Source organism: Streptomyces vietnamensis (assembly GCF_000830005.1).
In the GTDB taxonomy this organism is placed as follows: domain Bacteria; phylum Actinomycetota; class Actinomycetes; order Streptomycetales; family Streptomycetaceae; genus Streptomyces; species Streptomyces vietnamensis.
Genome location: NZ_CP010407.1, coordinates 7,054,270 through 7,111,940, shown reverse-complemented (window position 1 = coordinate 7,111,940; position 57,671 = coordinate 7,054,270). Strand labels below are relative to the sequence as shown.

The window sequence follows — 57,671 nt, the reverse complement described above, 5'->3', positions numbered from 1 at the left end:
CCTGGCACGGCACCCACGTGGCCGGCACCATCGCCGCGGTCACCAACAACACCAAGGGCATCGCGGGCATCGCGTACAACGCGAAGATCGAGCCCGTGCGCGTGCTCGGCAAGTGCGGCGGCTCGTCCTCCGACATCGCCGACGCGATCACCTGGGCCTCCGGCGGCACCGTGCCGGGCGTCCCGGCCAACCCGAACCCGGCCAAGGTCATCAACATGAGCCTGGGCGGCGCGAGCGCCACCTGCCCGAGCGTCTACCAGACCGCGATCAACGGCGCCGTCTCGCGCGGCACCACCGTCGTCGTCGCCGCGGGCAACAGCAACGCCAACGCCTCCGGCTTCACGCCCGCGAACTGCACCGGCGTCATCACCGTGGCGTCGACCAACCGCGCCGGCAGCCGTTCGTACTACTCCAACTACGGCACCATCGTGGACGTGGCCGCGCCCGGCGGCGAGACCCGCAACGCCACCGACACGCCCGGCACCGTCACCACCCCCGAGAACGCGATCTACTCGACGCTGAACTCGGGTCTGACGACCCAGTCGACCGAGACGTACAAGCCCTACCAGGGCACCTCGATGGCCGCGCCGCACATCGCCGGCCTCGCCGCCCTGCTGAAGTCGGCCAAGAGCACCCTCACCCCGGCCGAGATCGAGTCCGCGATCAAGAACAACGCCCGTCCGCTGCCCGGCACCTGCACCGGCGGCTGCGGCACCGGCATCGCCGACGCCGCGAAGTCCGTGAACGCGGTCCTCAACACCACCCCGCCGAGCGGCACCGTCTTCACCAACGCGACGGACGTCCAGATCCCGGACAACACCACCGTGACGTCCTCGATCAACGTCACCGGTGTCACGGGCAACGCCCCCGCCACCCTCAAGGTCGGCGTGGACATCAAGCACACCTGGCGCGGAGACCTGGTCGTCGACCTGGTCGCCCCCGACGGCACGGTGCGCAACCTGAAGACCTCGTCCTCCTCGGACAGCGCCGACAACGTCATCGCCACCTACACGGTCGACGCGTCGAGCGAGGTCGCCAACGGCACCTGGAAGCTCCGGGTCCAGGATGTGGCCACGGGTGACACCGGCTACATCGACTCCTGGAGCCTCACCTTCTAAAGCACCACCGCACCACCCCTGAACCACCCCCCACATCAGCATCTTTGCTGGTCAGCGACGCGCCCGTGGTCTACACCACTGGCGCGTCCTGGCGTTGTGGGAGCGTGCGCGGTCCAGGCCCCCTGTCCGTATGTCGGACAAGGGCCCTGGACTGTGCCGGTGGGCTCCGTATCCTCTGCGCACGGGGTCCATGGGCCGGACCCGAGGGGCCGGAGGTGGTGGACAGTGACGACAGCTCCGCAGAGCCCTGCTCCGGTGGGCCGGGAGGAACTCCTCACCCGGCTCGAACGCGCCCTCCACACGCGGGGCCGCGCCCTGCTCACCGGACCCGCCGGCGTCGGCAAGACCGAGGTCGCCCTCGCCGAGGCGGCCCGCGCCGAGGCGCGCGGCGAGACCGTGCTGTGGCTCGCGACCCTGCCGTCCGACCGCGAGATACCCGGGGCGGCCGCCGCCGCGCTCGTGGCCTCGGTGGCCGCGACCGTGACCTGGCCGGGCCTCGGCACCAGCCGCCCCGAACCGCCCGGCTCATCCGCCCCCGCCGTCCCCGCGTCCGAACCGTACGCGGCCGACGCGGCCGTGGACGTGCTCAGCCCCGCCGCGCTCGCCTCCGGGATCCTCACCTCCGGCGTGCTCAACTCCGGGATCTTCTCCTCCGGCGTCTTCGACCAGCTGCCGGGTCCCCAGCGCACCGCCGTCGCCATGCTCTGCCGCGAGGCGCCGATCGAGGCGGGCGGCTGGGACCCGATCGCGCTGCGCCTCGGCATCGCCCGGATCCTGCGCGCCCTGACCTGCCGCGGCCCCGTCCTGGTCGTCGTCGACGGGGTGCAGAACGTCGACGCGGACAGCGCGGACCTGCTCCGCTTCGCCCTCCACCTGGCCCCGCCCGCGCTGCGGGTGGTGGCGGTGGAGACCCCCGAGCCGTACGCCGAGGCCCACTATCCGTACCGCGAGGGCCACCGCTCCGAGGACCCGCACGCCGCGCACCTCTGGGTTCCGTCCGAGGCGGACGTGCTGCGCGTCCCGCCGCTGCACGCCGACGAGATCGCCGAACTCCTCATCCACCACCGGCTGCCCTCCCGCATGGCCGGCCGCATCCACCGCGCCAGCGGCGGCAACCCGCGGCTCGCACTCGCCGTCGGCCGCTCGCTCGCCGACGCGCGGACCCCCGTGCACCACGCGGAGGCGCTGACGCTCTCGGGCCGCGCCCGCGACCTCGCCCGCCAGCTCCTGGGCGCCGCGCCCCCCGCCGTACGCGAGACGCTGCTGCTCGCCGCGCTCGCGCTGCGCCCCTCGGCCACCCTGGTGCGCCGCGCCGGGCGGCCCACCGCGGAGGCCGACCTCGCCGCGGCCGAGCGGGCCGACCTGGTGTCGCTCTCCGAGGACGGCTCGGTGACCTTCACCGCCGGACTGCTGCCCTCCACCCTGGTGCACGACGCCTGTTGGGCCGAGCGGAGCGCCGGGCACGCGGCGCTCGCGGAGGTCGTGGACGACCCCGTCGAGGCGGTACGGCACCGGGCGCTCGCCACCGAGCGGCCGGACGAGGAGCTGGCCGGCGAGGTCGCGGCCGCCGCCGACCTGGCCCGGCGGCGCGGGAACAGCGCGCTCGCCGCCGAACTGGCCCTGCTCGCCGCCGAGTCGACGCCGGGACGGCACGGGACGCGGCGGATCGCGCGGCTCGTCGACGCCGCCGAGGAGGCCGCCCGCGCCGCCCGCGCCGACCTCGCGATGCGGGCCGCGACCGATCTGCTCGCCCGGGACGCGGTGCCGTCCGACCGGGTCAGGGCGCGGCTCGCCGTGCTCGACACCGCGGGCCAGGGGCTCACCGGGCTCGACGAGATGTACGTCCACGCCATGGAGGACTCCGAGGGGGACACCGCCCTGCGGGCCGCCGTGCAGCTGCGCCTCGCCGTCAAGTACGTGCTCGCGGACGGCGATCCGGAGCGCTCGCGGACGGCGGCGGTCGAATCGGCCGCGCTGGCCTCCTCGATGGGCGATCCCCGGCTCGCCGCGCAGGCCCTGACCGTGCAGGCGCGGATGGAGCGGGCCCTCGGCTTCCCGGACGCGGAGACCGTGCTCGCGCAGGCCCGCGCCCTGGAACGGGCCGAGCGTCCGCTCGGCATCCGCAACGCCGCCCAGATCCTGACGATCCGTCACGCCCTCTTCGACGACCGGCTGAACGACGCCAGGGACGAGCTGAACGCGCTGCTTCCGCTGGTCCAGCGGCGCGGCTCGGTGGAGGACACGATCGAGCTGTTCTCCACGCTCGCCGCGATCGAGTCCCGCAGGGGCGCCTGCGCGGCCGCCCTCGCGCACGCGGGGCAGTCCCTCGCGCTCACCCTGGAGGCGGGCCTCTCCCCCGGTCCCGCCTGGTACACGCTCGCGCTCGCCGAGACCGCCGGCGGCAGCTTCGCGCGGGCCGCGAGCTATGCCCGCCGCAGCGTCCAGGCCTCGGAGGAGGAGGGCGACCGCGTCTTCCTCTCCCGCAGCCGGTACGCGCTCGGCCGCGTCCAGCTGATCAACGGCGACGTCGCCGCCGCCCTGGAGACCCTGCGCCGGGTCCAGGCCGACGAGCGCGCCCAGTCGACGGTGGACCCCTCGATGCTGCGCTGGCACGAGGAGCTGGCCGAGGCGCTGCTCGCCCAGGACGCGGGCGACGAGGCCCTGGCGCTGCTCGCGGAGGTGCGGCCGGTGGCGGAACGGCTCGGCCGGTCCACGGTCCTCCTCGGCTGCGACCGGGCGCACGCCCTGTGCCTGGCGGCGGAGGGCCGGACGGACGAGGCGGCCGATCTCCTCACCCGTACGGCCGAGAGCTTCGGCCGGGCCGGGCTGCCCCTGGAGCGGGGGCGGGCGCTGATAGCCCTGGCCCGGGTCGAGCGGCGCCGCCGGCGCCGGTCGGCGGCGCAGACCGCCCTGCACGAGGCGGCCTCGGTCTTCGAACGGGCCGGTGCGGCCCCCTGGCTGGCCCTCGCGAGCGAGACCCCGGCAGGCGAGGCCACCAGCCCCGGCACGGGCGGCGAGGAGTCGGTCCCCGCGCTCTCCTCGCTCACGGAGGCGGAGCTGCGGCTGGCCCGGCTCGTGGGCCAGGGCGCGAGCAACCAGGAGGCGGCGGCGAAGCTGTACCTGAGCGTCAAGACGGTGGAGGCGCGCCTGACCCGCATCTACCAGAAGCTCGACGTCCGCTCCCGCGCCCAACTGGCCACGGCCCTGCGCCCGTAGTCGACGGTACGCCGCCCCCGGCACCCGGCGGCCCCGCAGCCCGCACGACCGGCCTCCCCGGCCGAGGACCGACCACCCCGCACCCACCCGGGGCCCACCCCACGACAGGCCCGCGCCGAAGCACCCGGGCACGAGGCCCGGAAGACCGGACCGGCCCCGCGGCGGGCGCCGAAGCACCCCGCGCCCGCCGGAAGGCCGGGCCCGGCGGACCTGCGTCCGCCCGTGGGCACCACCGAGGCGGGGCGCGGCAGACCGGCTCCCGCCTGACGGGCGGCCCGGTCGACCGGTACCGGTACCGCCCGTCAGGGCGCCGCCGCCCCGGTCAGGCCGTCGCGGCGCCGAACCACTCGCCCAGGACGCCGTTCAGGCCCTCCTGGTCCTCGCCCGCCCAGACGACGTGGCCGTCCGGCCGCAACAGGACGGCGGGCGCGTCGAGTTCCGCGTCGGCGTCGACGACGTGGTCGACGCGGTCCGCCCAGCCCTCCACCGAGAGCCGGCCCGTCCGGTCGAGCAGCAGTCCGCGGCCGCCGTGCGTCAGCTCGTAGAGGCGTCCCTGCCGCAGAGGCAGGTCCCGCAGGCGCCGGCCGAGGAGTTCATGGCCCTCGCCGAGGTCGTAGCGGACGTCGACCGCGGTGATCATCCCGGTGATGTACCGGTTCACCTCCTCGAAGTCCATCAGCTTGGAGAACAGCTCCCGCAGCGCGGTCGCCCCGGGGTCGCTGCCGAGGAGCGTCATCTGCGCGCGGGTGTTCTCGACCACGCGGGCGCCGACCGGGTGGCGTTCGGCCTCGTACGTGTCGAGCAGCCCCTCCGGCGCCCAGCCGCCGACCGCCGCGGCCAGCTTCCAGCCGAGGTTGAACGCGTCCTGGATGCCGAGGTTGAGGCCCTGGCCGCCGGTCGGCGGGTGGATGTGCGCCGCGTCACCGGCCAGGAACACCCGGCCGACCCGGTAGCGCTCGGCCTGCCGGGTGGCGTCGCCGAAGCGGGACAGCCAGCGCGGCGAGTGGACGCCGAAGTCGGTGCCGGCGAAGGCCTTCAGCTGGGTCCTGAAGTCGTCGAGGGTCGGCGGGGTCGTACGGTCCTCGGCCACGCCCTCGGCGGGCACGATGACGCGGCACGCGCCGTCCCCGAGGGGCTTGAGGCCGAACCGCAGTTGGGTCTTCTGGACCTCCGCGGTGACGGCGGCGATCGTCTCCGGGTCCGCGGTCACCTCCATGTCGCCGAGGAGCGTCTCGACGGTGGCGGGCTCGCCGGGGAAGCCGACGCCGAGCAGCTTGCGCACCGTGCTGCGGCCGCCGTCGCACGCGGCGAGGTAGCGCGAGCGCAGCTCGGTGCCGTCCGCGAGCTCGACGGTCACCCCGTCCGCGTCCTGGCTCAGGCCGACCACCTCGCTGCCGCGCCGGATCTCCGTGCCGAGTTCGAGCGCGCGCTCGTTCAGCAGCCGCTCGGTGACCGGCTGCGGGGTGGCGAGACCGTACGGGTGGGCCGTGTCGAGCCGCTCCGGCCACGGCTTCATGACACCGCCGAAGAGGCCGCCGACCGAGAACTGCTCGCTGACCGCCTGGAAGCGCTCCAGGAGGCCCCGCTGGTCCATCATCTCGACGCTGCGCGCGTGCAGGCCCTGTCCGCGGGACTCCTTGGTCGGCTCGGCCAGCTTCTCCAGGACGACCACCCGCACGTCGTGCAGCCGCAGTTCGCCCGCGAGCATCAGACCGGTCGGTCCGCCGCCGACCACGATCACATCAATCATCAGTACGCCCCGTGTTTCCGCAGTTCAAAGCCGTGAGTCAGGCTTCGAGCGGAGATTCTGCAGGACGACGGGGGCCTTGCCGCAAGGCCCCCGGTGCGCTATATCTTGAGAGTGGCAAGGAGAGGTTTCCCTCCTTGCCTTTCTGTTTTCCCGGGACCGCCCGCCTCAGATGGTGAAGGGGCGCTGGTTCAGGAAGTCCGGGGACGGGGTGCCGGTCAAGTAGAGGTTCGGGCTCTGGGTCGGGGGCAGCAGGCGCTGGATGTCCCGGTGGAAGGTGCGGTAGCCGCCCCGGAAGGCGCCGTCGTTCCACACCCGGCGCAGGGCCTCGGTGAAGGCGCCGTTGACGGGGCCGTCGGCGGCGACCTGGTTGTCCTGGCAGGCCGACACGAGGAGCGCGTCGGGGGCCGTCCCGTCGGCGGGGGCCTCCTTCGCCAGGGTCTGCTGGAGGTCCTCGAACCAGCTCCGGTCGCGGTCGTAGAGCTGCCGCTGCCACGGCTCCGGCATGTAGCGGCCCGTGCTCTCCTCCGGTGCGCCGCCGGGGAGTTCGATGCTGCTGCCGCTGTGGCAGCAGTCGAAGAGGGCGACGATCCGTACGTCGTCGGCGAAGGCGCGGAAGGCGTGCTGGACCTCGTCGTCGAGGAACTGGCGGTCGTAGAACACGAGGGTCTCGTCGAGCGCGTCGGGCTCGTCGTCGGGGCCCGTGACGTCGGGGACCTGGCCGCCGTGGCCCGAGTAGCTGAAGAGCAGGATGTCGCCGGGGACGAGGCGGGCGGCGGCCTCGCGGAGCACGGAGGTGACGTTGGCGGCCGTGCCGTCCGCGGTGAGCAGGATGGTGGTCTCGAATCCGGCGGTCCTGGCCAGCCGCGCCATGTCGTGGGCGTCGTTCTCGCAGGCGTTCAGGGTGCCGTCCCAGCCCTCGTATCGGGCGGGGTCGACCCGGTTCAGTCCGATGTGCAGGGAGAGTCCGGTGGCCATGGGGTGCCTCCTCGTGCGGAGCGGAGGGGTGCCGGGGGCGGGTATGTCCGGTCAGGGGTGCGGGGGCGGGGTATGCCCGGTCGGGGACGCCGGGGGTATGCCCGGTCAGGGACGCCGGGGGGTATGTCCGGGGCGGGGACGCCGGGGCGTCTGTTCGAGTGACCGGCGGTCCGGCGCCGAGCACGACCCTCTCGGCGCGGTACTTACATCGTATGAACCCATCCGATGCACCGCTCCCTCCCGGCAGGCCGTCCGCCGCCGAGCGCCGTGCCGCCCTCGCCGGCCGCACCGGCTACGACGAGGCCTTCCTCGGCCCCGTCGTCCCGCTGGCGCTCCCGGTCCGGGACACCGTCGAGACGGTGATCCTGCCGTACACCCACTTCACCGTGGTCTTCCGGCCCGACCGGCGGCTCGCGGCCTCGACCGCGGTCTGCATCGAGGGCGGGCAGCTCCTGGAGGACGTGCCCCGGGAGGACGTCTGGGAGTTCGATCCCCGGCTGCCGGAGGAGCAGCAGGCCGGCGACGACATCTACCGCAACAACAGCCTCGACCGGGGCCATCTGGTCCGCCGCCTCGATCCCGTCTGGGGTGCGCCGGCCGTCGCGGGCCTGGCCAATGCGGACACCTTCCACTTCACCAACGCGGCTCCCCAGGCGGACGTCTTCAACCAGGGCAAGGAGCTCTGGCAGGGCCTGGAGAACTACCTGCTCGACCACGCCGCCGAGTACGACCGGAAGCTGACGGTCCTCACCGGCCCGGTGCTCCAGGACTCCGACCCGCCGTACCGGGGGCTGCAGGTGCCGATGCGGTTCTGGAAGGTGGCCGCGTTCGTCCAGGACGGGGCGCTGGCCGCCGCCGCGTACGTCCTCGACCAGAGCCCCGACCTGAGCCGGGACGCGGACCGGGCCCTGGCGGGGGCGAAGGCCGGCGCGCCGCCGCCGCTGGGCCCGTTCCGCACGTACCAGGTGCCCGTCTCGGACGTCGCCGAGATCACCGAGCTGGAGTTCGGGCCGCTGCCGGACGTGGACGTGATGCCGGTGTTCCGCGCCCCGGAGGAGCGCTGGCGGCGCCTGGAGTCGTACGCGGACATCGTGCTGCACCCGTGAGACCCCCGGGACAGCGATTGCGACCGCCCCCGCCCGGTGGAACGATGAAAGGGATCAGCCAGTCCGTCTGGCCTCGACCGGCCACGTCCGGTCACGACCGATCTCGTCCGGCCCTGCTCGTCCGGCCATGACCGGTCTCGTCAGGTCACGACTGGTCTCGTCAGGTCCGGCGCCGGAGCGACCGGCGCTGCGCGAAGAGCGCCGGGCAGGTGCGGTATGCCGCTCACCGAGACCGAATGGGGGCTCGTCGCCAGCTGGGTGCGGGACCACCTCCTCGACACCCCCGAGCCGCGGGGACGGCTGCTGCGCGCAGGTCTGCCGGCCGACTTCGTCGAGGACCTGCCGCTCACCCCGGACCCCGAACGGAACGCCCTGCTCGTCGTCGCCGCCGCCCGCCGGGACATCGCCCACCAGCGGCGGCTGCTCTCCGTGCTCGCGGGTCTCGACGCGCTGGCCGCGATCGACGACCCGCACGCCTTCGAGCAGGGCGCCGAGGCCCGGAACCTGCTGACCCGGCTGCGGGAGGACGAGCGGCTGCGCCGGTCCCCCGAGGACCCGTTCGACAGCACGCTCCTGAAGCACGGCACGGAGGTCTTCCTGGACCGGAGCGAGCTGCGCGAGAAGCTCCGGGGCTTCCTGGCCGACCCGGAGCAGACGGTGCTCGTCGTCGACGGCCCCCCGGACAGCGGCCGCTCCTACACCTACGAGCTGATCCGCCACCTCGGCCAGCACTGCGACTTCCGTCCGGTCCGGGTCACCCTCTCCCGCACGTCCACGGCGGCGCGCCTGATGGAGCGGCTCTCGGCCTTCGTGGCGGGTCCCGAGGCCGAGCGGATCCCGTTGAATCCCACACGGTTGAACGATCCACTGCCTTCTTTCGAGGACGCGGCGCACCGGATCGTCACCCGCGCGACCGCCGCCGAGGAGCGCTTCTGGCTGGTCCTCGACGACTGCGACCGGCTCGACCCGCACTCGGACGTGTGGGACTGCATCGGCGTCCTCGCCCGGGCCATCTACGAGCACACCCCGGTACGGGCGGACGCCGTGCCCCGCCTGGTGCTGCTCGGCTACGCGACGACGATGCGGCAACTCCCGTACGAGATCCGCAAGAACGAGTGCCGCGACACGACGCGCCTCGCCGACGAGGGCGATCTCCGGGCCTTCTTCCGGGAGTTCTTCACCGACAACGGGCCCGTCGGGCAGGAGGCGACCGTCCGCGAGCTCACGGAGACGGCCGTGGCCGAGGTGCTGCGGGCCGTCGACTCGTCTTCCCAGGAGGACAGTTACATGCGGCGGCTGTGCACGGCCGTGGAGGACGCCGTACGGCTCCACCGGGCGCTCCCGCCGACGTCACCGCCGCCGGGCGAGGCCGGTCACGTCCTGCGCGACGCCCTGCGCACCAGCCTCGCCGCCCCTGCCGCCGCGCTGCCCGATCTGCGCAGGTCCTACCGCGAGGCCGCCTGCCTGCTCCAGGAGTTCGACCCCGCGCGGCTGCGGCTCCCCGGCGAGGAGCAGGCCACCGGGCGGGCCGTCCTGGAGCTCGTCGACGACTGCACGGCCCTGCCGGAGCCCGGGGCCACCGTGTGGACGCTGAAACCCGAGATCCGCGACGCGGCCCTGGCGGGCCTGGAAGGCCCCGAAGCCGCGCTGCGCGCCCTACGGACCAACATCGGCCTCCGCCCCGAGGGCCCCGGCCCGGAACGCACGGCGCTCGCCCTGCTCACGGGCGCGGGGCTGCCTCCGGCGGCCGCGGGTCTCGTCACGGCGGGGACGGACCGACCTGCAGCAGGCACCGGCTCGCCCCCGCCGGGCGCTGGCCTGCCCCCGCCGGGCCCGGGCCCGGCAGGGATCGCCCAGCCTCCCCCGGCCGGCGCGGGGGTGCCGGGCGGGGGGACCGGATCTTCCCCGGCCCCCCGCGACGAGGTCGAGGTGCTCTCCGACGCGCTGCAGGCCACGCTCTGGCTGAGCCGGGTCCCGGGCGTGACCGGACTGCCCGCCGTCGACGACGTGCAGCACCGCCTTGAGCAGGCCCGGCTGCTGCAGCCCATGCGGCGGCTCGTCCGGGGGACCTTCCACGGCCGCACCGCCGAACTCGACGCCCTGCACGCGTACATCGCGCTGCCCGAGGAGCCGGCGGAGCCGCCCGTCCTGCTGCACGGCGTCGGCGGCATCGGCAAGAGCACCCTGCTCGCCAAGTTCCTCGTCGACGCGCTCGCCGCCGCCGGTCCCGGCGGATTCCCCTTCGCCTACATCGACTTCGCGCGCCCGACGCTCTCCGTCCACGAACCCGCCACGGTGATCGCGGAGGCGGCCCGGCAGCTCGGCGTCCAGCACCCGGCGCACCGCGCCGCCTTCGAGGAGCTCGCGGACGAGTGCGAGCGGACGGCGGCGCTCCAGCGCACCGAACGCAACGAGCTGGACGAGCTGGACGAGCTGGCCGGCACCCGGGCGACGCTCGGCCGCGACTACTCGTCCGACTTCCACGCCCGGGCCAGCGCCCGCGAGCAGGAGCTCGCCCACCGGGTCGCGTCCCTGGTCGCCGAGGCCGTCCGGCCGGCGCCGGGCGACCCGCCGCCGCCGCTGGTCGTGGTCGTCGACTCCTTCGAGGAGGCCCAGTACCGGGGCTCGCCCGTCCTCGCCCGGATGTGGGCCGTCTGGACGGCCCTGCGGGCCGCCTACTCGCGGCTTCGGTTCGTCGTCTCCGGGCGCGCGCCGATCGACCACCCGGCCCGGGTCCTGACCCCGCGCACGATGGAGCTCACCGAGCTGAACCACGAGGCCTCCGTGGACCTGCTGGTGTCCTCCGGGGTGGACGACGAGCCGCTCGCCGAGGACCTCGCGGACCGGATCGGCGGCCATCCGCTGAGCCTCAAGCTCGCGGCCCGCACGGTGGTCGCCCTGGGCGCCGACTCCCCCTCGCTCGGCGAGCTGCTGCGCGGACTTCCCTCCCGGCGCCGGTACTTCGACCGGCAGGTCGACCAGATGCTGATCCAGGGCACGCTGTACGACCGACTGCTCAAACACATCGCGGAGGACGACGTCCGGGCCCTCGTGCAGGCGGGCCTGGCCCTCCGCTTCATCACTCCCGATCTGATCCGGGAGGTCCTGGCCGGGCCGGCGGGACTGGTCGTCGAGAGCGCGGGCGAGGCCCGCAGGCTCTACGGGCTGCTCACCTCCCGGGTCGACCTGATGGAGTCGGCGGGCCCAGGGGCCATCCGGCACCGGACCGATCTGCGGGCCATCATGCTGCGCCTCTCGGACAGCGCGCGGACCGATCTGATGCGGGCCGTGGACCGGAGGGCCGTCGCGTACTACGCGGTCCGCGAGGGGCTGCGGGAGCGCGCCGAGGAGATCTACCACCGGCTCCGGCTCGGCGAGAACCCCCGTACCGTGGAGGCCCGTTGGGAGCCGGGCGTCGCGCCCTACCTGGGCGGGTCGACGCACCGGGAGATGGCGCACCGCTCGGCCGCTTTCCTCCTGGGCAGGATCGGCGGCCACGTGCCCGACCAGATCATGACCGAGGCCGACCAGGAGGACTGGGAGCGGATCGCCGCGCGCGAGGTCGAGGACCTGCTCACCCAGGGGTACGTGGAGGCGGCCGCGCAGCGGCTCGAGGAGCGGCGGCCGTGGACGCCGTGCAGCAGGCTGCACGCGCTGCTCGCCGAGACCCTCGCCCGCTCCGGGCGGACGGCGGAGGCGCGCGAGGGCGCCGAGCGGGCCGTGGACCGGGCGGAGGAGGCGGGCTGCGCGGAGACCCAGCTCGAACTGCTCCAGCTGTCGGCGCGGCTCGCCCAGGACACGGGCGACTTCGCGGAGGCGGACCGGGACCTCCAGGAGGCGGAGGAGATCGCCGCGGGCCTCGGGCTGCGCTTCGAGTCGCTGGGGGTGCTCGTCGCCCGGTCGCGGCTCGCGGCGCTCGCGGACGGCGACTCCGCCCCGGCGGAGGAGCGGCTCGCCCGGACGCTGCGCGGGATGCCGGACGCGGACCTGGCCCGGCAGCCCTCGCTCGCGCGTACGGCGGCGGCCACGGCCTGCCGGGCGGACCCGAGGCTCCTGGAGCACACGCTGCGGCTCGTGGGGCTCCCCGCGGACGAGGAGGCGGTGGTCACCGAGCTGGCCCGCTGGTTCGACACCACCCTCACCGACGAGCCCGGCCTGCGCGTGCCGCTGACCCGCATCCTGGAGTCCGCCGCCGGGGCGGAGCCGTCCCCGGGTGCCGACCGTCCGGACCTGGAGCGGATCGAGCGGCACCTGCGGGAGGCACGGCGGCGCGGCACCCTGGACGCGGTCGCCCGGCAGGCGCTGACGCTCCGGGACGGCAGCGGGGACCTGCTGCTCGGGGTGGCCTCCGCGATGGACCAGGGCCCGTCCCCGCACGGAACCGCCCCCGCCGCCCCGGCCGGACACGGCGCGGAGCAGGAGCCCAGGACCGGCCTGTGGACGCAACCGCCGCCGAACGCCGCCGGGGCCGCGCTCCGGAAGGTGCCGTTCCTGCCGCAGGAGGAGCTGGTGCGGGTCCGCAACGCCGCCCTGGCGGCGGGGCTCGCCGACCGGGCCCTGCGTCCTGCCCTGCTCAAGGGCATCCCCGGCTACTTCACGGCCACCCTCCAGCCGCTCGACGACCCCCTGGAGCAGGCCCACGCGGACCTCAACGCGATGAACCAGGTCGAGCGCCTCCTCGACGGTCTGGTGCCGCTGGAGATCTGGCTGCACAACGCGATCGAGCAGACCCACGAGCCGGGCCCGCGCGCCGTCCTCCAGGGCGCCCTGGACTCGGTGGCCCGCGAGATCACCGGCGAGGCGGAGCTCCCGGCGGAGATGATGCCCGGGGAGCTGAAGGAGGAGATCGTCCTCCAGGACGACACCGTGCCGTACGAGTTCCTGCACGGCGGCATCCGGGCCGGTGCCTCCGTGGCGCTGCTGCGGATCCCGCCGTACGAGTCGGGTGCGCCGCTGTTTCCCTCGTACCCGCACGGCGGCACCGGCTGGATGATCGCCCCCGGGTTGCTGATCACCAACCACCATGTGGTGATGGCCCGTTCGTGGGAGTCGGGCGTCCGGCCGTACGTGAGCGACGAGGACCTGCGACTCCAGGCGCTCATGTCGCGCTCCCGCTTCGACTTCGTCGAGAACGCGGCGGCCGCGCCGGAGGCGACGGCGGGCGAGCTCGCGGCCTGGGACGCGACGCTCGACTACGCGATCGTGCGGCTCTCCGCCGACCAGGGAGAGCGGCCCACCCTCCGGGTCGCCACCCGGCCGCTGCTCGTCCGCGAGCGGCAGCGCGTCCCGGTCAACATCATCCAGCACCCGGGCGGACTGCCGAAGCGGGTGGCACTGCGCAACAACCTGGTCTACCGGGCGGACGAGCACGACATCCTGTACTTCACCGACACCCGCGGCGGCTCCTCGGGATCGCCGGTCTGCCTCGACGACTGGACGGTCGTGGGGCTGCACCGGGGGACGCGGAAGGTGGACGAGGTCGAGTTCCAGGGCGGCCGGACGAAGTTCGTGAACGTGGGCACCCAGATGAGCGGCATCCTGGCCCATCTCAGGGAGTTCCGGCCGGAGTTGTACGAGGAGATCATGGCGGGCCAGTCCGGGCGGCCGGCCCGGGGTGAAGCGAACGCGAAGCCGAGGTGAGCGACCATGCCGAACGGACCACGGAACGTGTCGCCGGTGGCGACCGGCGCCGAGCGGATCTTCGACGATCTGTGGGAGGTCGCCGCGCGGGTGCGCGCGCAGCTGGAGGCGGAGATCGCCGAGTCCGCGCTCGAACTCCCCGCCGATGTGGCACCGGCGACCGAGATCTCCCGCTTCGCCCGGGAGGAGCGGGCCCGCGTCCTGGAGGCCGGGGTCACCGGCCTGGAGAAGCTGGCCGCGCACCGGGAGGACGAGCTCGACAGGGACGAGACCTTCGGCGTGGAGGCGATCGTCCTTCTGGAGGGCCGGCCCGCGATCCTGGTCCAGCGCCAGGACTTCGCCCCGCAGCACGACGAGTGGGCGGTCCTGGAGTCGCAGCGGCCGGCGATCCGGGACTCGATCCTGCGGGTCGGCCGGGTCGAGGTCACCGGGCACCCCAGCCTGGACTGGATCGGCACGGCCTTCCTGGTCGGCCCGCGCACGGTGATGACGAACCGCCACGTGGCGGCGGAGTTCAGCCGGTTCGAGGGCGAGCGCTGGACCCTGGAGTTCGGCATGTCGGCGCGCGTCGACCCGGCGGAGGAGCTGCCCGTCGCGGGCGGGCCGCCCGGGCCCTCGGTGCCGTACGAGATCACCGACGTCATCGGCATCCACCCCGACGTCGACATGGCGCTGCTGCGGGTCGAGCCCGCGGCGGAGGAGGGCCTGCCGACGCCGCTCGCGGTGGCGGCGGACGGGCCGGCGGACCTGCCGGGCCGGCCGGTGTACGTGATCGGCTACCCGGCCTGGGACGGCCGGCGCAACGAGCCCGAGTCGATGCGCCGGATCTTCATGGACGTCTACAACGTGAAGCGGCTCCAGCCGGGCACGGCCACCGATTTCACCCCCGGTGGCCTGGTGATGAAGCACGACTGCTCGACGCTGGGCGGGAACAGCGGCTCCCCGGTGTTCGACCTCGTCGACCACCGGGTCCTCGGACTGCACTTCGGCGGCCGCTACCGCACGGGCAACTTCGCCGTCCCGCTGTGGGAGCTGGTGGAGGACCCGCTGCTCGCGAAGGCGGAGGTCAACTGGGTCTGAGGCGCGGCTACTCGGCGAGGGCGACGGCGTACGCGCCGCGGGCGGTGGTCCCGTCGGCGAGGCGCCACTCGGCCGTGACCCGGCCGCGGCCCGGTCCGCCGTCCGCGCCGTCGCCCAGGACGCGCCGCACCCGGAGTGTCAGCGGCGTGGCCGCGCCGGTCTCCCGTACGACCAGGTCGGTGTGGTCGGGGCCGTCCTCGACCCGTACGAGCTCCGCGTCGGTCCCCGGGGCGTCGAGCGAGGCGGCGACGGTCGGGTCGATCGTGTCGTCGACGGACTGCGCCTGGGCCTCGGCGCGGCCGGCGAGCAGGGCGTACAACTGGGCGACGAGCACCGGGTCGTGGGTGCCGTCGTAGATCCAGCGCGTGCCGAGGACGCCGTGCTCGGAGGTGCCGATGAGGGCGTGCTCGGCGCCTTCCAGGGGCGCGCCGCGGTAGGTCATGGGGACCAGGTAGGTGACCGCGTCGGGGCCGGTGCCGTCGGTGACCGCCATGAACTCGATGCCGACCTCGCCCTCGGGGTCGTCGAGCCGGAAGCCGCCCGCCTTGGCCGGGCTCGGCGCGTCGGCTCCGCCGGCGTACCAGGCGCGGCTGGGCAGCCACTCGGCGAGCAGCTCCAGTTTGGTGGGCTGCATCGTGGTGTGGTGGATGACGGCCATCGTGCGCATCTCCCTCTCTGACCTGGGGCGAAGAACCCCGGGGCTAATCCCCGGGACGAAGCCCTGGTGGCAAAGAACCGCAACCTAACAGACGGGCCGGGTCGCGATGCGGGGGTGTCCGCGCCGACCTAGCCTGGAGGTGGAGTGTTGTCCCCGGCCGGTCAGGAGGCCTGCCGTGAGGTACTCGCACACACGGAACCGGCGCGTCTGCGCGGCCTTCGCGGCCCTGGGGATCCTCGTCGCCCCCGTCGGCGCGGGTGCGGCCCTCGCCGCCGAACCCCCCGGCCCCGCCGCCCTCGTGGCGGCCCCCTCCCCCTCGGCGGACGCCGGGTTCCCGGAACTCACCCCGGCCGTCGCCGCCCGTCTGGACCGGGCGGTCCAGGACGTGATGAAGGAGACGGGCGTCCCGGGCGTCACGGTCGGCCTCTCGGCGCCCGGCAAGGGCACGTACATCCGCTCCTTCGGCGTCGCCGACAAGGCGACGGGGCAGCCGATGAACCCCGGGCTCTACATGCGGATCGGCAGCGAGACCAAGACGTTCACGGTGACCGCCCTGCTCGAACTGGTCGACCGGGGCGAGGTGGGCGTCGACGACCCGATCTCGAAGTACGTGGACGGCGTGCCGAACGGCGACCACATCACCCTGCGCAACCTCGCCTCCATGCGCAGCGGTCTCTTCAACTACTCGGCGGACGAGGGCTTCTACAAGGCGCTCACCTCCGATCCCTACCGGCCGTTCACCCCGCAGGAGTTGCTCGCCTACTCGTTCAAGCACCCGATCCAGTTCCAGCCGGGCGCCGAGTTCGACTACTGCAACACCAACCTGATCCTGCTCGGCCTGGTCGTGGAGAAGGTCAGCGGGACGCCGCTGCACGAGTTCATCCAGAAGAACGTGATCGAGCCGGCGGGGCTGCGCCACACGGTGTTCCCGACGGACGCGGCGTTCCCGAGCCCGCACGCCCACGGCTACACCGTGCAGACCGCCTCCGGGAAGCTGGAGGACTCCACCGACTGGAACCCCTCCTGGGGCTGGGCGGCCGGTGCGATGATCTCCGACCTCCAGGACCTGCGCACCTGGGCCCGGGTGGTCGCGACCGGCACCCTGCTGACGCCGAAGACGCAGGCCGAGCGGCTGAAGACGTACCCCTCGGGCATCCCCGGCGCGGGCTACGGCCTCGGCATCTTCGACATCCAGGGCTGGATCGGCCACAACGGCTCCCTGCCGGGCTACGAGTCGCTCACGATCTATCTGCCGGAGGCGAAGGCCACCCTGGTCGTCCTCCTCAACACGGACGTGCTGCACGACAACAACGAGCCCAGCACGCTCTTCGGGCAGGCGATCACCCGGATCGTGACCCCGGACCACGTCTTCGACATCCCGGTGACGGAGCCCGGGCCGAGTCCGAGCGGGAGCTGACGCGCGTCCCCCGCCCCCCTCCACCACCTGACTGATAATCTCCGAATTGTCCTGAATGATCCCCGGCACGCGTCCGTGCCGCCGCAGAATCGGGAGCAGCAATGACCGGTGGACCCGAGCCCCTCAGCGCCGTCGCCCGTGAGGCACTGGAGCGCGAGCTCGCCGATCTGCGCACCGAACGCGAGGCCGTCGCCGTCACGCTGCGGGACGGCGGTGGCGACGAGGTCGGCGACCGGGCGGACCAGGCCGACGAGTTGCAGCGCGCCGACGAGCTCGACCGGCTCGCCGGCCGCATCACCGAGATCGAGGGGCGGCTCCGAGAGGGGGCCGTGGCGGGGGCTCCGTCCACCGACGCGGTCCGCGTGGGCAGCAGCGTGACCGTGCGGTTCGCGGACGGCACCGAGTCGACCGTCCAGATCGGCGAGCTCGCGAACGCCCTCGACGCGACCCTGGTCACCGCCGACAGCCCGCTCGGCAAGGCCCTGCTCGGCCACCGCGCCGGCGACACCGTCACGTACGACACACCCGAGGGCCGGGCGACCGCGGTCGTGGTCTCGCTCGGCTGACGGCGTGCCGGAAACCGCTTCCCCCGGGCCCGGCCATCAGCAGATCCGGGAGGCCGACCGCAAGGGCGGCCCCGGGCACACGGTCCTGGTGGCGCTGGCCGTCGCGGTGCCCGTCACGAAGCTCGCGTACACGGTCGGCGGCGGCGACGCCGTACGCGACGTGCTCGTCGGCATGGAACCGGGGAACTGGCCGGACGTCCTGATCGGCATGGTGATCACGGATCCGCTCCTCGGGTCGGTGCTCGGCATCGTCTTCTCCCGCGTGGTCTTCGCCCTGTTCGCCGCGCGCGGGGCGGTCCCCCTCGGGAGCGGGACCGCACGGGCCGTCCGGCGGGTGGCACTCACGCTCGTCAACCCGGTCGCCGTGGGCGTCGTCGACGCCTGTTTCTTCGGACCCTGGTGGGGCCTCGCCACGGGGCTCGCCGCCTTCGCGCTGCGGCAGGGCGTGGTCGTGGAGTACCGCACGGGCCGGCGCCGGCCGCACCACCGGCACGGCCAGGAGCAGGCCCATCACGACCCCGGCTACCGGCCGCCCTCCTGGCTGCGCCGGGCCGCCGGTGTGGAGCAGTGGGTGGCGCTGTCCCTGACGGTGCTCGTACTGCCGTTCCTGGCGTTCGTCTCGGCGCTCGACGGGCAGGCGTGGACGTCGATCGTCGAGTGCCGGGTCACGTACGGCACACGGACGGAGAGCGACCGTCTGATCGAGCTGAGCCGCAAGGGCAACGGCGTCGTCGGCTGGAACCTGGACTCGGAGCAGATCTCCGACGGCCTCGGGTGCACGAGCGAGGAGAGCCGCTACGTACGCGAGCCGTGGTGGCGGCGCTGAACGTCCGCAGGGCACGGCTCAGCCGCCCGTGACGATGCCGGAGACCAGGTTGATGGTGGTGGCCAGGATGCTCGCCCCGAAGACGTACGACAGCAGGCAGTGCCGCAGGACGACCGAGCGGACCGTGGGGCTGGAGACGTTCGTGTCGGAGACCTGGTAGGTCATGCCGAGGTTGAAGCTGAAGTAGAGGAAGTCGCTGTACCGCGGCGGGGACGGGGAGTTGAAGTCGATCCCGCCGCCGGGTTTCAGGGCGTAGTAGAGGTACGCGTATCGGGTGGCGTACATCAGGTGGAGCGCCGCCCAGGCCATGAAGACGCCGCAGAGCGCCGTCGCGGCCGCCGCGTGGCTCAGGTCGGTCTTCTTGCCCACCAGGAGCAGGACGACGATGCCGACGAGCCCGCACAGGGAGGTCGCGACGACGACGAGTTCCTCGACGACGGGCCGGAACTCCTCGCGCCGGACGTTGCGGTGGGTCGTGGTGGCGTCCATGGGCCACAGGACGAGCCAGCCGGTGACGACGAAGAGGGTCTCGGCCGTGGCGATCCCGGCGAGGACGCCCAGGGGCGCGTGGTGGGCGAGGGCGGCGACGAGGGCGCCGGTCGCCGCGCCGGCGAGCGCCGAGGCGGCGAGCCGGGGCACGGCGCCGGACAGCCGTCGGGCCACGGCTCAGGGCTCCAGGACGACGACGGCCTCGTCCGTGTACGTGAGGAACGTCAGGGTCTCCTGGAGGTACAGCTCGACGCCGGTCGCGTCGTGCGAGGTGTAGCCGATCGCCACGTCCTGGCCGATGCGCAGTTCGAAGTCGCCGCCCCGGGTGGAGAGGACGAAGCCGCCGTCGAGGGCGGGCGCCCAGATCGGGGAGCCGTCGAGCATCCGGGCGAGGTGGGCCGCGATCGGATAGCCGTGGTCGGAGGTCTCGCTGACGGCCCGGTACTGGTCGGCGCCGAGCAGCAGCGCGTACGGGCCGTCGACGCCGGCGAGCCGCAGGGCGGTGAGGGCCCGGCTGACGGCGTCGGGGTAGTCGCGGGGTTCGGTGGGCAGCCGCAGCACCGCGTTGGAGCTGCGGGCGCGCAGCCCTTCGACCCCGGCGGCCTCGTACCCCTCGAAGACCATGCGGTCCTCGATGAGCGCCAGGACGCGGGCCGCGTCCTTGACGGGCTGCCAGTCGGAGTCCTTCGAGCCGCGCTCGACGTCGTCGACGGCGGCCCGGTCGACGGTGAACGGCACCCTGAGCTCGACGAGGGGCCGGGCCTCGCGGAGCCGTGCCGTGACGCCGGGTGCGGGCGCCGTCAGGTCGGAGAGGTGGCCGGTGCCGACGGCGGAGAGCTCCGGCCCGGCCGGGTCGGGGACGTCGACGACGCGGCGGCCGGCGACGTTGCGGCGGAAGGTGCGGCGGGCCTCCTCCTCGATCTCGGCCCACGCTGCGGCGGTGATCGGGGCGAGTTCGCGGTGGAGGTTGCTGGTGGACTCGGGGGACGTCATGGGGCTTGCGCTCCTTTCAGGCTGCCGATGCCCAGGGACTCCCCGGGCGCCGCGGCGGCCGAGGGGGCGGGGAGGTCGTCGAGGAGGTCGGCGCTCGGCACGAAGAAGAGGCCGCCGGTCACGGCCCGGGAGAAGTCGAGGATGCGGTCGGTGGTGCCGGGCGGGTCTCCGAGGAACATGTTGCGGAGCATCCGCTCGGTGACGGCGGGGGTGCGCGCGTAGCCGATGAAGTAGGTGCCGAACTCGCCGCTGCCGATCTGCCCGAAGGGCATGTTCGCGCGGAAGATCTGCTGCTGGACGCCGTTCTCGTCGGTGATCGTGTTCAGGGCGACGTGCGAGTCCGCGGGCTTGACGTCGTCGGACAGTTCGATGTTGGAGCCTTTGCCGCGCCCGATGACGTGCTCCTGCTGCTCGACGGTGAGCGCGTCCCAGGCCGCCATGTCGTGCACGTACTTCTGCACGACGACATAGCTGCCGCCCCGGAAGTCCGGGTCCTCGTCGCCGATGTGGACCGCGTCGGCGGCCGTCACGCCCTCGGGGTTCTCGCTGCCGTCGACGAAACCGAGCAGGTCGCGGTCGTCGAAGTACGCGAAGCCGTGCACCTCGTCGACGACGGTCACCGCGCCGCCCAGGGCGGCCACGATGTGCCGGGCCAGTTCGAAGCACAGGTCCAGGCGCCGGGCCCGCAGGTGGAAGAGCAGGTCGCCGGGGGTGGCCGGGGCGCGGTGGCGGGGGCCCCGCAGGGGCGGGAAGGGGTGCAGCTCGCGGGGGCGGGGACCGCCGACGAGCCGGTCCCATCCCTCGGAGCCGATGCCGGCGACGCAGGTGAGGTACGCGTCGGGGGCACGGAACGCCACCGAACGGGTCAGTCCCGTCAGGTCCTGGAGCGCCTCCCGCACCACGGTCTCGCCGCCCGGGTTGACGGTGGCCACCAGGAAGACGGCCGCACGCGAGGGCGGGGCGACGACGGACTGGGGTACGACCATGGCGCTCCCACGGAAAACAGCACGACGGAAAACAGCACGAAAGGGACAGCGTCAGCGTAGGTGGGCATGATCGGGCACGCAGCCCGACGCGGGCCCCTCCACCGTTGAGCGGCAGGCGTCTCCGCCGTTGAGCGGCAGGCTCCGCCGTTGAGTGGCAGGCCCCTCCGCCGTTGAGTGGCAGGCGCCGAACAGCGGGTTTAGCCTGCCCGAAGGGGTCCTCATGTCCCACCATGCCCATGCGTCCGCAGGGCGAGAGGGTGAAACGCCTTGAGCACCGACCAGGACGAGACCACCGCCCAGGACGAGCGGGAACCCCGGGTGGGACCGACCCCCGAGGGCGACCCCGAGTTCCGTCCGTACCACCACCCGGCCGCCGGCTGGGGCGCCGCGAAGAGCGTGACGAACTTCCTCGTGCGCGAGGGCGCGCTCGTCGACGGACCGCGCGCGATCATGCGGATGAACCACGAGAACACCGGCTTCGACTGTCCCGGCTGCGCCTGGCCCGACGACACCAAGGGCCTCCACCTGGACATCTGCGAGAACGGCATCAAGCACGTCACCTGGGAGATGACCCGCAAGCGGGTCGGGCGCGAGTTCTTCGCCGCCCACTCGGTGACCGAGCTCGCCGGGTGGAGCGACTACGACCTGGAGAACGAGGGCCGCCTCACCGAGCCGATGGTCTACGACGCGGAGTCGGACCACTACGTCCCGATCAGCTGGAAGGAGGCCTTCGCGCTCGTCGGCCGCACCCTGCGCGGCCTCGACGACCCGAACCGGGCCACGTTCTACACCTCGGGCCGGCTCGGCAACGAGGCCACCTTCCTCTACCAGCTGATGGCCCGCGAGCTGGGCACCAACAACCTGCCCGACTGCTCCAACATGTGCCACGAGGCCAGTGGCCGCGCCCTCCAGGCCTCCCTGGGCACCGGCAAGGGCACGGTCGACCTCCAGGACTGGGAGACCGCGGACGCGCTGTTCATCTTCGGCGTCAACGCCGCCTCGAACGCGCCCCGGATGCTCACCGCCCTCGCCGAGGCCCACGACCGCGGCGCCCAGATCGTGCACGTCAACCCGCTCGTCGAGGCCGCCGCCACCCGGACCATCGTCCCGCACGACTTCACGGACATGGCCCTGTTCAAGACGACGAAGACCAGCACGCTCAACCTCCAGCCGCGCATCGGCGGCGACATGGCGCTCGTACGGGGCATGGCGAAGGCGATCCTGGAGCAGTCGTCGACCGACCCGAAGGCCCTGGACCGGGAGTTCGTCGAGCGGCACACCTCCGGCTTCGAGGAGTACCGCGCCCTGTGCGAGGCCACGCCGTGGGAGGAGCTGGAACGGCAGTCCGGGCTGAGCAGGGACGACATCCTCAAGGCCGCACGGGTGTACGGGGAGGCCGACCGCTCCATCGTCAGCTGGTGCCTCGGCATCACCCAGCACGAGCACGGCGTCGACACCGTCCGGGAGATCGTCAACCTGCTGCTGCTCCGCGGCAACCTCGGCCGGGAGGGCGCGGGCCCCTCCCCCGTACGCGGCCACAGCAACGTCCAGGGCAACCGCACCTGCGGCATCGACCACCGTCCCGGCGAGGAGTTCCTCGACCGGCTCGCCGAGGTCTGCGGGATCGATCCGCCCCGCGCGCACGGCAAGGACACCGTCAACAGCATCAAGGCCATGCACGACGGCGACATCAAGGTCTTCGTCGGCATGGGCGGCAACTTCGCGCTCGCCGCCCCCGACACCCCGTACACCTACGCGGCACTGCGCAACTGCGAGCTCACCGTCCAGGTCAGCACCAAGCTGAACCGCAGCCACATCGTGCACGGCCGCCAGGCGCTCATCCTGCCCTGCCTCGGCCGGACCGAGAAGGACCACCAGCGCAAGGGCATCCAGAGCACCTCGGTCGAGGACTCGATGAGCATGGTGCACCTGTCCATCGGCATGAAGAAGCCCGCCTCGCCGCACCTGCTCTCCGAACCGGCCATCATCGCCGGCATGGCGCGCGCCGCGCTGCCCGACAGCGCCACGCCCTGGGAGTGGTACGTCGAGGACTACGACCGCATCCGGGACACCATGGCCCGCGCGCTCGACGGCTTCGAGGACTTCAACCGGCGGGTACGGCTGCCGCTCGGCTTCCGCATCAAGCAGCCCGCCCGCGAACTGGTCTTCCTCACCCCGTCCGGGCGCGCCGAGTTCTCCAGCGCCGAACTGCCCGACGTGGTGCCCGCCGCCGGCACCCTGGCGCTCGGCACCATGCGCTCCCACGACCAGTGGAACACCACCATCTACTCGGACGACGACCGCTACCGGGGCATCAAGAACTGCCGCACGCTGGTCTTCATGAACCGGGCGGACATGCGCGAGCGCGGGATCGCCGACATGGGTCCGGTCGACATCACGAGCACCGCGAAGGACGGCAGCGAGCGGTACCTGAAGGGCTATCTGGCCGTGCCGTACGACATCCCGCGCGGCTGCGCCGCCGGCTACATGCCGGAGATGAACGTGCTGTGCGCCCTGGGCGACTACAGCACCCAGAGCGACCAGCCGATCATGAAGCACGTCAAGGTGACGATCGCGCCCGCCTCCTGACGTTCCGTCACCCGTTGCGGACCAGCCGGTCCAGGAGGAGGTACGCGCGCCGTTCGGCGGCGGCGAGCTCGGTGGGGTCGATCTCCGCCTGCCAGAGCTCGCCCGCCGCGGCGTCGTCGGCCTCGCGCAGCTCCACCGCGGCCGCCGCGAGGCGCGTCTGCACGAGCGGGAACGCCCGGACGTCGCCCTCCTCCAGGGCGCGTTCGGCCCGCTCCGAGGCCGCCGTGCAGGCGGCGAGCGCGCGCTCCGCCCGTACCGCCGCCCGGTCGTGGACCACCATCAGGGCGCAGCCCAGTGCGATCGCGATCCCGAGCACGCTGCCCAGCGCCCGGTCCTGCACGAGGGCCTCGGCCGCCGAGGGCGCGGCCAGATCGGTCAGGAGCAGCGCGAGCGGGGTGAGGAAGACGACGCCGAGACCGTAGTTGCGGGCGACGACGTACTCCAGGAGGAACTCGAACAGCACGATCACGAGGACGAGCGTCACCGGCTCGGGGCCCAGGGCGAGGACGCCGAGGGCGAGGAAGAGGCCCGCGACCGTGCCCAGGGTGCGCTGCACGGCCCGCTGGGCCGCCGTCCGCACGTTGACCGAGTGGAGGACGGCGGCGGCGGAGATCGCCGCCCAGTAGCCGTGCCCGAGGCCGAGGAGGAGGGCCGCCCCGCCCGCGACGCCGGTGCCGAGGACCATCCGCAGGGCGGGCACGAGGAGGACGGCCGCGCGGCCGTGGGCCGGTCCGGCCACCAGGGCGGCGGCCCGGAGTTCGGTGGCGCGCAGGGTGGTCGGATCGACCGGGACCGGCCCGGGGCCGGGGACTCCGGTGCCGGGCCCTGGCCCTGGGCGGGCGAGCATGCCGGCCTGGGCGATCAGGACCGGGAGCGCCAGCTCGGGCAGGAGCCGCGGGGCCCGCCGGCGGCGGCCGGCGAGCAGCTTGGCCTGGCGGCGCAGGGTGCGGGCCAGGCCGGTGGGGTCGCTGGGCGGGCGGCGGGCGGAGCCGACGAGCAGCGACCAGGAGAGGTCGGTGAGGCGGACGCAGGTGTCGCCCCGGCCGCGCCACTCGGTGCCCGAAGGGGGCAGGACGCCGAGCGTGCGGTACGCCTGGAGGACGGCGGCGGTCGCCCGGTGCCGTAGGCGGGTGCGGTCCCTCGTGTCGGCCGCGTCCCACAGGTCGGCGAGCTCGCGCAGGGCCGCGGCGACGGCGAGCCGCTGCGGGCGGTCCGGGTGCACGAACCGGCCCGCCACGGCGAGGATCCAGGCGACGGCCGCGCCGCAGGCGGCCAGGCCGGCCTGGGGCAGGACGTCGGCGGGGGTCGAGGCGCCGTTGGCCGCCACCGCGAAGGAGAACAGCAGCAGCACCGCGCCGAGCCCGCTCAGCCGGGCCGCGTCGCAGGCGAACTTCGCGAGTCCGGCCACCAGGGCCGTGGCCGCGACGGTCACGGCGGCGCCCGCTCCCCCGTCCCGGGGATGGGCCCAGGCGGCGAGCGCCGCGCCGCAGCCCACGCAGGCGGTCATCGCCACGGCGACGACGGCGAGCACGCGGGCGCGGCGCGCGTAGGGCAGGTTGCGGCCGAAGGTGGTGGTGAAGGAGCCCAGCATCGTGTAGACGGCCTGGTCGGCCCGCCCGGCGAGCGCCATCGGCAGCGCGGGCAGCGCCATGGCGAGTGCGGCGCGCAGGGCGAAGGACAGGGCGCCGTCCACGCTCTGCAGGGCGAGCGCGCCCCTCGGGGAGAGCGCGCTCCCCAGGCGGGCGGCCGCGCGCCGCGGGCCGGTCAGCACGCGCCGACCCACTCCTCGGCACCGTCCGCGAACAGCTGGTGCTTCCAGATCGGCACCTGGTGCTTGAGGTCGTCGACCAGCCGTCGGCAGGCGGCGAAGGCCTCCGCGCGGTGCGCGCAGGAGACGGCCGCGACGACGGCGATCTCGCCCACGGCGAGCAGGCCGGTGCGGTGGACGGCGGCGAGGGCGCGGACGGGGAAGTCGGCGGCGACCTGCTCGGCGACGCGGCGCAACTCGGCCTCGGCGCCGGGGTGGGCGGAGTACGCCAGGGAGGTCACCGGCTTCCCGGCGTCGTGGTCGCGCACGGTGCTGACGAAGAGGGCGGTGCCTCCGGCGGCGGCGTCGCCCACCGCCGCGTACACCTCGTCGAGGGAGAGCGGGGTGTCGCGTACGGCGAGGAGCCGGAGCGGGTCGGGGTGCGTCATGGTCGGGTCCTGACGGAGTGGGGGCGGGGACTCGGGATGGACAGGGGGTCAGCCGTCCGGGGGCAGGTCGATGACCTCCACGGTCGCCCCCGCGGCCACCCCGCCGGGCGGGACGACGGCGAGGCCGTCGGCGCACGCGAGACCCCGCAGCATCGCGGGGCCGTCGAACGGCAGCGGCTCCGCTCCCTGTTCCGTGCGGCGTACGGGAAGCAGCCGGGTGTCCCGTGGGTGCCGGGGCAGCGCGGCGGCGGCGACGGTACGGGGCGGTTCGGGGTCCCTGTGCCCGCCGAGGCCTCGCAGCAGGGGTACGGCGAGGGTGACCGTGCCGGCGACGGCGGCCAGCGGGTTGCCGGGCAGGCCCACCAGGTGGCGGGGCCGGCCGTCGGCGGCCGGCGGCAGCTCGGCGAGGAGCATCGGGTGGCCGGGCCTGACGGCGACGGAGTCGACGAGGAGGCGGGCGCCGAGCTCGGCGAGGGCGGCGTGCAGGAAGTCCACCGGTCCTGCGGCGGTGCTGCCGGTGGTGACGACGACGTCGGCGGTGGAGTCCCATACGGCCGCGCGCAGCAGTGCCAGGTCGTCCGGGACGCGGCGGCGGCCGGTGACCTCCGCACCGCAACCGCGCAGCCAGGGCGCGAGGAGCGGGCCGAGGGCGTCCCGGACCCGGCCGTGCCGGGGCACGCCGGACTCCAGCAACTCGTCGCCGAGCACGAGGAGTTCCACGACGGGCCGGCGGTGCACCGCGAGGCGGTCGTACCCGGCGGCGGCCGCGAGCCCGAGCACGCGCGCGGTCACGGTCGTGCCGACGGGCAGCAGGACGTCGTCCGCCCTGCACTCCTGCCCTCTGGGCCGGACGTCCCGCCCGGGGGCGATCTGCCCTTCCGAGCGGTCGAGCAGCAGACCGGTCCCCTCCTCGATCTCCCCGTGTTCCCGCCGGAGCACCGCGCTCGCCCCCGCCGGTACGGGGGCGCCGGTGGCGATGCGTACGGCGGTGCCGGGGCCCAGCGGTCCGGGCTCCTCCCCCGCCAGGACGCCGTCGTCGCGCGGTCGCCACGGTCCGGGTCCCGCCACGGCCCAGCCGTCCATCGCGGAGGTGTCGAAGGGCGGCAGGTCGGTGAGCGCCCTCAGGGGTGCGGCGAGGGCGTGGCCGAGGGCGTCGGGGAGGTCCCGGGTGACGGCGGGCAGCGGTGGCCCGGCGCTGTCCCGGGCGAGGTCCCTGGCCCGCTCCCACGCGAGGGCGGGGCGCGCCGGGTCGCCGCACCCGGGGGGCGCCGTGCGGCCGTTCCCGGGTGACGTGCTCGTCCGTTCCGTGGGGGACGGACTCATCCGCTCCACGGGGGACGGGCTCCTCCGTTCCATGGGGGACGGCTTCATCCGGTTCATGGGTGCCGTACTCATCCGTTCAGCCTCCGATGGCCGACATCGGCCGTTCCGGGCGGCGGAAGTCCGGGCCGCCGATGGCGTGCCCGGGGCCCTTGCCGCCGATCGCGCTCCGCCAGGCGGCTTCGAGGGCCGCGTCGTCGGCGCCGCCGCGCAGCAGGGCCCGCAGGTCGGACTCCTCGGTGGCGAACAGGCAGGTGCGCAGCTGGCCGTCGGCGGTGAGCCGCACCCGGTCGCAGCCGCCGCAGAAGGGGCGGGTGACGCTGGCGATGACTCCGACCACGGCGTCCGTGCCGGCGATCCGCCACTCCTCGGCGGGGGCGTTGTCCCGCCGGTCGGCGGGGACCAGGTCGAAGCGCTCGCCGAGGCGGTGCAGGATCTCCTCGGCGGTGACCATGCGGTCGCGGTCCCAGGCGCCCTGCGCGTCGAGCGGCATCGACTCGATGAACCGCACCACGTAGCCGTGCTCCGCGCCGAACGCGGCCAGGTCGGCGATCTCGTCGTCGTTGACCCCGTGGACCGGGACCGCGTTGACCTTGACCGGGGCGAGGCCCGCGGCGCGCGCGGCGCGCAGTCCGGCCAGGACGTCGGCGAGCCGGTCGCGCCGGGTGATCTCGGCGAACCGCTCCGGGCGCAGGGTGTCGAGGCTGACGTTGACCCGGTCGAGGCCGGCCTCGCGCAGGGCGGCGGCGCTCCGCTCCAGGCCTACGCCGTTGGTGGTGAGGGACAGTTCGGGGGCGGGTTCCAGGGCGTGGAGGCGGGCGACGAGTCCGGGCAGGCCGCGGCGGAGGAGCGGTTCGCCTCCGGTCAGCCGTACCGCGGTGATGCCCAGGCGTTCGACGGCGACGCGGACGAGGCGTACCACCTCGTCGTCGGTGAGCAGCTCGGGCCGGGGCAACCAGTCGAGGCCCTCGGCGGGCATGCAGTACGCGCAGCGCAGGTTGCAGCGGTCGGTGAGCGAGACCCGCAGGTCCGTGTGGACCCGGCCGAATCGGTCCGTCAGCGGGGCGGGGTGCGAACAGGAATTCATGACCTGATCACCCTCGGCGAATTCTCTGCACAAGTCAAAGAGGTAATACCGATGGCACGATCCATATCGCTTATCTGCCACAGGAATCCGCAGGGAAGCGAGCGATAGGCCGCACCTATCAGCTCATCGAGAACATCTCTTTGACTTTGCTCCGAAAGGGGTCGAATCTGCTCTGCGGCGAGAATCCGATATTCGCGAGGAAATGAGGCGGAGCAGAGCATGAGCGCCATCGAGGACCCGGTCGACGATCTGAAGGTCACCCCGCCGAAGACCTGGGCGACGGGACTGCCCGCCGTGACGCACGCGCTGGAGTACTCCCTGGGCCAGACGTCCCCGAGGCGCACCGCGCTGACGCTGCTGAACATCAACCAACCGAAGGGCATCGACTGCCCGGGCTGCGCCTGGCCGGAGCCCGCGCCGGGCAAGCGGCACATGAACGAGTACTGCGAGAACGGCGCCAAGCACATCAACGACGAGGCCACCTCGCGGCGCGTCACCCGGGACTTCTTCCGCGAGCACTCGATCGCGGAGCTCGACGGCATGTCCGACTACTGGCTCAACCAGCAGGGCCGGCTCACCGAGCCGATGGTGAAGCGGCCCGGTGCGACGCATTACGAGCCGATCGGCTGGGACGAGGCGCTCGGTCTGCTCGCCGACGAACTCAAGGCGCTCGACTCCCCCGACGAGGCCCTCTTCTACGTCTCCGGCCGGCTGAACAACGAGGCCGCGTTCCTCCTCCAGCTCTTCGCGCGCGCGTACGGCACGAACAATCTGCCGGACTGCTCCAACATGTGCCACGAGTCCAGCGGTTCCGCGCTGTCGGAGACGCTGGGCATCGGCAAGGGCAGCGTCTCCCTGGACGACATCCACCACTCCGACCTGGTGTTCGTCGTGGGGCAGAACCCGGGCACCAACCATCCCCGGATGCTGTCGGCCCTGGAGGAGACCAAGCGGAACGGCGGGCAGGTCGTGGCCGTCAACACGCTGCCCGAGGCCGGGCTCATGCGCTTCAAGCACCCGCAGAAGGCCCGCGGGATCATCGGCCGCGGCACGCCGATCGCCGACCAGTTCCTGCACATCCGCGCCGGCGGCGACCTCGCCCTCTTCCAGGCCCTGAACCGGCTGCTCCTGGAGGCCGAGGAGGCCGCTCCGGGCACGGTCCTCGACCGCGGCTTCATCGAGCGGAACACGATCGGCTTCACCGAGTTCGCCGAGCACGCGCGGCAGGTCTCGTGGGAGGACGTCCTCACGGCGACGGGCCTGTCCCGCGAGGAGATCCAGACGCTCTTCGAGCGGGTCCTCGCGAGCGAGAAGGTCATCGTGTGCTGGGCGATGGGCGTCACCCAGCACAAGCACGGCGTGCCCACGATCCGCGAGATCGTCAACTTCCTGATGGCGCGCGGCAACATCGGCAGGCCCGGCGCGGGCGTCTGCCCGGTGCGCGGCCACAGCAACGTGCAGGGCGACCGCACGATGGGCGTGTGGGAGCGGATGCCGCAGAGGTTCCTCGACGCCCTGGGGCGCGAGTTCGGCTTCACCCCGCCCGCCCACCACGGCCTGGACGCGGTGAACGGCATCCGCGCCATGCACGAGGGGCGCGCGAAGGTCTTCCTGGGCGTCGCCGGGAACTTCGTCCGGGCCACCCCCGACAGCACGGTCACCGAGGAGGCGATGCGGAGCTGCCGGCTCACCGCGCACGTCTCCACCAAGCTCAACCGCTCCCACACGGTCTGCGGCGGCACCGCCCTGATCCTGCCCACCCTCGGCCGCAGCGACCGGGACGTGCAGGGCGGCGTCGAGCAGTTCGTCACCGTCGAGGACTCCATGAGCGACGTCCACGCCTCCCGGGGGAAGCTGCCGCCGGCCTCCCCCGACCTGCTCAGCGAGGTCGCGATCGTCGCGCGGCTCGCGCGCCGGACCCTCGGCGACGAACCGGACGTCCCCTGGGAGGAGTTCGAGCGCGACTACGGCACCGTCCGGGACCGGATCTCCCGGGTCGTGCCCGGCTTCGAGGACTTCAACGCGCGGGTGGCCCGGCCGGGCGGCTTCCACCTGCCCAACCCGGTGAACAGCGAGGTCTTCCCCACCCCGAGCGGCAAGGCCGTCTTCACCCGCAACGCGTTCACGATGCCGCACGTCCCCGAGGGGCACCTGCTGCTGCAGACCCTGCGCTCGCACGACCAGTGGAACACCGTCTGGTACGCCCCCAACGACCGCTACCGGGGCATCCACGACGCCCGCCGGGTCGTCCTCGTCAACCCGGCCGACCTCGACGCCCTCGGCCTCGAGGACCGCCAGCTCGTGGACCTGGTGAGCGTCTGGCACGACGGGCGGGAGCGGCGCGCGGAGGGCTTCCGGACGGTCGCGTACCCCGCGAGCCGGGGTTCCGCCGCGGCCTACTACCCCGAGACGAACGTCCTGGTGCCGCTGGACAGCGTCGCCGACATCAGCAACTGCCCGACGTCCAAGGGCGTGGTGGTCCGCCTGGAGCCGGTCCGCCCCTCCGTGCCGGAGCAGGCCGGTGCCTCCGTACCGGAGCAGACCCGCGCCTCCGTGACCGAGACGGCGGCCGCCGTACGGAGCGACGCGGGGAGCACCTCGTGGGACGCGTGACCCGGCGTCGGCGCGTCCTGCGCGTCCGGGAGGGCGAGTCCGGCTACCGCCCCGACACGCTGGCCGCCGAGGAGCCGATGGAGATCCGGGTCGGCGGGCGCCCGCTGACCGTGACGATGCGCACCCCGGGCGACGACTTCGACCTGGCGGCCGGGTTCCTGGTGAGCGAGGGCGTGGTGCACGCCGCCGGGGACGTGGCCGGGATCCGGTACTGCGCGGGCGCCACGTCCGACGGCGGCAACACGTACAACGTGGTGGACGTCGTCCTCGCGCCCGGTGTGGCCGCCCCCGACGCGTCCCTGGAGCGGAACTTCTACACGACCTCCTCGTGCGGTCTGTGCGGCAAGGCGAGCCTGGACGCGGTGCGGACCACGGCCGCCTGGTCCGTCGCCGAGGACCCGCTGCGCGTCGGGCCCGAGGTGCTGACGGCGCTTCCCGACCGGCTGCGGGCGGCGCAGAAGGTCTTCGACAGCACCGGCGGGCTGCACGCGGCCGGTCTCTTCTCGGCCGGGGGCGAGCTGCTGTGCCTGCGGGAGGACGTCGGCCGGCACAACGCCGTGGACAAGGTCGTCGGGCACGCCCTGCGGTCGGGGCTGCTTCCGCTGCGCGGGACGGTGCTGATGGTGAGCGGGCGGGCCTCCTTCGAGCTGGTGCAGAAGGCGGTGATGGCCGGCATCCCGATGCTCGCCGCCGTGTCCGCGCCCTCCTCGCTCGCCGTGGACCTCGCCGCGGAGAGCGGTCTGACGCTGGTCGGCTTCCTGCGCGGGACGTCGATGAACGTGTACTGCGGCGAGGACCGTCTGGAGGCCGGTCTCGCGGCCGTGGAGTGACGGCGGCGCCGATTGGCGTTCCGGTGGGCGGTCCGGTAGACCCGTGGGGTGCTGTTCCGTCAACTCGAGTACCTGGTGGCCCTCTCGCGGGAGCGTCACTTCGCCCGCGCCGCCCAGGCCTGCCACGTCTCCCAGCCCGCCCTGTCGGAGGCGATCCGGAAGCTGGAGGACGAGCTCGACGTCCCGCTGGTGCTGCGCGGCCGCCGCTACGAGGGCCTCACGCCCGAGGGCGAGCGGATCGTGGTGTGGGCGCAGCGTCTCCTTGCCGACCGTGACGCCCTGAAGAGCGAGGTCGGTGCCCTGCGTACGGGTCTGAGCGGCCGGATCCGGATCGGCGCGGTGCCGACGGCGTCCGGCGCGGTCGCCCTGCTCACGGCGCCGTTCTGCCTGGCGCACCCGCTGGTGACCGTGGAGGTGGCGGCGGACCTCCGGTCGGAGGACGTCCTGCGGCAGCTGCGGAACTTCGAGATCGACGCCGGGGTGACGTATCTGCACAAGGGTCTCGCGGACCACTTCCAGGCGGTGCCGCTGTACGAGGAGCGGTACGTGCTCCTCACCGGCACCGCCGACGCCCTGCCGCAGCGGACCTCGGCGACCTGGGAGGAGGCCTCGCGGCTGCCGCTCTGCCTGCTGACCGGGACCATGCAGGGGCGCCAGGTGCTCGACGAGGTGTTCGCGGAGGTGGGGGTGCGGCCCTCGCCGCGGGTCGAGACGGACTCGGTGGCGTCGCTCTTCGCCCATGTGCGGACCGGCCGGTGGGCGAGCATCGTGCCGCACACCTGGCTGCACGTCTTCGGGGTGCCGCACGGCATGCGGGCGGTGCCGATGGCCGAGCCGGCGCGGTCGGTGCCGGTCGGCCTGGTGACGGTCGTCCGGGAGCCGGAGTCCGTGACGGCCCGCGCGCTCAGGGAGGTCGCGGGCCGCACCGATGTCGCCGCCGCCCTGGACCGGCTCCCGGGAGACTCCGTACCGCAGTGACGTACGGCGTACGGGCACGGGGCCGCTCGGGACGGCCCCGTGCCCTGCTCGTGTGCGGCGGCCGTCAGGCCGCCGTGGCGCCGCTCCCCACGGCCTCGGGCTTGCGGACCGTGCAGTGCAGCGAGTCCTCGATGACGTCCGCGACGATCGTGTCGCCGGGGTCGGCCTCGCCGCCGAGCAGCAGGGAGGCGACGCGGTTGTCGAGCTCCGTCTGGATCGTGCGGCGCAGCGGCCGGGCGCCGAACGCCGGCTGGTAGCCGTGGGCGACGAGGAGCTTCTTCGCCGCCTCGGTGACCTCCAGGGTCATGCCCTGCGCGTGGACGCGGTGCTTGCTGCGGTCGAGGAGGTGGTCGACGATCTCCGACAGGTCCTCCTCGGTGAGGCTGTGGAAGACGATGATGTCGTCGATGCGGTTGAGGAACTCGGGCAGGAAGCGTCCCCGCAGGTCCTCCATCAGCTCGTCCTTGAGCTCGGCCGCGTCGCCCTCGTGGGCGAGGATGCGGTGGGCGCCGATGTTGGACGTCATGATGACGACGCAGTGGCGGAAGTCGACCGTGCGGCCCTGTCCGTCGGTGAGGCGGCCGTCGTCGAGGATCTGGAGCAGCGTGTTGAAGACGTCGGGGTGCCCCTTCTCGATCTCGTCGAAGAGGACGACGCTGTACGGCTGGCGGCGGACCTTCTCGGTGAGCTGGCCGGCCTCCTCGTAGCCGACGTATCCGGGAGGCGCGCCGACGAGCCGGGCGACGGTGTGCTTCTCCTGGAACTCGCTCATGTCGAAGCGGATCATGCGGTCCTCGGCGCCGAAGAGCAGCTCGGCGAGGGTCTTGGCGAGTTCGGTCTTGCCGACGCCCGTGGGACCGAGGAAGAGGAAGGAGCCGACGGGCCGGTTGGGGTCGCCCATGCCCGCCCGGTTGCGGCGCACGGCCTCGGAGACGGCGGTGACCGCCTCGTCCTGGCCGACGATCCGGGCGTGCATCTCCTCCTCCAGCTTGAGGAGCTTCTCCTTCTCGCTGGCGGTGAGCTGCGAGACGGGGATGCCGGTACGGCGGGAGACGATGTCGGCGATGTCGGCGGCGGTGACCGAGACGACGCCCTCGCGGCGCTCCTCGATCCCGGCGAGCTCGCCCTCGATCTCGGCCATCTGCTCCTTGAGTTCCTTGGCCTTCTCGAAGTCCTCGCGGGCGACGGCCTGGTCCTTCTCGCGCCCCAGCTTGGCGAGCCTGTCCTCGCGGCTGACGACCTCGGTGGAGCGGCCGCCGCTGCGGAGCCGTACGCGCGCGCCGGCCTGGTCCATGAGGTCGATGGCCTTGTCGGGCAGGAAGCGGTCGCTGATGTAGCGGTCGGAGAGTTCGGCCGCCGCCGCGAGGGCGCCGTCGGCGAAGCGGACCTGGTGGTGGGCCTCGTACGCGTCGCGCAGTCCTTCGAGGATCAGCACGGTCTCTTCGACGGTCGGCTCCGGGATCAGGACGGGCTGGAAGCGGCGTTCGAGGGCGGCGTCCTTCTCGATGTGCTTGCGGTACTCGTCGATGGTGGTGGCGCCCACGACGTGCAGTTCGCCTCGGGCGAGGGCGGGCTTGAGCATGTTGCCCGCGTCCATGGAGCCCTCGCCGGTGGCTCCGGCGCCGACGACCGTGTGGAGTTCGTCGATGAAGAGGATGATCTGGCCCTCGGCCTCCTGGACGTCCTCGATGACCTTCTTCAGGCGTTCCTCGAACTGCCCGCGGTACTGCGCTCCGGCGACCATGCCGGACAGGTCGAGGGAGACGACCCGCTTGTCCTTGAGCGTGTCCGGCACCTCGCCCGCGACGATCCGCTGGGCGAGGCCCTCCACGATGGCGGTCTTGCCGACGCCGGGCTCGCCGATGAGCACGGGGTTGTTCTTGGAGCGCCGGGAGAGGATCTCGATGGTCTGCTCGATCTCGTCGGCCCGCCCGACGACCGGGTCGAGCTTGCCCGCCTTCGCCTCCTCCGTGAGGTCGCGGCCGTACTCGTCGAGGGTCGTGGCCGGCTGCTTCGCGGCGGCGGGGGCGCCGCCCTGCTCCGGGCGGGCCGTCTGGTCGGTGAGGCCGCGCAGCTTCTGCACGTCCAGGTCCTCGGCCCGCAGGAAGCGGGAGGCGCCGGAGTCGGGGTCGCGGAGGAGGGCGCTGAGGATGTGCTCCGGGCCGATGTACGAGACCCCGGCCGCCTGCGAGTAGGCGTGGGCGGTCGCGAGGGTCCGCTTGGCCGCCGGGGTCAGTCCGGGCTCGGCGGACGGTTCGGCGAACTCCCGGGGAAGGACCCCGGCGAGCTGTTCGGCGAGCTTGTCGGGGTTCACCCCGCCCTGGGAGAGGAGCCGGCGGGTGGGCTCGACCTGGGTCGCCGCCCACAGGAGGTGTTCCGTGTCGAGGTCGGAGCTGCCGTCCTCGTCGGCCTTGCGCGCGGCCGTGTTCAGCAGTTCGTGGGCGGACTCGGTCAGCAGACGTCCGATGGGCACGCGCTGCACCGCCGGGGGCGAGGACGCGGGCGACATCCCGAAGAACCGGTTGAACAGGTCGCTGAACGGATCCGACGAACCGAAGGGTGAACCGAACGCCATCGACATGACAGCTCCTGGAAACGCGATAGGGGGCCTCCCCACTCAAACCCGGCGCCCACGCCTCCGCAATCGGAACGGGACCAGCGGTGCGTCCGCCGGCCCGCCCCGTACGAACCCCGACGCGCCCGCCGCGCGGCCCCCGGCATGACCGCCCCGCGGACCCGGCGGTGCGTCCGACACGCCCACCCGCACGGCCGACCGAAATGCCCGGATCGCGGCTCCGGCCGCCGACCATGGCCCCATGACCTCCGCGATCCCCCCGAACACCCCGGAACCCGAGCCCGAGCCCGAGCCCGGGCCCAGCACCGGCCCCGGCCCCGGCACCGGCACCGGTCCACAGGTCCGTGCCACCACGCTCGTACGGCACGCCAAGTTGTGGCTCGTACCGACCATCCTGTGCGCCCTGGTGTCGCTGCTGCTGTCGCTCCTCTACATGGGCGGCATCCTCAGCCCGAACGACCACCTGGACGAGCTGCCCATCGCCCTGGTCAACGAGGACCAGGGCGGCCCGCTGCCGGGACAGCGGGAGAACCTGGGGAAGCAGATCACCGACGAGATCGTCTCGGTGGGCTCCTCGAGGACCACCATCGACTGGCACCGCCTCGACCTCGCGGCGGCGCAGGACGCGATGGCCTCGGGCAAGGTCTTCGGCGCCCTGGTCGTCCCGAAGGACTTCACCGCGTCCGTCGCCGCGCTGACCACGAACCGGGCGACGGTCCGCCCGACGCTCACCGTGCTCACCAATCCCGGTCTCGGCAGCCTGGGCTCCTCGCTGGCGTCCCAGATCAACCAGAGCGCGGCACACCAGGCCTCGCTGACCATCGGCAAGCAGCTCGCGACCACCACCGCCGTACCGACCACACGGCTGCTCCTGACCGACCCCGTCGCGATCACGACCCGCATCGGCCATCCGATCGGCCGGCACAGCGGCCTGGGGCTGACCGCCTTCTACTACACGCTGCTGCTCGTCCTGGGCGGCTTCATCGGCGGAAACCTGGTCAACGCCGGCGTCGACACCGCGCTCGGCTACGCCGACAGCGAGCTCGGGCCCTGGCACACCCGCCACCCGACCGTCCCCATCAGCCGCACCCAGACGCTCGTCCTGAAGATGCTGATGACGGCCGGGATCGCGCTCCTGACCACCACGCTCGTCATGGTCGCCACGATCGCGATCCTGGGCATGGACGCCGACCACATCCCGATGCTGTGGATCTTCTCCTACTGCGCGACGGTCGCCGTCGGCCTCGGCGTCCAGGCCATCAACGCGGCTTTCGGAGGCATCGGTCAGCTCGTGTCCATGTTCATCTTCATCGCCCTGGCCCTCCCCTCCTCCGGGGCGACCGTCCCTCTGGAGGCGACCCCCGCGTTCTACCGCTTCCTGGGGATCTTCGAGCCGATGCACCAGCTCAGCTCGGGCGTCCGGTCCATCCTGTACTTCGACGCCCGGGCCGACGCGGGTCTCGCCCGCGGCTGGATCATGATCGCGGTCGGCACGGTGCTCGCCCTGGCGTTCGGCTTCGCCATGACGCACTACTACGACCGCAGGGGGCTGCGGCGCCTCACGCCGCAGCCCGAGTGAGCGACTACCAGGTGCTGCTGAACTGGATGGAGCGGTTGTCGTTCCGGGTGTTCCAGAGGGTGGACATGCCGGAGCGGGCGCCGACCGTGTCGGAGATGCCCTTGTAGCCGGCGCTGTAGTACACCGTGCCGACGTAGCCGTCGTACCAGTTGTAGGCGGAGGCGGCGTTGTTGCCGGCGACCTGGCCGCTGCCCGAGCCGGTGTTGGAGCAGAAGTACAGCGGCCGGGCCGGGGTGTAGGGCATCTTGAGGGCCAGCATGTCGTAGATGTTGTGACCGATGTTGACCCACGCGCCCGAGTAGTTGGGGCTGTAGTAGAGGCGGAACCGGAACTGGTCCGAGTGCGCCGCGCACTTCTCCATCGACATGATGGTGTCCTCGTCGCTGGAGATCCAGGCGGTGGGGTCGCCCTCCGCGTGGGCCGTGCCCGCGCCGGTCAGGGCGGAGGCGCCCATCACGGCGGCGACGAGGGCGGTGCGCAGGCGGCCGCGCGAGGTGGTCTGCATGAGGGTCTCCAGAGTGATCGTCGGAACGGAATCGGCAGAGGAAAGGAAGGAGGGGGTCAGGGGCGGGCGAGGACGTCCGCCGCCTTGCGCAGGCTGCTGTCGAGGGCGCGGCGGTCCGCCGCGAGCGCCGTGGCGTTGCGCGTGATCGACGCGCGCTGGATCCGGGTCTCCGCCTCGTGCCAGATCTCGGCGACCCGGTGCGTGGCGCGGCAGCCGATGTCGGCGAGCGCCGTGTCGATCTCGACGCGGGACGCGCCCCCGGGACTCGGCCGGAACCGGGGGTCGTCGTTGGCGGCCATGGGTGCCGGGTACGTGAAGCCCTTGGTCTTCATGCAGGCGGACCAGCGCGCGAACGCCGCCTTCACCAGCGGGTCTTCCATGGACGTGGGGTACGAGTCGTTGGTGAGCCGCTGAACCAGCGGGGAGACCCCCTGCACCGAACCGCCCAGGGTCCGGCGGGCCTGGCCGAAGCAGCCGCCCTCGGGGATCTTCCGCCCCCCGTAGAAACCGCGCCGTGCCTCGGGGCCGACCTGCTGCAGGAGCTCGGCGGGGACGTCGGTGCCGCCCAGGACCAGCTGGGCGTCGGCGGAGAGCTGCGGCTGTGTGTCGGCAGCCTTCAACGCCTTGTCGTAGCGGGCCTGTTGGGCCGGGTCGACCTGGTAGCCGAACTTCGCGGACATCCCGGCGTCGTGGATGCCGTACCGCCAGTCGAGCATGTTCCTCGGGCCGATCGCGGGCAGCTCCGGGGCCGGCTTCCAGGCGATCCCGAACTCCTTGAGGCACCGGCCGACCAGCTTCCGCTCGGCGCGGGCGAGGGTCCTGGTCTGCTCGGTGGTGGGGCGGTACGCCTGCATGGGCAGGGTCCAGGTCGAGGGGTCGGCGGCGGAGCGCGGCGTGACGGTGACGGCGGCCGACGCGGCGGACCCCGCCGGCGGCTGTCCGGTGGAGCACCCGGTCAGGACGACGGCGGCCACGGCCAGTGTCGTACCCGTCCGCAGGATTCCGTGCAGGCTGCTCGTCATCGGCGGCGGGTTCCTCACGTGCGCGGTCTCAGGGGTTCTGGTCGCCGCGCGGGGGCGGTTCAGTGGCGCCCTGGAACAGTGGCCGAAAAGCGCACCGCGCTCCGGCCCGTGCCGTCGTCGTCATCCGCGTCCGAGGCGTACCCCAGCCGCCCCCCGGGAGACTCGGGAGAACCGTACATCCGAAGATCATCGCTGGTCAAAGCGCCGCCGGGAGCCGCGACTTGCGACCCTCCACCAACGGCTCCCCGGCCGTGTTCCGCCGCTGTTCTGCTGCTCGGAAACGGCCGGAGGCCGTATCGAATGTCTCGATACGGCCTCCGGCGCCCGGGGTGCCCGGGGCTACTCGTCCTCGTCCCACGGCGGTTCGAGCTCGTCGAAGTCGAACGGCGGCTCCTCGTCGTAGAACGGCGGAACGTCCGGCTCCGCCCTGCGCGCCGACGGCATGGAGGCGACCGGGGCGGCGGCAGGCGCCGGGACCGCGGACGCGGAGGAGGCAGGGGTCGCGGGCGCGGACGCGGCCGGAGCCGCAGGCGCGGAGGAGGCGGGGGCCGCAGGCGCGGAGGAGGCAGGGGCCCCGTCGGGATCCGCACCGCCGGTCCCCGCGCCGCCGGTCTGGGCGAGGGTGTCGAGGACGCCCTCGGCGTACTTGGTGAGCTTGGCCTCGCCGACGCCGCCGACGGTGCCGAGCTCCTCGACGGTGGCGGGCATGCGGGTCGCGATCTCGCGGAGCGTGGCGTCGTGGAAGACGACGTACGCCGGCACGCCCTGCTCGCGCGCCGTCGCGGCCCGCCAGGCGCGGAGCGCCTCGAAGACCGGCACGGCGGCCGCGGGCAGGTCGACCGGTACGCGGGCGCCCTTGCCGGAGCGGGCCCCGGACTCCTTGCGGGCGGGGGCGACCGCCTTCTCCTTGCGCATCGGGACCTGGCGGCGCCCGCCGAGGACCTCGCCGCTGTCCTCGGTGAGCACGAGCGTCCCGTAGTCGCCCTCCACCGCGAGCAGCCGCTGTGCGAGGAGCTGGCGGACGACCCCGCGCCACTCGGCGGTGCCCAGGTCCGAGCCGACGCCGAACACCGACAGCTGGTCGTGGTCGAACTGGATGACCTTGGCCGTCCTCTTGCCCTGGAGGATGTCGATGATCTGGCCGGCGCCGAACTTCTGGCGCCGCTCCTTGGCCAGCCGCCACACCGTGGACAGCAGCTTCTGCGCGGCGACGGTCCCGTCCCAGGACTCGCCCGGCGTCAGGCAGGCGTCGCAGTTGCCGCACGGCTTGCCGGTCTGCCCGAAGTACTCCAGGAGCCGCACGCGGCGGCAGTCGACCGTCTCGCAGAGGGCGAGCATGGCGTCCAGGTGCATGGCCAGGGAGCGGCGGTGCGTCTCGTCGCCCTCGGAGCCGTCGATCATCTTGCGCTGCTGGACGACGTCCTGGAGGCCGTACGCCAGCCAGGCCGTGGCCGGCTCGCCGTCGCGGCCCGCGCGGCCGGTCTCCTGGTAGTAGCCCTCGACCGACTTCGGCAGGTCGAGGTGGGCCACGAAGCGGACGTCCGGCTTGTCGATGCCCATGCCGAAGGCGATGGTCGCGACCACGACGACCCCGTCCTCCCGCAGGAAGCGGGCCTGGTTCGCCGCGCGCGTCCGGGCGTCCATGCCGGCGTGGTACGGGACGGCGTCGATGCCGTGCTCCACGAGGGCGGCCGCCGTCTTCTCCACCGAGGCGCGCGAGAGGCAGTAGACGACGCCCGCGTCCCCGTCGTGCTCGGTCCTGATCAGCTCCAGGAGCTGCTTGATCGGGTTGTTCTTCGGGACGATGCGGTACTGGATGTTCGGCCGGTCGAAGCCGGCGACGAAGTGCCGGGCCTCCTCCAGGCCGAGCCGCTTCGCGATCTCGGCGTGGGTGGCCGGGGTGGCGGTCGCCGTCAGCGCGATCCGGGGCACCTTCGGCCACCGCTCGTGCAGCATGGACAGGGCGAGGTAGTCGGGCCGGAAGTCGTGGCCCCACTGGGCGACGCAGTGCGCCTCGTCGATCGCGAAGAGCGACACCGTGCCCCGGTCGAGCAGCCGCTGGGTGCCCTCGGTGCGGAGCCGCTCGGGGGCCAGGTAGAGCAGGTCGAGCTCGTCCGCGAGGAACGCCTGCTCGACGGCCTGCCGCTCGTACGGGTCCTGTGTCGAGTTCAGGAATCCGGCCCGCACCCCGAGCGCCCTGAGCGCGTCCACCTGGTCCTGCATCAGGGCGATGAGGGGCGAGATCACGACGCCCGTACCCGCTCTGACCAGGGCCGGGATCTGGTAGCAGAGCGATTTGCCGCCGCCGGTCGGCATCAGGACGAGCGCGTCGCCGCCGCCGACGACCTGCTCGATGATCTCCTGCTGCTCCCCGCGGAAGGAGCTGTAGCCGAAGACGCGGTGCAGCACCCGGGCGGCGTCGGAGATCTCGGCGGAGTCGTCGGGGGCGGCAGGAGCGTCAGGAGCGGCAGAGGCGTCGGAAAGGACCATTTCTGAAGCCTATCCGTCCGCACCGACACCCCGGCCCGACCAGGAGCAACCTGTGGAAAACCCCCGCGGGGGCCGGCGTCAGCGCACGCCGGCCCCCGTGGGGGTGTCGTCGAGGAAGCCGCCCGACTGGTGCTGCCACAGCTTCGCGTAGGCGCCCTCGGCGGTGAGGAGCTCCTGGTGCGTGCCCTGCTCGACGATCCGTCCGCGGTCGAGGACGACGAGCCGGTCCATCGTGGCCACCGTGGACAGCCGGTGGGCGACCACCAGCGCCGTCCGCCCGTCCATGAGCCGCCACAGGGCGTCCTGCACGAGCATCTCGCTCTCGGAGTCCAGGGCGCTGGTCGCCTCGTCGAGGAGGAGGACCGGCGCGTCCCGCAGGATCGCCCGGGCGAGGGCGACCCGCTGGCGCTGGCCGCCGGACAGCTTCACGCCGCGCTCGCCGACCATGGTGTCGAAGCCTTCGGGGAGGGCGTCCACGAACTCGGTGACGTGCGCCGCCTCGGCCGCGCGCCGGATCTCGGCGTCGGTGGCGTCCGGCCGGGCGAAGGCGATGTTCTCCCGCAGGGTGCGGTGGAACATCGCGGGGTCCTGCGGCACGTACGCGATCAGGCTGCGCAGTTCGGCCTGCCGGAGCCGGCTGATGTCCTGGCCGCCGATGGTGATCCGGCCGCCGTCGATGTCCGTCATCCGGAGCAGCAGCCGGGTGAGGGTGGTCTTGCCGCCGCCGGACCGGCCCACGAACCCGATCTTCGCGCCGCTGGGCACGTCCAGGTCGAGGTCCTCGAAGAGCGGCTTCGCGCCCGCGTGGGCGAAGGTGACCTTCTCGAAGCGCACCGCGGCGCCCTCGGGCCGGAGGGGTTCCGGGGTCTCCGGGTCGAGGACGGTCGGCCGGTCGAGGAGGAGTTCGGTGAACTGCGCGGCCTCCGTCATCGAGCTCTCCAGGCGCCGGTAGATCTGGTTGAACTCGAACATGATCCGGGTCGCGTTGGCGTAGTACGTGAAGGCGACGATGACGGCCTCCACGCCGTGCTCCCCGCCGCCGAGGGTGACGGCGAGGACGAGTCCGAGGACGTTCGTCAGGACGGACATCGGCGCGATGAGCGTCTCGATGCGCAGGTTGCCGTAGTCCCAGGAGCGCAGCGTGAGCTTCCGCGACTCCGCGACGCGGGACCGGTGCTCGGCGGCCTCGCGCTTCTCGGCGCCGAAGGAGCGGACGGTGTCCATGTTCGTCAGGCTGTCGGCGACGTGGCCCGACACCCGGGCGATCGCCTGTTCGCGCCGGGCGACGAGTGCCTGCCGGCGCCGGATCAGGGGGACCACGCACACGCCCGTGATCGTGATGAGGACCAGGAGTCCGACCACGAGCAGCGGGTCGTACTGCCAGAGCACCACCGAGGCGAACACCAGCGGCACGAAGTTGCCCATGACCGAGAAGGTCAGGGTGTCGATGCACTCCTCGAAGCGGGAGGCGAAGCTGAGGACCCGTTTGGTGAGCGATCCCGCGAAGTTGTCGTGGAAGAACGCGGCGTCCTTGGCGAACAGTTCGTCCATGCCGATGACGTACAGGTTCTCGATGCCGCGGGCGTCGACGCGGTTCAGGCAGTGCAGCCCGAGGCGGATCAGGGCCTCCGCGAGCAGCAGGACGCCGGCGAAGACGAGGACGTACGGAATCAGGGGGCCGAGCCCTCCGCCGGCGCCTCCGCCGGCGATGCGGCCGACGAGCTTGGCGACGACCAGGGGGGCGATGTAGTTGGTGCCGATGTTGCCGAGCGCCGGCAGCAGCAGGGCGGGAGCGGCCAGCCATCGGAGGCGGAGCAGTTCCCGTCCGTAGAAGCGGACGGCGAGGAGTACCGAGCCCTTGTTCGGCAAACTCTCTTTCGATTCGGGTGTTTCAGGTTTTTCTGGCGATCCCATACCCAACCCTGTGCTGTCGTGTCGAACATGAGCAAAGGGAGTCTCCCGCGCGGGCGCTGTCGCGGTCCAAGGGTTTTCGTCCGACCGTCCGGTCGGGGACGCGGCCGAGGTCAGGAGCCTTCGACAGCCGTCGGATCGACCGCGTCGAAGACCATCACCCCCGCCACGGGATCGAGAAAGAACGAAGCCGAGTAGGCCTCCCCGGTGACCGCCGAGGTGAACGCCTCGCTCGTCCGCCACGCCGCGCCCGCGGGCACCCGGGGCTCGACGCTCCCGAGGACGTCCGGCAACTCCTCGGCGGGCACCCAGCGGTACTCCTTCAGCAGCCGTCGGACGTCCGCCTTCGCGAGGGTCACCACACCGGACATCCGTACGTCGGTGGGCCCGGGCACCCGGGAATCCGCCGTACCGAGGGGGGCCGCCGCCCATGCGACGCCGGTGAAGTTCCCGAACTGCGGGAACCGCCTCTCCACCGGCTTCCGGTCCCTCTCGATCTCCGGCGCCTGCTGCGACGCCGTGCGGGCCGGCGGCTCGGCCGCTCCGGCGCAGCCGCCGACGAGCGCGATCAGCAGCAGGACTCCGACCGCTGTACGGCGCGGATCACCCGGACTCATCGGCCACCCCCGATTCCCTGTGACGACACGCGAAAACGCCACGTGGTGGCCGGGATCCATCCCGACCACCACGTGGTGCATGTCTTGTGTCCGAGGGGGGACTTGAACCCCCACGCCCGATAAAGGGCACTAGCACCTCAAGCTAGCGCGTCTGCCATTCCGCCACCCGGACTAGGTGTGATTGTCGTTCCGGGGTTTCCCCCGCGGCGACAGAGAACAATCTACCAGGCTTCCGGGGTGCTCTTCACCCTCGTTTCCGGTGGTCAGCGGGGTGAGGGGGCGTTACGGCGAGACGGTGGCCGCCGGTGGGGTCCAGCGGTGGGTGCGCGGCGGTCCGGCCGGGACGCCGTAGTCCTTCTTGAGGTGTTCGGGGATGGCGTAGTGCATGACGCGCCCGCGCGTGAGGGAGGAGAGTTCCAGGACGGTGGTGAGGTGGCCGAGGCGGTCGAGGGCCCAGGCGCCCAGCGGAGAGCGGTCCTCGATGGTCTCCAGGACGCCGAGGAGGTGGGGGACGGACTTCACGACGGTGTCCCAGGGGGTGCGGGGGACGTCCAGCCAGTCGCCGCAGGTGTCGCCGACGAGGTAGCGGATGAGCGCGGAGACGATCGGGTCGAAGAAGGTGCCGGGGACGACCTCCTCGTACAGGTCGATCAGCTGCCGGGTCAGCTGGACGCCCTCGGGGGACGGCCCCATGTGCCGGATCATGTACAGGTCGAGGAAGCGGCGGGCCTCTTCGAGGGTCTTGGGGACGGCGTCCTGGTCGACGCCCAGCATGGCGCCGACCACGCGCCAGGCGTAGTAGTAGGCGTCGGCCCCCTCGGAGGACATGTGGATGCCGAGGCGGTGCAGGCTGTCGAGGACGAGCATCGAGAAGAACATCTGCCCGCCGATCATGTCCTCCTGACAGATCGGCACCCCCGCCGCCTCGACGTCCCAGCGGTTCTCGCGCCGGAGGTGGTGCCGGATGGAGGCGTGCAGCAGGCGGACCTTCTGCGCGGCGGGGATGAAGCGGCTGCCGGCCTCGAAGGCGTCGGGCTGCATCAGGTGGACCGTGAACTGTCCGGTCTCCGCCATCCGCTTGGAGGGGTACTTCAGACCGTGCGTCGCCGACAGCAGCTTCGCCACGTGCGGGACGAGGTAGCAGGCGGGCATGGAGGCGAAGGAGAGCGCGGTGGAGATGTGCACGTTGTTGTCGATGAAGAAGAGCCGGGCCTTCTCCATCTCCGCCCAGTCGACCCAGGACGGCGGGGCGCTCGTGACGTGGAGGTACTCCCGGGCGACGTCGGGCAGCCCGTCCGGGAGCGGGGCGCCCGCGGTGGAGACGTACCGCATGAGGGTGTTGAACGTGCCCACCTCCCCGCGTTCGAAGAGGGTGGCGACCGTGGCGTCGGCGAGTTCGTCGCCGACCCGCCGCAGGGCGTCCATCGACGCGTCGGTCAGGGTCATGGGAAGGCTCCTCGTTCTCTCGGTGCTCAGGAACGGCGGACCGTCGCCGAGTGCGCCAGGGCGGTGAGCGCGGCGGCGGGGGCCGCGGGCAGGTTCAGCTCGTCGAGGGCGCGCAGGGCCTCCTCGACCCGCTCGGCGATCAGGGCCTCGACACGGTCGGGTGCCTTCAGCCGCCGCATCACCTCGCGTACGGCCTCCAGGGCGGCCCCGTCGGACTCGGGCCGGCCGAGCAGTTCGCGCAGCCGCCCGCGGTCCTCGTCCCCTGCGAGCCGCCAGGTCTCCGCGAGCAGGGTCGTGGGCCGGTGTCCGCGGACGTCGTCGGCGCCGGCCTTCCCGGTGGTCTCCGGGTCGCCGAACAGGCCCAGCAGGTCGTCCCTCAGCTGGAACGCCTCGCCCAGCGGCACTCCGTACGCGGAGTAGCCCTCGCGCAGCCGCCCGCCGGCCCCGGCCAGGGCGCCGCCGATCAGCAGGGGCTGCTCGACGGTGTACTTGGCGGTCTTGTAGCGGATCATCTTCAGCGAGGCCGTCGTGTCCGGGGCGGCCCCCGTGTGCAGGATCTCCAGGCACTCCCCCGCCACGAGGTCCCGGGCGAGCGCCGCCCAGAGCGGGCGGGCCCGGCCGAGGTAGGCGGCGGGCAGGCCGCTGGTGACGAAGAGCTGCCCGGCGAGCGACATGAGCAGGTCGCCGACGAGCATCGCGAGCGACCTGGCCCCGGCGGCGGCCCGCGGGTGGTGTTCCAACGCGGCGCGCAGGGCGATGTGAGCGGTGGGCCGGCCGTGCCGCAGCGGACTGTCGTCGATCAGGTCGTCGTGCACGACGGCGGCCGCGTGCACCAGCTCCATGGAGGCCGCCGCCCGCACCAGCGCTTCGCTGTCGGGCTGTCCCACCGCGCGCCAGCCCCAGTAGCAGAACGCCGCCCGCAGCCGCTTGCCGTCCGCGACCGCCGCCTCCAGCTGCTCCGCCACCGGGCCGAGCGCCGGGTCCACCGCCGTCAACCGGTCGGCCTCTTCGGCGGCATGACTCCGCAGCACCTCGTCGACGCGCGCCTTGAACGCGGCCGACTCCCACCGCTCAGCCACCGTCGCCGGCCCGCCGCGCGAGGACGTGCCGGGCGAGGACCTCCAGGTGGGCGGGGGGCGGGGACATGTACCGGTCGAGCACGAGGCGGCCGCGCGCCTCCAGGTCCCGCTCGGCCTCGGCCGCCACCTCGGCGGCGTCCGAGCGCCTCAGCAGCCCCCGTACGAGTCCGAGTCCCGACCCCAGCGTGCTCACCGCCAGATCCGCGAGACCCGCCGCCAATAACACCGCCCGCTCGTCCAGGCCCCCATGGGATCCCGTCTCTCGCGTCACACCCACTCCCTCGGCCCCGCAACGTCGACGTCACTCCTTCCAGCCTTGCGCCTGACGTGCGAGGACGACGGCGGAACTCACGAACGAGTGATCATCTCGCCGACCCGCTTGACACACGCGCCTCCCCTCAACGCCGCACGCCCTCTTGCCACTTGGGCACCTCCCTTCCAAGAATGCACATGACAACCGAAGGATTCTCGGTTGCATGGTCATTCAGAGGGGAACCCCCACATGAAGAAGCCTCTCGCCGGCGCCCTGCTCGCCCTGCTCCTGACAGGAGCGGCGGCGGTCCCGGCCGCGGCCTCCGCACCCCGGGAGACGGTCGCGCAGGCACCGGCCGTGGCCGCCGTCGACTTCGCGGGAACGGTCGCGCTCAGCAACTGTTCCGGCTCCGTCGTCCGCACGCCCAGCTCCCTGCCGAGCGACCCCGCGCTCGTCCTCTCCAACGGGCACTGCCTGGAGACGGGCTTCCCGACGCCCGGCCAGGTCGTCATGAACAAGCGCTCCACCCGCTCGTTCACGCTGCTCAACTCGGCCGGCACCGGCGTCGGCACCCTCCGCGCCAGCAAGATCGCGTACGGCACGATGACCGACACGGACATCTCCATCTACCAGCTGACCAAGACGTACGCGCAGATACAGAGCACGTACGGCATCAGCGCCCTGACCCTCAACGACGCCCACCCGGTGCAGGGTTCGTCGATCAGCGTGGTCTCGGGGTACTGGAAGCGGATCTACAACTGCAGCGTCGACGGCTTCGTCTACCGCATGAAGGAGGGCGACTGGACCTGGAAGGACTCGGTCCGCTACACCTCGGCGTGCAACACGATCGGCGGCACCTCCGGCTCGCCCGTGATCGACACGGCCACCGGCAAGGTCGTCGCGGTCAACAACACGGGCAACGAGAACGGTGAGAGCTGCACCGTGAACAACCCGTGCGAGATCGACGAGAGCGGCGCCGTGACCGTCCGCCAGGGCATCAACTACGCCCAGGAGACGTACATCATCGTCCCCTGCATCGGCCCCGGCAACGTGATCGACCTCAACCGCGCGGGCTGCACCCTGCCCAAGCCGTGACACCGCGACCGCCCCTGCCCGCCGACCCGGAGAGGGCGGCGGGCAGGGGCGGTCAGGGGCTCGCTCAGGGCGTCATCTCGTACGCCCCCGACAGCGCCTCGACGCGCTGCCAGACGCGCTCCGACCGCGCCTCGTCGACGACGGGGCGCCGGACGGCGCCGAGCGCCCAGAGCTGCTGCTGCTCGGTCGCGGAGTCCTTGCCGTGCAGCTCGACCGCGTGCGCGGAGAAGTCGCGGACGAGGACGGCGAACAGCTCGTCGAGGACGTCCTCGTCGAGGCCGGTCAGGGCGGCCTGCTCCAGGACCAGCTGCCCGTGGACGACGAGCGCGAAGAGCTGGCCGACGGCGAGGAGCAGGTCCAGGTCGCGGCTCTGCTCCTCGTCGGGGGCGGCCTTGAGCACGAACTCGCAGAGCGCGTCGGCCTGTTCGCGGAAGCGGGCGACGTTGGACACGTGGGCGTACGTGTCGTAGGCCGGGCGCCAGTCGTGGAAGCGGACCGAGCCGAGACCGCGGGCGGGACCCTGGCGGAAGAGGAACGCGTCGTCGGCCGCGTCCAGACGGCTCGGAACGGGCTCGTACGCGACCGGGTCGAGGAGGTGGTTGCGCATGAACTTCAGGATCAGCGCCAGGTTGACGTGGACCGTGCCCTCCAGCTTCGGCAGGCCGCGGATCTCCACGGCGGCCTCGGCGAAGTAGTTGTCCTTCTCGAAGCCCTTGGCGGCGATGACGTCCCACATCAGGTCGATGACCTTCTCGCCCTCCGTGGTCACCTTCATCTTCGTCATCGGGTTGAAGAGGAGGTAGCGGCGGTCGTCGGGGCCCGCGGTGCGGAAGTAGTCGACGGCGCGGTCGCTGAACAGCTTCATGCCGACGAGCCGGACGTACGCGTCGGTCAACTCGCGCCGCACGTGCGGGAAGACGGTGACCGGCCGGCCGTACAGGATGCGGTTCTGCGCGTGGGTGACGGCCTCGTACATCGCGTGCTCGCAGATGCCGATCGAGGCGGTGCACAGGTTGAACTTGCCGACGTTGACGGTGTTGAGGGCGGCGTCGAAGGCGGCGCGGCCGGTGTGCAGGACGTCCTCGGCGGCGACCGGGTACTCCTCCAGGCGGAACTCGCTGACGTACTTCGAGGAGTCGACGACGTTCTTGACGAGGTGGTACGCCGGGTGGCGGCTGTCGGCGGCGAAGAAGACGTAGCCGTCGGGGCCCTCCACGTCGGTGCGGCGGCCGAAGACCGAGACGAGCCCGGCGGCGTTGCCGTTGCCGATGTAGTACTTGGAGCCGGTGGCGCGGAAGCCGCCGTCGCCGTCGGGCGTGAGCAGCATGTCGGTGGAGTAGATGTCGGCGCCGTGCGACTTCTCGGAGAGGCCGAAGGCAAACACCTCGCCCTGGGAGAGGAGTTCGGCGGCGCGGGCGCGGGCGGCGGCGTTGTCGCTCTGCCAGACCGGGCCGAGGCCGAGGATGGTCACCTGCCAGGCGTACCAGTAGTCGAGGCCGTAGAAGCCGAGGATCTCGTTGAGGGCGGCGATGCGGGCGGTGTCCCAGCGCTTGTCGCCCTCGCCCTCACCGGCGGCGGCGGACGGCGTCAGGAAGGTCGCGAAGAGCCCCTCCTCCGCGGCGAAGGCGAGGAAGTCGCCGAGCCAGGCGCGGGTCCGGTAGTCCTCGATGATCCGGCGCTTGCCGCGCGCCTCGAACCAGTCGACGGTGGCGCGGAGGAGTCGGCGGGTCTCCGGGTCGAAGTGCGCGGGGTCGTAGGTGTGCGGGTTGAACAGCAGCGGGTCGGCCATGACGTCCGCCTTTCAAGGATGAGGGGTGGGTACGGCCCGGTTCAGCGGGCGGCTTCGAACCGGGCGAGGGTGGCGAGGACGTCGTCGAGCCAGGCGAGCATCATCCGCTCGTACGCGATGCCGCCGCGCAGCACGGCGTGCTGGAGCTCGCGCTCGGCGTCGAGCGGACCGGCCGACGGTTCCCCGAAGTCCCGCGCCTCGCCCGCGAGATAGTGGGCCAGCCGGTCCGTGTGCGCCTGCCGGTGCCGCTCGACCTCGCCGATCAGTGCGGCCGGATCGTCGAAGGCGGCTCCCCGGATCTTCACCGCGAGGTCGTGCCGCACGCTCTCGGGCTCGATCGGTTCGTGCAGCCAGGCGGAGAGCGCGTCCCGGCCGGGCCCGGCGACGGAGTACTCCTTCTTGTCCGGGCGCCCCTGCTGCGGCACGTCCCGGACGTCCACCCAGCCGTCGCTCTCCATGCGCTTGAGCACGCGGTAGATCTGCTGGTGGGTGGCGGTCCAGAAGTATCCGATGGACCGCTCGAAGCGCCGGGCCAGCTCGTAGCCGGATCCGGGCTTCTCGAGCAGGGACACGAGGATCGCGTGGTCGAGCGCCATGCGCCCGATCCTGCTATGCAACGAGTTGCATAGCAAGGTGGAGCGGCCCGGTGAGACACGGCTCACGGGCGTTGTCAGTGGGGGGCGATAGCTTCGAGAACGTTCGGAAGAGTGCACGAAGAGGGGGAAATCGTGGGTGTCGAGCGTGCGTTGAAGGTCGTCCTCGTCGACGTCAACGACGAGGTGGTGGCGGCCTGGAAGTCCGCGTTCGCGGACACGCCCGGGGTCGAGATCCGGCAGGGTTCTCTTCTCGACGTGGACGTCGACGCGTGGGTGTCCCCCACCAATGCCCGGGGCCGGATGGACGGAGGGGTCGACGCCGTCGTCAAGCGGCACCTCGGCGCCGGTGTCCAGGTGCGGGTGCAGCGGGCGATCCGCGAGCGGTTCGGCGGAAGCCTGCCGGTGGGCAGCGCGGTGTGCGTCCCCTCCGGGGCGGCCGTGCCGCGGTATCTGATCTCGACGCCGACCATGCGGCAGTCCTCGCAGAACATCAGCGACACGATGAACGTGGCGCTGGCGTGCGCGGCCGCCTTCCAGGCGGTGCACCTGCAGAACCTGGCGAAGCCCGGCAGCATCCGGTCGGTGGCCCTCGTCGGGATGGGCTCGCGGACGGGGCAGGTGCCCGCGCAGGTGTGTGCCAATCTGATGTGGACGGGCTACACCCTGTTCCACGACCACGGGTTCGCGGACTACGACGAGTTGCGGGCGGCGGTACTGGGCCAGCTGGACGACATCGAGGGTGCGGGGCCGGCGCAGCGGGTGCGGATCAAGGTGCCGGAGCAGGCTTCGCCCGCCGCGCCGTCGGATCCGCTGGGACTGGCCGAGCTGTTCGCCGGCGGCGGTGAGCCGTGGCTGCCGCTGCTCGCCCCGGTGATCGAGGCGCAGCCGGGGGCCACCGCCTTCATCGGTCCGAAGCGGAGCCCGGAGGTGGTGCCGGTGCGCGAGCTGACGTTCCAGGCGCTGAAGCCGCATCCGCCGCACAAGTGGAAGGTGGTCGCCTTCGGGCAGAACCCGTACCCGCGGGCGGAGAGCGCCACCGGCATCGCCATGTTCGACAACACCTTCCACGACTGGAAGGACAGCCAGTTCGGCCGGGTGGTCAGCATCCGCTGCATCATCAAGGCGGCCGCGATGTGGAAGTACGGCATCGCGAAGAAGACGCCGATCGCCGATGTCCGGGCCCTGCTGAAGAAGGAGGACACGGTTCAGCCGCCGGAGTGGTTCCAGGCGATGCTCACCCAGGGCGTGCTCCTGCTGAACGCGTCCCTCACCGCGAGCGCGGACGGGGCGGTGCCGACCGACCGGCACACGTCCTTCTGGCGGCCCGTCGCCGAGCAGATCGTCGAGGAGATCCTCCGGGCGAAGCAGGACGCCGACGAGGCGGACCGCGGGGTGGTGTTCGCCTGGTGGGGCGCGCACGCCCGGAGCCTGAAGAGGGTCGTCCAGCGGCTCGAGAAGAAGTACCCGGGGGTCGAGGTCCGGCACCTGGACCACGCGAATCCGGCCGCGCAGGGGGACGTCTTCTGCGAGGGGGACCACTTCGCCCAGGTGAACGACGCCCTGGCGGCGGTGGGGGCCGAGCCGGTCGACTGGCTGCCGAGCAAGGGGTGGGACCGGCACACGACCGACGCGGCCGGCTCCGAGCGCATGGGCGCGTTCATCGCGTCGACGATGGAGCTGCACCAGCTCTATCTGGAGCGGCTCACGAGCGTCAAGGACGAGGGGCTCGTCCTGCCGCCGATCACCGGGGTGTTCGACACGCCGGTGATGGACTTCCGGAAGGCGGTCGAACCGGTGACGAAGGTGCTCGCGAACCTCGACCGGTACGTGGAGCGGTCGACCCGGTTCGCGGAGACGAAGGTGGCGGAGGCGGAGACCGGCTTGTCCGCGGACGCGATCTCGGCTCTGTACCTGTACACGTGCGAGTCGGCGTTCTACCGCGAGATCAACGCCGTGCTGCGGTCCCCGGACCGGGAGCGCCTCGAGCCGTATCTGCCGTACCTGCGCCTGCTGTTCTCGGCCGTGGCCGACCTGCCGGCGCAGACGCGACCCCTGTGGCGCGGCGTGGCCCTGGACCTGCGCTCCCAGTATCCCCTCGGCCGCACGGTGACGTGGTGGGGTGTCTCCTCGTGCACGTCCGAGCCCAGCGTGGCGCGGGCCTTCCTGGGCAGCCGCGGCCGGCGGACCCTGTTCGAGGTGACGCCGGCGCGTGCGGTGGGCATCCGTCGGTTCTCCGCGTTCACGGGCGAGGAGGAGTACATCCTCGCCCCGGGCACCCAGCTGAAGGTGACGGAGGTGACGAACGAGCGCGGCGGCCTGTGCACCGTACGACTGACCGAGCTGGAGGGCCAGGGCCTGGTGTCCTAGGCCCCCGACGGGTGCGCTCGGCCTCACGCCCGTAGGGCATGTGGTCAGGCGGGGGTACTCCTGCTGAACCAGCCGCTGAAGCTCTGCGCACCGGCCGCCGATCCGGTCGCAGCGCGCGCACCGGTGCCTGTGCCGGGGTCGTGCCGTACCGCCCTCGCCAGGACCCGCTCCGCCTCGGCCCGCCAACTCGCCGCGTTCGCACGGGGCGGGGGCAAGAACGGGCCCCGCTCCGGTGCTTCGGCGGCCGCTCCGAAGAAGTCGCCGCCCTTGCGCTTCACGTCGTCCGTCCCCCAGGAGCGGCCGGAGCCGCGCGCGGGGACCCTCTGCAGGTGCGGGATGTGCTTGGCGCAGTGGATGTACGCCTCCTCGACGGTGATCACCACCCATACGCGGGCCCGTCGGCCGGGTACGGGGTCGATCGCGAGGGTGGCGTGGGCCCGGCGCATGTCCTCGTCGGCCACGACCGCGGCCCGGCCGTTGACGTGGAGCCCGATGCGGTCGCGGAGGAAGTCCACCATGAGGACGCCGACGTGCGGGTTCTCCTCGATGTTGCCCAGGCTGGCGTGGACGCCGTTGCCCCGGTACTCGGGGTAGGCGAGCGTCATGTCGTCCAGGACGTGGAGGAAGCCGGGCGGGCCGGCACGGAAGGTGTTGTCGCACTCTCCGTGCCGGTCCGCGGTGGCGAGGAAGAACATCTCCTGCCGGGCCACGAACTCCCGCATGAGCGGGTTGAGTCGATCGAGGACCTGCTCGGCGTAGAAGCGGTCGGCGCGCTCCGTGGTGCCCAGGCGCTGCTGGACCAGGTGTTCGCCGTCGCTGCCCGGGCGGGTGGTGCGCAGGGGCGTCGTCGGCGTCCGCCGCTGCCCCGCCTGTTCGAAAGTGCTCACGTCGTTGCCCCGACCAGTCCTTCGATGGAGTCGTGCCGTATGCGACGGGAGGGGACGCCCATGCCGAGCAGGGTGTCGACGCCGCGTCGGATCATGCCGGGCGGGCCGGACAGGTACACGTCGTGGGTGTGCCACGCGCCGTACTCGCGCACCGCCTCGGGGAGTCCCCCGGGCAGGCCGCCGGGACCGTCGTCGACGACCGGCCGGACCGAGAGCCAGGGGTGCGACTGCTGCAGTCGCATCATGGTGTCGAAGTCGTACAGGTCGTTGTTGCTGCGGGCGCCGTAGAACACGTCGACGGAGCGGTGCCGGCCGTGCTGCACCACGTCCTCCACCAGGGCCTTGATGGGCGCGATGCCGGTACCGCCGCCGAGGCAGAGCAGCCCGTTGTCGGTGGTGTGGTCGACCGTCATGGAGCCGGCGGGGGGACCGAGTCGGACGACGTCGCCGGGACGGGCGCGGTGGACGAGGGCGTTGGAGACCCAACCCGCCGGTACGGCCTTGACGTGGAAGGAGAGCAGTCCGTCGGAGCGGGGGGCCGAGGCGAAGGAGTAGTGCCGCCACACCCGCGGCCACCAGGGCGTCTCCAGGGCGGTGTACTGCCCGGCGAGAAAGGGGTAGGGCTGGTCGGGGCGGACCGTGACGACCGCGATGTCCTTCGTGCGCATGTCATGGGCGACCACCTCCGCCTGCCACCAGGCGGGCGCGCGCAGTTCGTCCTCGGTCGCCGCGTCGATCATGATCTGGGAGATGGTCGTGTAGGCGGCGACCCACGCGGCTTCGGCCCCGGGCCCCCAGGTCGACGGCGCGTAGCGGGCGAGGGCGCCGATCAGGGCCTCGCCGACGGCCGGATAGTGCTCGGGTCGGGTGCCGTACTTGCGGTGGCCGCGGCCGAGGTGGGTCAGGTACGTGGTCAGGGTGACGGGGTCGTCCGCGTGGGTGGCTGCGGTGAGCAGCGCTTTGAAGAGCCGGTCGCGCTGGGTGTCCATCGCCGCGGGGAAGAGCGCCCGCAGGGCGGGGTGGCGGAGGAAGAGCAGCGCGTAGAAGTACGAGGTGACCGTGTCGGCGATCGGCTCGATCTCGGCCATCGTCCGGCGCAGCAGCGCCGTGCCGGAGGTGTCGTCCCTGCCCGCGGCGGGCGGCTCCGAGTGCACCCGCTGCGGCGGTACGGAGCGGGACACGGGCTCGTGGCCGTTCGGTGGTGTGGATCGGGGGCCGGGCTCGTGGCCGTTCGGCGGTGCGGATCGGGGGCCGGGCTCGTGGCCGTTCGGCGGTGCGGATCGGGGGCCGGACTCGTGGCCGGTCGGGGGTGTGGGTGCCGACGTCGCCCCGCCCGGGCCTCGCGTGAACCAGCCTCCGCCGCCCACGCCCCCATCGGTTCGGTCGCCGGCGGCCGAAGCGGTGGCCGGAACTTCCATCGGTCTGCCTCGCCTCGAACGTCTGCGGTCGGTCTTTCGTCCTGGGCCGGCCGTCTCGCGGGGCCCGAAGGAGCGGCGTCGCCCCCCTCTTTCCTCACTCGATCGAGTGAACGGGGCAGACCATACCCCGGTCGAACGAACACCCCACGTGCACCGCACCAGGCTCAACACATCTGCGTTTCCGCAGGTCAGGTAGTGGTTACTGGTGAGTCGGGCGGACATGAAAGACCCTTCGCCCCGAGTTCGCACCCGACTCGCCGACGGAAGACTCACGGAGTTCCCAGACCTCCTCCACATTTACGGGGCGGTCTTCACGAGCACGCCGGCTCACGCGCGGCCGGGCCGAGCCCGCTCACGGTCGTCCGCCGACACGGTCGAGGCAGTCGGACCCGACCGGTCGCATACCGCCGCCCGAACCGCCTCCGCACCTGCCGGTCCCGGCGTCCGGCGCGCGAGACCGTTGTGGCGGCCCACCACCCCCCTGTGAGGAGATCCCGTGCTCGAAGGCTTCGGCGAGGCGCTCGCGGACCGGGAGTACTACCTGCCGCTGTCCAGCACGGCCGACCCCGGTCCGCGCTTCGCTCCTGGCGAGGTGCCGCCGGGCGTGCGCGGCTCCGCCCAGGGCATCTGGACGGTCTGGGGCGGTCCCCGGACCGGGCTCGCCGAGCAGGGCTGGAAGATCCACGTGTCGGCGCGGCTCGACCGGGCGCAGCACGTGCTCGACACGGTCGCCGGGATCTGCTTCTCCGAAGGCGTGCCGTTCAAGCACCTGAGTGCCCGGCTCTTCTTCCTGTTCCTCCATCACAAGCACGCCGTGCGTGCCCAGGCGGGCAAGTTCTGCGCCGTCTACCCACCGGACACGGCGACCGCCCGCCGACTCCTCGAACGCCTGCGCGACGCGCTCGACGGGGAGGAGGGGCCGTACGTCCTCACCGACCGGCGCTTCCGCGACTCGCGGACGGTCCACTACCGCTACGGCTCCTTCGACGGCGCCCGCAGCCGGCTCCGGGCCGACGGGACCCGGGAGGGGATGGTCCGCGACGGCTCCGGCCGCGAGGTCGTGGACTCGCGGCTGCCCGCCTTCCACCTGCCCGCGGGGATCACGGACCCCTTCGTCGAGCAGGAGGAGCAGCCGCACGCGGGCCCGATCCTGATCCGCGACTACGAGGTGACCCGCGCGGTGCGCCTGAGCAACGCCGGCGGCGCCTATCGGGCCCTCGACCGGCGGACCGGCCGCACCGTCTTCCTCAAGGAGGCCCGTGCCCACAACGGCCTGGTCTTCGACGGGACCGACGCGCGGCAGCGGCTGCGGCACGAGTACGACGTGCTGCGCGAGCTGCACGCGGCGGCCCCGGGGGTGGGCCCGGAGCCGCTGGACCACTTCACGGAGTGGGAGCACGACTTCCTCGTCACCGAGTACGTGGCGGGGCAGCCGCTGGTGGGCTGGCTGAGCCGGTCCTCCCCGCTGGCCCGCGCCGACCGCACGGCCGGGTCCGTCGCCGCGTACTACGAGGCGTGCCGGCGCCTCCTTGCCGCGCTGGACGCCTCGCTCGAGCGGCTGCACGCCGCCGGCTACCGGTTCGGTGACCTCAGTCTGGGCAACGTCCTGGTCACGCCGTCGGGCGGGGTCCGTCTCGTGGACTTCGAGGCGGCCTCGGCGCTGTCCGCGGCCCCGTCGGGGATGGGCACTCCGGGGTTCACGCCGCCGCCCGGCCTGCGCCGGGCCGACACCGATCCGCTGCTGCAGGACCGGTACGGCACGTCGGCGGTCGCGCTCGCCTTCCTGGCGCCGTTCAACGAGGTCGCCGAGCACGCGCCCGCCAACCTCGCACTGCTGCGCCGCGATCTGGCGGACGTGGCTCCGCCGCAGGACCTGTGGCAGCGGGCGACCGCCTTCCACCTGGCGGAGGACCGGGCGGACCGGCCGCGGGACCAGGACGGTCCCGACCGCCTGCCCTCCCCCGTCGAGCTGGACGCCGATCCGCGCGGCTGCCTCACCCGGCTGGCCGAGGAGGTGGCCGCGGGACTGCTTGAGATGGCCGACGCCGGTCGGCCGGACTGGGCCTTCCCGCCGTCGCCCGAGGCGTTCCGGACCAACAACGTGTGCCTGGCCTACGGCACGGCCGGGGTGGTGCACGCCCTGCACCGCGCCGGGGCCGCGGTGCCGGAGGAGATCCGCGAACGGCTGCGCCACGACACGCTGGCGCTGCGCGACGCACTGCCCCCCGGACTGCTCGTCGGCTCGGCCGGCATCGCCCGGGTGCTGGCCGGCCTCGGCCGGCTGGACGAGGCCGTCGACCTGCTCCGGGACGCCGACGGCCACCCGCTCACCGCCTCCTGCGGCACCCTGGCCGGCGGGCGGGCCGGGGTCGGTCTGGGCTGGCTCGCCCTGCACCGGCTGACCGGGGAGAGCAGTCACCTGGAGCGGGCCGCCGCGGCGGGGGAAGGCCTGCTGCGCACCCCCGACCTGCCGGCCGCCCTCGGCGAGCACGACGCCCGCGGCCTGCTGCACGGCCGCTCGGGGCTCGCCCTCTTCCTGCACCGCCTGGCCCGCGACACCGGCGAGGGCCGCTTCCTGGAGGCGGGCCGCCTGCTGCTCCACCAGGAGCTCGACCGGACCTTTCCGCTGGACGACGGCACCCTGTCCCTCTCGGACAACGCGCAGCTCACCCGTGCCATGCCGTACCTGGCCACGGGCGCGGCCGGTCTCGCGGCGGTGCTCAGCCGCTACGTGGCCACCGCGCCGGACGAGCGCTGCGCCGCGGCGCTGCCGCGGCTGGTCGCCGGCATCCGGGTCTCCTGTGCCACGAAGGAGGCGGGCCTGTACCGGGGGCTGGCCGGACTGAGCTGGTTCCTGACCGGGCACGCCGAGCTCACCGGCACGGACGCCGCCCGCAGGGACGCGGTGCGCGCCGCGACCGGCCTGCTGAAGTACGCAGTCCCGTACCGGCGCGGTGTGCGCTTCCTCGGAGCGGGTTCGCAGCGGTTCACCGCCGACCTGTCCAGTGGCGGGGCCGGTGTCCTGCTGGCCCTGCACCGCCTGCTGGCCGGCCCGCTCCTGACGGACCACCACGCGCGTCCCCGACTCCAGGCAGCCGCCTGACGTCACTTGGACGGGCCCCATGACCCCCTCGGCACGGCGGGGAACGCCTCCGTGCCGAGGTGTGCAGTGACCGACCGACACGACCCGACAGAAAGAGGAGATCACCCATGAGCCAGATCCTCGCGCTCCAGACCCTGGACACCGAGCAGGAGGCCCACGCCCTCGTACCCTGCTTCAGCGTCGCCTGGAGCATCAGCGACATCTTCCCCGACCCGATGTGACAGGCCGGTACCCGCCCGGGCCGGGGCCGGTGGTCCTCCCACCGGCCCCGGCCCGGGCGTTGGACCACACGGCTACGAGCACGCGTCCGAACGCACGAAAGGCCGCCCTCTCATGGATGAGAGAACGGCCTCCGACCTGCGTTTCCGCACAGTCGGGACGACAGGATTTGAACCTGCGACCCCTTGACCCCCAGTCAAGTGCGCTACCAAGCTGCGCCACGTCCCGATACCCGTCTGACCTGGGCTTTCCCCTGGCCGGACGCGCATGAGAACAATACCGCACTT

At 72.9% G+C, this 57,671-nt stretch carries 38 protein-coding genes, 2 tRNA genes and 1 pseudogene (1 of these 41 running past the window's edge); 16 read left to right on the top strand and 25 right to left on the bottom strand.

Annotated features, from left to right (window positions below):
• A protein-coding gene (locus tag SVTN_RS31975) for a S8 family serine peptidase (protein ID WP_174518303.1) crosses the window boundary here: on the top strand, positions 1-1,118 show its 3' portion. 649 nt of this gene lie to the left of the window's left edge; the window shows 1,118 of its 1,767 coding nt (coding positions 650-1,767); its start codon lies beyond the left edge, outside the window; it ends in the stop codon at positions 1,116-1,118.
• A gap of 225 nt (positions 1,119-1,343) precedes the next feature.
• On the top strand, positions 1,344-4,334 hold the full coding sequence (locus SVTN_RS31970; protein WP_041132219.1) for a helix-turn-helix transcriptional regulator: 2,991 nt from the start codon (positions 1,344-1,346) through the stop codon (positions 4,332-4,334).
• Positions 4,335-4,656: 322 nt separating this feature from the next.
• Here SVTN_RS31970 and rox read toward each other — a convergent pair whose 3' ends face one another.
• Together rox and SVTN_RS31960 are read right to left on the bottom strand one after the other, a co-directional pair.
• The gene (gene rox, locus SVTN_RS31965) at positions 4,657-6,084 is read right to left on the bottom strand and encodes a rifampin monooxygenase (protein WP_041132218.1); all 1,428 of its coding nucleotides are present in this window, start codon (positions 6,082-6,084) and stop codon (positions 4,657-4,659) included.
• A gap of 165 nt (positions 6,085-6,249) precedes the next feature.
• Positions 6,250-7,059, bottom strand: a complete 810-nt coding sequence (locus tag SVTN_RS31960; RefSeq protein WP_041132217.1) for a caspase family protein — start codon at positions 7,057-7,059, stop codon at positions 6,250-6,252.
• A 212-nt stretch (positions 7,060-7,271) separates the two neighbouring features.
• Here SVTN_RS31960 and SVTN_RS31955 point away from each other — a divergent pair, with 212 nt between their 5' ends.
• The 3 genes from SVTN_RS31955 (at position 7,272) to SVTN_RS31945 (ending at position 14,885) form a co-directional block, all read left to right on the top strand.
• The gene (locus SVTN_RS31955) at positions 7,272-8,165 is read left to right on the top strand and encodes a DNA/RNA non-specific endonuclease (protein ID WP_041132216.1); all 894 of its coding nucleotides are present in this window, start codon (positions 7,272-7,274) and stop codon (positions 8,163-8,165) included.
• Between the two features lie 216 nt (positions 8,166-8,381).
• A complete protein-coding gene (locus tag SVTN_RS31950; RefSeq protein ID WP_041132215.1) occupies positions 8,382-13,805 on the top strand; it encodes a trypsin-like peptidase domain-containing protein in 5,424 nt (1,807 codons plus the stop codon).
• A 6-nt stretch (positions 13,806-13,811) separates the two neighbouring features.
• Positions 13,812-14,885, top strand: coding sequence for a trypsin-like serine peptidase (locus tag SVTN_RS31945; RefSeq protein ID WP_041132214.1), 1,074 nt, complete (start codon positions 13,812-13,814; stop codon positions 14,883-14,885).
• Between the two features lie 7 nt (positions 14,886-14,892).
• On the opposite strand, the gene SVTN_RS31940 is transcribed toward SVTN_RS31945, so the two are convergent.
• Positions 14,893-15,543 carry a maltokinase N-terminal cap-like domain-containing protein gene (locus tag SVTN_RS31940; protein WP_041132213.1) on the bottom strand — a complete coding sequence of 217 codons (651 nt, stop codon included), beginning with the start codon at positions 15,541-15,543 and terminating at the stop codon, positions 14,893-14,895.
• Between the two features lie 175 nt (positions 15,544-15,718).
• On the opposite strand from SVTN_RS31940, the gene SVTN_RS31935 reads away from it, so the two are divergent.
• From SVTN_RS31935 to SVTN_RS31925, 3 genes are all read left to right on the top strand, one after another.
• Complete coding sequence (locus tag SVTN_RS31935) at positions 15,719-16,960, top strand: serine hydrolase domain-containing protein (RefSeq protein WP_041132212.1); 1,242 nt, start codon at positions 15,719-15,721, stop codon at positions 16,958-16,960.
• 101 nt (positions 16,961-17,061) lie between these two features.
• Complete coding sequence (locus SVTN_RS31930) at positions 17,062-17,526, top strand: GreA/GreB family elongation factor (protein ID WP_041132211.1); 465 nt, start codon at positions 17,062-17,064, stop codon at positions 17,524-17,526.
• Between the two features lie 4 nt (positions 17,527-17,530).
• Positions 17,531-18,352 (top strand): hypothetical protein, encoded by an 822-nt coding sequence (locus SVTN_RS31925; RefSeq protein WP_041132210.1) that lies wholly within the window; start codon positions 17,531-17,533, stop codon positions 18,350-18,352.
• A gap of 18 nt (positions 18,353-18,370) precedes the next feature.
• On the opposite strand, the gene SVTN_RS31920 is transcribed toward SVTN_RS31925, so the two are convergent.
• From SVTN_RS31920 to SVTN_RS31910, 3 genes are read right to left on the bottom strand one after another with little or no spacing between them, the layout of a single operon-like run.
• On the bottom strand, positions 18,371-19,015 hold the full coding sequence (locus SVTN_RS31920) for a DUF1345 domain-containing protein (protein ID WP_041132209.1): 645 nt from the start codon (positions 19,013-19,015) through the stop codon (positions 18,371-18,373).
• Positions 19,016-19,018: 3 nt separating this feature from the next.
• The gene (locus SVTN_RS31915; RefSeq protein ID WP_041132208.1) at positions 19,019-19,834 is read right to left on the bottom strand and encodes a family 1 encapsulin nanocompartment shell protein; all 816 of its coding nucleotides are present in this window, start codon (positions 19,832-19,834) and stop codon (positions 19,019-19,021) included.
• The gene (locus SVTN_RS31910) at positions 19,831-20,820 is read right to left on the bottom strand and encodes a Dyp-type peroxidase (protein WP_041132207.1); all 990 of its coding nucleotides are present in this window, start codon (positions 20,818-20,820) and stop codon (positions 19,831-19,833) included. The genes SVTN_RS31915 and SVTN_RS31910 overlap by 4 nt, the downstream gene beginning before the upstream one ends.
• Positions 20,821-21,087: 267 nt before the next feature.
• Here SVTN_RS31910 and SVTN_RS31905 point away from each other — a divergent pair, with 267 nt between their 5' ends.
• Positions 21,088-23,409: an FdhF/YdeP family oxidoreductase gene (locus SVTN_RS31905; protein ID WP_041132206.1), complete on the top strand. Its 2,322-nt coding sequence runs from the start codon at positions 21,088-21,090 to the stop codon at positions 23,407-23,409.
• A gap of 7 nt (positions 23,410-23,416) precedes the next feature.
• Here SVTN_RS31905 and SVTN_RS31900 read toward each other — a convergent pair whose 3' ends face one another.
• The 4 genes from SVTN_RS31900 to moaA form a co-directional block, all read right to left on the bottom strand.
• Complete coding sequence (locus SVTN_RS31900; protein ID WP_245727967.1) at positions 23,417-25,060, bottom strand: FUSC family protein; 1,644 nt, start codon at positions 25,058-25,060, stop codon at positions 23,417-23,419.
• A gap of 113 nt (positions 25,061-25,173) precedes the next feature.
• On the bottom strand, positions 25,174-25,605 hold the full coding sequence (locus tag SVTN_RS31895) for a molybdenum cofactor biosynthesis protein MoaE (protein WP_041132204.1): 432 nt from the start codon (positions 25,603-25,605) through the stop codon (positions 25,174-25,176).
• Positions 25,606-25,653: 48 nt separating this feature from the next.
• Positions 25,654-26,928, bottom strand: a complete 1,275-nt coding sequence (locus tag SVTN_RS31890; RefSeq protein ID WP_041134445.1) for a molybdopterin molybdotransferase MoeA — start codon at positions 26,926-26,928, stop codon at positions 25,654-25,656.
• A gap of 76 nt (positions 26,929-27,004) precedes the next feature.
• Positions 27,005-28,012 (bottom strand): GTP 3',8-cyclase MoaA, encoded by a 1,008-nt coding sequence (gene moaA, locus SVTN_RS31885; RefSeq protein WP_041132203.1) that lies wholly within the window; start codon positions 28,010-28,012, stop codon positions 27,005-27,007.
• A 219-nt stretch (positions 28,013-28,231) separates the two neighbouring features.
• On the opposite strand from moaA, the pseudogene SVTN_RS31880 reads away from it, so the two are divergent.
• The 3 genes and pseudogenes from SVTN_RS31880 to SVTN_RS31870 all read left to right on the top strand — a co-directional run.
• A pseudogene (locus SVTN_RS31880) lies at positions 28,232-30,505 on the top strand (FdhF/YdeP family oxidoreductase); the annotation flags it as partial.
• Between the two features lie 107 nt (positions 30,506-30,612).
• Positions 30,613-31,455: a formate dehydrogenase accessory sulfurtransferase FdhD gene (gene fdhD / locus SVTN_RS31875; RefSeq protein WP_041132202.1), complete on the top strand. Its 843-nt coding sequence runs from the start codon at positions 30,613-30,615 to the stop codon at positions 31,453-31,455.
• Positions 31,456-31,503: 48 nt separating this feature from the next.
• A complete protein-coding gene (locus tag SVTN_RS31870) occupies positions 31,504-32,433 on the top strand; it encodes a LysR family transcriptional regulator (RefSeq protein WP_041132201.1) in 930 nt (309 codons plus the stop codon).
• A 64-nt stretch (positions 32,434-32,497) separates the two neighbouring features.
• Here the strand turns inward: SVTN_RS31870 and SVTN_RS31865 are convergent, their stop codons facing one another.
• Entirely contained in the window at positions 32,498-35,014 is a 2,517-nt protein-coding gene (locus tag SVTN_RS31865; RefSeq protein ID WP_041132200.1) for an ATP-dependent Clp protease ATP-binding subunit, read from the bottom strand.
• A 235-nt stretch (positions 35,015-35,249) separates the two neighbouring features.
• Here SVTN_RS31865 and SVTN_RS31860 point away from each other — a divergent pair, with 235 nt between their 5' ends.
• A complete protein-coding gene (locus SVTN_RS31860; RefSeq protein ID WP_041132199.1) occupies positions 35,250-36,587 on the top strand; it encodes a YhgE/Pip domain-containing protein in 1,338 nt (445 codons plus the stop codon).
• Positions 36,588-36,591: 4 nt separating this feature from the next.
• Here SVTN_RS31860 and SVTN_RS31855 read toward each other — a convergent pair whose 3' ends face one another.
• From SVTN_RS31855 to SVTN_RS31815, 9 genes are all read right to left on the bottom strand, one after another.
• Positions 36,592-37,092: a hypothetical protein gene (locus SVTN_RS31855; protein WP_052499405.1), complete on the bottom strand. Its 501-nt coding sequence runs from the start codon at positions 37,090-37,092 to the stop codon at positions 36,592-36,594.
• Between the two features lie 56 nt (positions 37,093-37,148).
• Positions 37,149-38,114, bottom strand: coding sequence for a hypothetical protein (locus SVTN_RS31850; protein WP_052499404.1), 966 nt, complete (start codon positions 38,112-38,114; stop codon positions 37,149-37,151).
• A gap of 339 nt (positions 38,115-38,453) precedes the next feature.
• Positions 38,454-40,604, bottom strand: coding sequence for a DNA helicase RecQ (gene recQ, locus SVTN_RS31845; protein ID WP_052499403.1), 2,151 nt, complete (start codon positions 40,602-40,604; stop codon positions 38,454-38,456).
• Between the two features lie 78 nt (positions 40,605-40,682).
• Positions 40,683-42,518: an ABC transporter ATP-binding protein gene (locus SVTN_RS31840; RefSeq protein WP_041132198.1), complete on the bottom strand. Its 1,836-nt coding sequence runs from the start codon at positions 42,516-42,518 to the stop codon at positions 40,683-40,685.
• Positions 42,519-42,628: 110 nt separating this feature from the next.
• Positions 42,629-43,132 carry a hypothetical protein gene (locus SVTN_RS31835; protein WP_052499402.1) on the bottom strand — a complete coding sequence of 168 codons (504 nt, stop codon included), beginning with the start codon at positions 43,130-43,132 and terminating at the stop codon, positions 42,629-42,631.
• Between the two features lie 87 nt (positions 43,133-43,219).
• Positions 43,220-43,304, bottom strand: a tRNA-Leu gene (locus tag SVTN_RS31830).
• A gap of 110 nt (positions 43,305-43,414) precedes the next feature.
• Positions 43,415-44,578 (bottom strand): oxygenase MpaB family protein, encoded by a 1,164-nt coding sequence (locus tag SVTN_RS31825; RefSeq protein ID WP_041132197.1) that lies wholly within the window; start codon positions 44,576-44,578, stop codon positions 43,415-43,417.
• 26 nt (positions 44,579-44,604) lie between these two features.
• Entirely contained in the window at positions 44,605-45,657 is a 1,053-nt protein-coding gene (locus SVTN_RS31820; RefSeq protein ID WP_041132196.1) for a polyprenyl synthetase family protein, read from the bottom strand.
• A complete protein-coding gene (locus SVTN_RS31815) occupies positions 45,650-45,928 on the bottom strand; it encodes a hypothetical protein (RefSeq protein ID WP_041132195.1) in 279 nt (92 codons plus the stop codon). Before SVTN_RS31815 ends, SVTN_RS31820 begins: the two co-directional genes overlap by 8 nt.
• A gap of 231 nt (positions 45,929-46,159) precedes the next feature.
• Here SVTN_RS31815 and SVTN_RS31810 point away from each other — a divergent pair, with 231 nt between their 5' ends.
• Positions 46,160-47,005, top strand: a complete 846-nt coding sequence (locus SVTN_RS31810; RefSeq protein ID WP_041132194.1) for a S1 family peptidase — start codon at positions 46,160-46,162, stop codon at positions 47,003-47,005.
• 64 nt (positions 47,006-47,069) lie between these two features.
• Here SVTN_RS31810 and SVTN_RS31805 read toward each other — a convergent pair whose 3' ends face one another.
• A complete protein-coding gene (locus SVTN_RS31805; protein ID WP_041132193.1) occupies positions 47,070-48,794 on the bottom strand; it encodes an acyl-CoA dehydrogenase family protein in 1,725 nt (574 codons plus the stop codon).
• A 41-nt stretch (positions 48,795-48,835) separates the two neighbouring features.
• Positions 48,836-49,390 (bottom strand): PadR family transcriptional regulator, encoded by a 555-nt coding sequence (locus tag SVTN_RS31800; RefSeq protein ID WP_041132192.1) that lies wholly within the window; start codon positions 49,388-49,390, stop codon positions 48,836-48,838.
• A 132-nt stretch (positions 49,391-49,522) separates the two neighbouring features.
• Here SVTN_RS31800 and SVTN_RS31790 point away from each other — a divergent pair, with 132 nt between their 5' ends.
• On the top strand, positions 49,523-51,757 hold the full coding sequence (locus SVTN_RS31790) for an ADP-ribosyltransferase domain-containing protein (protein WP_078908578.1): 2,235 nt from the start codon (positions 49,523-49,525) through the stop codon (positions 51,755-51,757).
• Between the two features lie 44 nt (positions 51,758-51,801).
• Here SVTN_RS31790 and SVTN_RS31785 read toward each other — a convergent pair whose 3' ends face one another.
• Together SVTN_RS31785 and SVTN_RS31780 are read right to left on the bottom strand one after the other, a co-directional pair.
• A complete protein-coding gene (locus SVTN_RS31785) occupies positions 51,802-52,644 on the bottom strand; it encodes a pyridoxamine 5'-phosphate oxidase family protein (RefSeq protein ID WP_041132191.1) in 843 nt (280 codons plus the stop codon).
• The gene (locus SVTN_RS31780) at positions 52,641-54,062 is read right to left on the bottom strand and encodes a globin domain-containing protein (protein ID WP_078908577.1); all 1,422 of its coding nucleotides are present in this window, start codon (positions 54,060-54,062) and stop codon (positions 52,641-52,643) included. Before SVTN_RS31780 ends, SVTN_RS31785 begins: the two co-directional genes overlap by 4 nt.
• Positions 54,063-54,558: 496 nt before the next feature.
• Between SVTN_RS31780 and lanKC the strand changes: the two genes are divergently transcribed.
• Complete coding sequence (lanKC, locus tag SVTN_RS31775) at positions 54,559-57,165, top strand: class III lanthionine synthetase LanKC (protein WP_041132190.1); 2,607 nt, start codon at positions 54,559-54,561, stop codon at positions 57,163-57,165.
• A 373-nt stretch (positions 57,166-57,538) separates the two neighbouring features.
• Here the strand turns inward: lanKC and SVTN_RS31770 are convergent.
• A tRNA-Pro gene (locus SVTN_RS31770) sits at positions 57,539-57,612 on the bottom strand.
• Positions 57,613-57,671 lie beyond the last annotated feature (59 nt).

Bases quoted from the DNA above. Each gene is read 5' to 3' on its own strand.
- SVTN_RS31955 (WP_041132216.1), top strand. From the start codon at position 7,272: ATGAACCCATCCGATGCACCGCTCCCTCCCGGCAGGCCGTCCGCCGCC.
- SVTN_RS31810 (WP_041132194.1), top strand. From the start codon at position 46,160: ATGAAGAAGCCTCTCGCCGGCGCCCTGCTCGCCCTGCTCCTGACAGGA.
- SVTN_RS31825 (WP_041132197.1), bottom strand. From the start codon at position 44,578: ATGACCCTGACCGACGCGTCGATGGACGCCCTGCGGCGGGTCGGCGAC.
- rox (WP_041132218.1), bottom strand. From the start codon at position 6,084: ATGATTGATGTGATCGTGGTCGGCGGCGGACCGACCGGTCTGATGCTC.
- SVTN_RS31950 (WP_041132215.1), top strand. From the start codon at position 8,382: ATGCCGCTCACCGAGACCGAATGGGGGCTCGTCGCCAGCTGGGTGCGG.
- SVTN_RS31945 (WP_041132214.1), top strand. From the start codon at position 13,812: ATGCCGAACGGACCACGGAACGTGTCGCCGGTGGCGACCGGCGCCGAG.
- SVTN_RS31805 (WP_041132193.1), bottom strand. From the start codon at position 48,794: ATGGCCGACCCGCTGCTGTTCAACCCGCACACCTACGACCCCGCGCAC.
- SVTN_RS31940 (WP_041132213.1), bottom strand. From the start codon at position 15,543: ATGGCCGTCATCCACCACACCACGATGCAGCCCACCAAACTGGAGCTG.
- SVTN_RS31780 (WP_078908577.1), bottom strand. From the start codon at position 54,062: ATGGAAGTTCCGGCCACCGCTTCGGCCGCCGGCGACCGAACCGATGGG.
- moaA (WP_041132203.1), bottom strand. From the start codon at position 28,012: ATGAATTCCTGTTCGCACCCCGCCCCGCTGACGGACCGATTCGGCCGG.
- SVTN_RS31915 (WP_041132208.1), bottom strand. From the start codon at position 19,834: ATGACGTCCCCCGAGTCCACCAGCAACCTCCACCGCGAACTCGCCCCG.
- recQ (WP_052499403.1), bottom strand. From the start codon at position 40,604: ATGGTCCTTTCCGACGCCTCTGCCGCTCCTGACGCTCCTGCCGCCCCC.
- SVTN_RS31930 (WP_041132211.1), top strand. From the start codon at position 17,062: ATGACCGGTGGACCCGAGCCCCTCAGCGCCGTCGCCCGTGAGGCACTG.
- SVTN_RS31840 (WP_041132198.1), bottom strand. From the start codon at position 42,518: ATGGGATCGCCAGAAAAACCTGAAACACCCGAATCGAAAGAGAGTTTG.
- SVTN_RS31855 (WP_052499405.1), bottom strand. From the start codon at position 37,092: ATGCAGACCACCTCGCGCGGCCGCCTGCGCACCGCCCTCGTCGCCGCC.
- SVTN_RS31835 (WP_052499402.1), bottom strand. From the start codon at position 43,132: ATGAGTCCGGGTGATCCGCGCCGTACAGCGGTCGGAGTCCTGCTGCTG.
- SVTN_RS31895 (WP_041132204.1), bottom strand. From the start codon at position 25,605: ATGACGCACCCCGACCCGCTCCGGCTCCTCGCCGTACGCGACACCCCG.
- SVTN_RS31860 (WP_041132199.1), top strand. From the start codon at position 35,250: ATGACCTCCGCGATCCCCCCGAACACCCCGGAACCCGAGCCCGAGCCC.
- SVTN_RS31910 (WP_041132207.1), bottom strand. From the start codon at position 20,820: ATGGTCGTACCCCAGTCCGTCGTCGCCCCGCCCTCGCGTGCGGCCGTC.
- SVTN_RS31865 (WP_041132200.1), bottom strand. From the start codon at position 35,014: ATGTCGATGGCGTTCGGTTCACCCTTCGGTTCGTCGGATCCGTTCAGC.
- SVTN_RS31960 (WP_041132217.1), bottom strand. From the start codon at position 7,059: ATGGCCACCGGACTCTCCCTGCACATCGGACTGAACCGGGTCGACCCC.
- SVTN_RS31900 (WP_245727967.1), bottom strand. From the start codon at position 25,060: ATGGCGCTGCCCGCGCTGCCGATGGCGCTCGCCGGGCGGGCCGACCAG.
- SVTN_RS31850 (WP_052499404.1), bottom strand. From the start codon at position 38,114: ATGACGAGCAGCCTGCACGGAATCCTGCGGACGGGTACGACACTGGCC.
- SVTN_RS31800 (WP_041132192.1), bottom strand. From the start codon at position 49,390: ATGGCGCTCGACCACGCGATCCTCGTGTCCCTGCTCGAGAAGCCCGGA.
- SVTN_RS31890 (WP_041134445.1), bottom strand. From the start codon at position 26,928: ATGAGTCCGTCCCCCACGGAACGGACGAGCACGTCACCCGGGAACGGC.